This window comes from Pseudobacteriovorax antillogorgiicola, from assembly GCF_900177345.1.
Classification (GTDB): domain Bacteria; phylum Bdellovibrionota_B; class Oligoflexia; order Oligoflexales; family Oligoflexaceae; genus Pseudobacteriovorax; species Pseudobacteriovorax antillogorgiicola.
The window spans coordinates 57,672-115,342 of sequence record NZ_FWZT01000019.1 but is presented as its reverse complement, the minus strand read 5'-3'; the positions used below and the strand labels follow the sequence as shown (position 1 = coordinate 115,342).

Genomic DNA, 57,671 nt, shown 5'->3' with positions numbered 1-57,671 from the left:
GCAGAGGATCTCACCCCGTCTGATGTTGTCGGACTCGATACCGAACTCGTCTTAGGCTTTGTGACGATCACAGGTGGTCCCACATCTCATGTGGCTATTCTTGCCAAGTCTCTCGGTATTCCAGCGGTTGCTGGGGTTCGCGAGGATGTGCTGCAAATCACTCCTGGCACCACTGCTATCCTGGACGGATCGGAAGGCACCTTGAAGCTCAAGCCGTCAACAGCGGAAATTAACCAGGTCAAAGCTATTCGAGAGCAGGCGGCGCGGCATCAGCAGGACGTTCTTTCACGAGCTTCAGAAGCAGCCCTTTCTAAAGATGGTCACCAGTTTGAAGTTTGCGCCAACATAGGCAGCCTCAGCGATAGCCAGGAAGGAGTTAGGCTCGGAGCCGAAGGGGTGGGTCTGCTCCGTTCAGAGTTCTTATTCCTTCACCGGGATCGAGAACCCACTATCGATGAACAAGTCAGCATCTATAGCGATATCGGCCAGGCTCTAGGTGATCGCCCTCTCGTGATCCGAACCCTGGACGTCGGCGGCGATAAACCTCTTCCCTATCTCAAGTTCCCTGACGAAGACAATCCGTTTTTGGGAGTTCGCGGTATCCGTATCCATAGAGAAAATCCGCGGATCATCACCCAGCAGGTGGAGGCCATCTGCCAAGCAGCTCAGGACCATCCCATTGCAATCATGTTTCCCATGGTGAGCTTCCTCCACGAAATTCAAGAATTTAAGGCATTGGTACAGGGCATCTGTGAGAAAAAGTCGTGGCGCGTGCCTAAGGTAGGAATCATGATCGAAGTGCCTTCCGCGGCTCTCCAAGCAGAAGTTTTGGCACCAGAGGTGGACTTTTTCTCCATCGGGACCAACGACCTTGCCCAGTATACTTTGGCAACTGACCGCACTCATCGCCAGCTCGCAAAAACCGTGGATGGACTCCATCCCGCTGTATTGCAACTAATCGCCAAGGCTACAGCCGGTGCCAAAAAGTACGGCAAGCACGTGGCAGTCTGCGGCGGCATCGCCAGCGACTTGGATGCTGTTCCCATCCTCATGGGTCTTGGCATTGATGAGTTCAGCGTGAGCCTGCCGATGATTGGAGAAGTGAAGGATGAAATCAGGAAATTCTCTCGACCAGCCTGTCGAGATTTGGGGCAGATGGTTTTAACACTCGGCACGAGCCAAGAGGTTCGACAAGCCGCTCGGGACTTTAGGAGTTAAGGATGGAAACAGCACAAGGAAATGTTTTTAAAAACGCCTTCGATTTTCTACAGAAAATTGGGCGTTCCCTCATGCTGCCAGTAGCAATACTGCCGGTTGCAGGTATCTTGCTCGGAATTGGTGGTGCACTGCTATCCGGAGCGGATCGCGGAGTGATCACTATCGAGTCGGAAGCTCTTCGCACCTTTTTTATGATTCTTCGGTCCAGCGGTGGCCCCATTTTTGACAATCTCGCTCTGATATTCGCCATCGGTACGGCCCTCGGACTGACAAAGAACGATGGAGTATCTGCCATTGCTGCCGTGATCGGCTACGTGGTGATGCTCGGCACCACCGGGGTCGTGGGTCAGGCTTGGGGCATCGAAACCAAAACCATCATGGGAATCCAATCCATCAACACTGGAGTTTTTGGCGGTATCATCATCGGCTGTGCCGCTGCCGCCATGTTCAATCGCTTCTACCAGATTCAGCTGCCGCCTTATCTCGGCTTCTTTTCTGGAAAGCGCTTTGTACCCATCGTCACAGCATTTCTTGCCATCTTAATTGGCTTTATACTGAGTATTATCTGGCCTCCCGTGCAAGGGGTGATTGATAGCATGTCCGACTGGGCTGTTTCGGGAAATATGGCTGTAACTGTATTTATCTACGGACTCGTCGAACGCCTGTTGATTCCTTTTGGCCTCCACCACATCTGGAACGTGCCGTTCTTTTTCGAGATCGGTGAATTCGCGACCGCCTCTGGGGATGTGGTCCACGGGGAGCTAACCCGCTTTTTCAATGGTGATCCCACTGCGGGTAATTTAGGTGGTGGCTACCTCTTCAAAATGTTCGGCCTGCCAGCGGCTGCAATCGCTATGTGGCAGTGTGCCAAGCCAGAAAACAAGACCAAGGTGGGCGGTATCATGATCTCTGCGGCCTTGACGTCCTTTCTGACTGGTATTACTGAGCCCATCGAATTCTCGTTCTTGTTCGTTGCGCCATTGCTTTACGCCGTCCATGCTTTGCTTGCTGGACTCGCCTTCCCTATCATGTATTTGGCTGGAGCTAAACTGGGCTACACCTTCTCCCACGGCTTCATTGACTACACCCTGTTTTTTGCCATGGATACCAATCCAGGAATGGTTTTCATCCTCGGCCCTATCTATGCTGTAGTCTACTACGGTGTATTTCGCTTCTGCATCCAGAAGTTCAACCTCAAAACACCGGGTCGTGAAGCTGAAGGTGAGGCCTCTGCTGACCCAATTGGAAGTAGCAGCCCATCGGGCTCTGGTCAGGGTGGCCTTGTTCCCGTCGCTGCCCGGATTCTCACAGCTCTCGGGGGGGCGGCCAACATCACAGCATTGGATGCCTGCATCACACGCCTACGGGTTTCAGTGAACAGCACCGATCAGGTCGATGAGGCCACCTTAAAGGCTCTGGGTGCCAGCGGAGTTTTAAAGATTGGCAATAACGTGCAGGCCATTTTTGGCACTCAATCCGAGATATTGAAAACAGAAATCGACCGGATTATCAAAGATGGTGGCGAACCCATGGCTACTCAAGCGAGTGCAACTCAGGAGCCCATCGCACCACCAAGTCAGATGATTAGCGAGCAAGAAGCGCGTCAGCACGCCGATGCGATTCGCACGATTTTTGGCGGCACAAGTAATATTGATGACCAGGCCAGCTGTGCCCTGACTAGGATTCGCTTACGTGTGAAAGACCCTAGCCTCATCGATCAAAATCGCCTGAGTGATTATCAGGTGGTACCTTTCGATGATAAGTCCTATCATGTACTCGTTGGTTTGGGCAGCGAGCAAATCAACCGGCTCATCTAGTCCCTTTCACGGACCACAGAGCCGGCAAGTTTAGACATGATAAGCTCCCCTCTGGGAGCTTTTTTTATGACAAAGGATCGATATATGAAGCAAGAAATGACAATTTTTCCTGGCGTTAAGGCTTTGATATTTGATTGTGATGGCACCCTCGTCGATAATATGCATACTCACTTTCTAGCGTGGCACAAAGCATTTAAGGAATGGGACTGCCAATGCACCGACCAATTTCTAAGCGACATGGCAGGAGTTCCGACCCATGAAACCATAGTCGCTTACAATAGGCAATTTGATGCCGACTTGCCGGTAGAAGAATTTGCTGCATTTAAAGACAAGGTTGCTCTGGAGTTTGTCACTGACTTCGAGCCGTTTTCAGACACTGTTCAGTTGGTTAAAGACTACCATGGCCGCATGCCACTAGCGGTGGTTTCCGGTGGCCAAGCCAAGCACGTTCATGGCAGCCTTGACTATATTGGTATTAAAGAACTTTTCAAGACCATCATCACAGCCGACACAGATGTCGCGCCCAAACCTTCCCCTGATATTTTCTTGTTGGCTGCGAAGGAACTTGGCATTCCTCCAGAGCAATGCCAGGTTTTCGAAGATGCCGATCCCGGAATCCAAGGAGCCCTCGCAGCTGGGATGAAGATTACTGACGTTCGCGAGTACCGCTAGTGGGCACTACCTGGGGTGAGAAAAATAAGCTAGAATACAGGGAGAGCCTTTCTCACTCAACTTAGAGACTATTTTCATGTTCGGATTTTTTAAAAAGTCCAAAAAAATAGGGGCTGTGACAGCCCCATTGAAAGACGACGAGCCCACGGTGGCAACTCCTGCCAAAGATTATCAACAAGAGAATCAGAAGCTCAGAAAATACCTAGCGAATCATATCTACGAGAAAACCAATATGGTCGCAGACAATATGAATAAGGTCGTTGCTAACCTAAGTCAATTTACAGAGAGAAAGCAAAAAAGTCTTCAGTCTGTCATGAACCTTAAGGGTGACTTAGACGGAACCATGGAGGACCTCTCAAAATCCATGGCGATCATCAAGCAACTGGAGGAGAGCACAAGCAACCTTTCAAATCTGAAACCTATCATCAACGATCAATCCTCAGACCTTAAAAACCTAGTGACTCGGATTCAAAGCATCAATGAAATCGGAGGACATGTAAAGCTACTGTCCTTTAACGCCTCCTTAGAGGCATCCCGCGCCGGCGATGCTGGCAAGTCGTTTATGGTGGTTGCCGATGAGATTCAAAAGCTCTCGGATCAAACTAAAATCTATCTTTCTGAGATGGATGTTGCATTAGACTCATTCTCATCAAAAAATAGCATCATGAATGAATCGGTATCACAATTCGTCAATGAGGAAATTTCAGCTGTTGGCGATACCGCAACCATTCTGGAGCGGGTACTCGATGATGTTCGAGGTTTGGTTGTAGTTCTCGAACAATTTATGAACGAGGGCAAAGAGCAAGTGGGCGAGCTTCACAAGCTTCAAGATGAAAATGCCAAACGTGTAGAAAACCTTAACTACGAAATGTCGAAACTGATCGACGATACTTTAGGTACAAAAGTTGTTGACCTAAAGCCTGCAGAGGTTATCAATCGCCTGGGAAGCTACAATATTATCGATGTGCGCCGCCCGGATGAGTTTACAGGTGAGCTTAGTCATATCAATGGGGCCAATCTCATTACTATTAGTGATGATTTTAAAACTCGTCTCAAGCATCTACCAAAAGATGAGATTTTTCTGTTTGTCTGCCGTTCCGGTGGCCGTTCCGCAAGAGCCGCTCGCATTGCTCAGCTCACCGGCTTCAAAAATGTTTACAACCTAGAAGGTGGTATGCTTGCTTGGAACAGCAAGCACCTTCCTGTGGCGCGCTTGTCGAAAGCTATCTAGAAGCTATTATACTGATGAAAGGCAAGGGCCAGATGACTGAAAACCTTGATACCTGTGCTAAGAACCCGATCGTTGAAATCAAACGTGGGGTCATGCAGCGAGGGGTAACCCCCTCTCCTACCATCATCTAGACCTAAGAAGAAAAAGCAACCGGGCACTCGCTGCAAATAATAAGAAAAATCTTCTGCTCCCATAGAGGGATGAGGAATATTTTTAAACTTATCCTGCCCGAGAAGCTGGCGAGAAACCTCTTCCAAGTATTGGGTTGGTTTGCTGTGATTCTTAGTCTCTGGATAAATAGGCTTTGTTTCGATAGAACTCTTTACCCCATGGGCTTGGCTGATCCCCTGGATCATGACCTCCATTTTATGAAGAACCTTATCCCGAGTTTCTTCAGAAACCGTCCTTAGAGTACCCTCCAATATCGCTTGATTAGGAATAACATTAACCGCCGTCCCGGCATTGATCTTAGCAATGGTTAGCGCAATCGGCTCTGTAGGAGCAATGGTGCGTGACGAGATGCTCTGTAGGCTGTCAATCATTCTAGCTGCAACCAGGATTTGGTCCGTTCCAAGATGGGGCATCGCGGCATGACAACCTGTTCCCTGAATCTCGATCTTAAACTGCGTGTTAGATGCTAAGATAGGGCCGTCCTTAACCCATACAGAACCTTCAGGCGCTTCCGGCCAGCCATGCATTCCGAAAATGGCATCCACCCTTGGTTCTTCTAGCACACCATCATCACACATACGATCGGCTCCAGCACCGCCCTCTTCCGCTGGTTGAAAGATAAATTTCACAGTGCCGTGGAGGTGTTGCCGCAAGCGGCTCAAAACGAGAGCAGCTCCGAGTAGGTTAGCCATGTGCCCATCGTGGCCGCAAGCATGCATAGTGCCTTCATTCTTGGATTTGTAGGGCACATCGGTCAGCTCGTGAATAGGCAAAGCATCCATATCACCTCTAAGGCCTATGGTAGACCCAGGCTTAGCGCCTTTGAGAATGCCCACCACCCCAAGTTTGCCAACGCCTTCCTGGATTTCGATACCATCGATTTTTGCCAATGCTGCTGCAACCCGTTTGGCTGTATCCACCTCTTGCCAAGTTCTTTCTGGGAACTGATGACACTGATGGCGAAACCCTATAACGTCATCGAGGCAATGATTGACCTCATCATCGACCAATCTCTTTAAATCTTCTCGGATCGAAATCATAGCACCCCTTTCAAAACAAGAGTTATCTGCCATATTAGAACGGCCTTAAACCTACTTGCCTCGATGATGATATGCAAGAAGGTATTGCCTAGATGATGGGTGCTAAGGGATTGAAAGAGTCTATATGGCCAATCAGGCCCTACACAATGCTGTGAGATATAATTTATTCGTCCAGGAGAAAAAGCCGTGGGCGGTTTGCCACTCAGTGGTTATACCTGAGATTCTTCCCCTGCGACACTTACGCTTGAGTTTCTGATAAGCATCATCCACATAATTTGTATTACCTACGAAACCCAGGACGACAAATTGCTCGCTATAGGCCTTAATAACCTTCGTATTCTGAGTGCCTACGGTTTCGAAATCACTAACATGATATTGATGAATGCTATAGGTACAGCCGCTTAGTCCTAGCATCAGTAGTAAAAAACACGTTCGATAGGTCATGCAGCTTTCTCCTAAACACAGTAGCCTTTTGCAGTAATCTGACGTTTCATCACAAGACCGATAAAGTAGTTAAAATTTTCATCCTTAGTAAGAATTCCTTGGATTCGTTTACCATTACATTTCTCCATCAGTCTTGCTGTAACAAGGTCTGCATAATCATTGTCAAAGTTAAAGCCAAATATGATCCACTTGGATGCCTGCGCCGACACCATATTTTTTCGCTTTTTGGGAATCGGCGTGAGGGAAACACTACGCAAAGAAGCGCATGACGATAAGAGTATGACGACCGCGAGGCCTAGAGCTTTCTTCATCTTGATCGACCTATGATTTGGTTAGACAATAGCCTGTGATCTTAATAATCTCACCACTGATAACTGGATATTTTCTTGTCTCCCTAATGGAGTTGAGGCCGCTGATCAAGCCTCTCGGGCAGGCTTGATAGATCTCCTTATAGAAGTTCCGCGCATACTCGCTAAAGTAAATGGGGTTGCCAGTTCTAGGCCCTTGTTGAAAAAGCGCTACAAAACCGCGGATCGCCTCGATATTCTCGTTATCAGACTTGCTTGCAAAAGTTTTTGCAATATCAGCAGCCTCATCCAAATTGATACCTGTCTCGCTCACCTTGAGCTCGAATCGCTCACGTTTCAGACCCCGTCGATTATCGATCTCACCGATCTGGATGTGATGTAAGTTTGCACAACCAGAGAGAAGGTAAGTAGTCAGCACAAAAGCTAATGGTCGATTGTTTATCATTCTACCCTGCACGATCTTATTGAGAATACCTTATTATATCGACCATGCAAAAAAGACGTCAAGAAAAAGCTCGGTTCACAGGTTTATGATCAGGAAAGCTTTGTTTGACTTCTGAGTAAGAGAAACTGTCCCGTAGCGAAAGCTGCAACGAGAAGTGCAACTGCGATCGTCGCAATTATTCCTTGATATGAGCCTATCCACGAACTAAATAGCAAAATCAGAACTGAGCCCAGTACCCACAATGCATCACCAAAACTAAAGTACAGAATCTCCCACTTGATAAAATTCTTTCTTAGAATTGCAGTCAGTAGGTGGGCAGCAAACAGTAAGAGTATGGCTCCCGCCCCCTGAATCACAATCGGAGCTGCGGAAAAGCTCAGGAATTTGATGACCTGAGCAGAGTTCAGCACAAATAAACTCCCAAATACAAGGCAGGACAAGAAATTAAGGGATAGTACAAGTCTAAGCATGAGATAACTCCTTATATAAAGCATTGAATGCAGTGTGCAAATTGCTGTGAGTTTCCTATAACGAACTTGTCTACAAAATCATCAAAGGCATAGTCCCCGACCAAGAATTGGTTGAAAGGCTCGCTTTGAGTCATAAGCTTAAAGTCTGGTTTAGGATGATCACCCTCGCTAAACGTGAAGTCTCCAGACTCAATCTGGAGCCAGTACACGTAGCCATCGATATCGAATTGCCCGATAATTGAAGCCTCCTGACATTTGTCAGGCTGAAATCGAGCCCGGCAAGCCACATAATTCCACATGGGCGACCAGTGATTTTCTTGGGAGAACCGGTCCTTTGCTAGGTGCAAGCCCCACTTAGCGAGAGCAACAACGATGGGTTCTAGATCCCTGCCATAGGCTGTCAACTGCCAATACCCTTCATGGAGGCCCTGAGAAACCTTTTCCACAAGGCCCGCTTGCTGAAGTTCCTTTAGCCGAGTGGTCAGAAGATTGGTTCCCAGCCCCGCCAGGTTTTCGTGAAGGGTTCCAAACCGCCGCGGACCAGGCAGCAAGTCTCGAATGATCAAGAGGGTCCATCGCTCGCCCAAAAGATCCAGTGCAAAGGCAAGTGAACAGTTCTGCTGATAGCTTCGTTTTGCCATAATCATCTCCCCCCTTGTTAAGATGCTTATCGGACGATACTATATTTTATTAAATTATATACTATATTTTTTTAAAGTTTATCATAACATACTAGTTTTATATCGATAATTGTACTCAGGAGACGATCAATTGGTGGTAGCAAAATAATTTATAGGTTGATTGGAGACTCAGCTGCAAAGCTAACTTGGGACGACTGGAAAATTTGGGAGGAGGGATTAGGGGCCCTTAGCCCCTAGGCGTAACGGTAGGCCTTACTCGTCATCGTCGCTTTCGTCTTCGTCTAGCTCTTCATCAAAATCGCCGTCATCATCTTCATCATCAATCTCATCTTCGATGATGGGCGCAACGTCAAGAGAGTCAGTAACTTTGAATTCAACAAAGTCTTCCGAAGTGATCAAGGCCTTGTGACCTTCTTTAAGGCGAATAACCTTAGCTTCGATAGCCTCTTTTTCTGCACCAATTTTGAAGACGGTGACTTTGTCACCTATGCTGATCTGGTCAGCTTCAGCTCTTGTGAGCGCGACTAGGACCGTGCTACGATCCTTAACTTTCAATACTGTCGAGGCGAGTAATACATCAGACTGGGAGAACACCATGAGGAAAAGGATAAGTAAGCGCTTCATAAACAACTCCGCAATAAGAACAACAATTACATACAGAACATCCACTCCACCTCAAGCAATCAGCATACCAAGAAAAAGCCAAGTGATTCTGATGCCAGTAGCGCATAGAAATTAGATCCTTGTAATTAATTCTTACAGCAGATATTCAACTGGCTCAAATAACGGACAATATGAGAACTCATCTCTTGGTTATTTTTCCTATTGCCACGGGCAAAGTTTGTCGATGCTTCTACGGATGGGCGGGTAGTCCAGAGTCTACCTCGTGAGATTCTTACCCCAAGGAGAAGTTGAAATATTATCACAGAGCATTTTTCCCAAAATCACCTCCCCCAAGAGTCGGTATTATATATATGATTACAGATAGTTAAATAATATTTCTAGATTTCCCTAAACCTCTGAGGTCACTTTATCCGAAAAAGTAATGATTTTAAAATACCCGGACGGAAACCAAACGACGCCCTTAAAAAGGCTGGATACCAAACGAAGTCCCTTCTCCTAACAAAGGACTAAGACATGCGTTTGCTGAGCTTTGTTTTTGTCAGTCATTTAGCCTTCATTGGCAGAGTTAGATATCGAAAGTCAACGCAGCAGCCCTTACACCTCCGAAAGAATCTGACAAATATCTCCCTTGAACAGCCGATTAGAATTGTCCCAGCAGTCCTACTCCAACTCCACTTTTTACCAATCATAAGGATCTAAGACTAAGCTAGCCCTTCGCAAGAAAGGCAAAAAACCAAACTGCGATCCAACCCATGAAAGGCGATTAAATGTTTAGGTTACTACTATCTTTTATCTTTATAACCAGCTGTTCATTAAAACCGTCTCCCAATGAAGAGCCATGCGATGTTGCCTATGACCCCAATTTTGAGGAGACGATCTTTCCTCTTGTTAGCGATTGTGGCTCCTGCCATGAATTTGGAGCGACGGGCAGTGCCACAAAGTTTATGGATGGCTCTGGTGCAGAAGATGCTTTTGCTGGGATTTCCAAGCTGATTGGCGATGGTAAAGTCGAAGCTCTCCGCAAAAAACCAACAGGTCTAGTTTCCCATGGCGGTGGAACACTCATTACTAGCGACGATGCTGGGACATGGGATCAATTTCTTGATGGCCTTTCGAGCCAGCAAACGGCCTGCCTGAATGCTAGCGACATTCAAGATAGGGAGGATCCATTAGCTCGATCAACTCCCTACGACTCAAGTTCAAGCGAATCCTGCCAGACAACATTCGAGAAATTTGACTTAGTATCAGGAATACTTGAGAACTGCGTTTCCTGTCACGGGGGAAGTGGCCAGGGGGCTCTTGGTTTTGGTGTATTCGAGATCGGAGGCAACGAGTCATCGGTTTATAAAAAGCTATTGAAGTTTGTTGACTTAAAAGACAACGGTATCGACCTTCTCCAAATGAAGCCTGTAGGCGGCCTAAGCCACAGCGGAGGTGCAGTCTTATCTGAGAAATCAACAGAGTATCAAGCTTGGTTAGCACTTACAAACGAACTTGAAAGCCCAGTATTGAGCTGTTCGAAAGAGGTCTCTGAGCCTATCGATGAACCGTTTGAAATCCACGCAAGGTGTGATTCTTTTGATCCAATTGAAGGCGGCTATAAAAGGCTTACGGCCTATGAATATAGGAAAACTCTGGCCTACCTTACGGCAATCCCTGATTTTGAATCAATCACCCTAGCTGACCTGCCTTCCGATCCTAAAGAGAAGGGCTTCGCAACTATCTCTGGGATCTATACTATGACCGACTCTCACCTCTCAGTGGTCTTTGATAATGCTGAGCTGATTGCGGATGCTATGCTTTCTACTACTTCAGCCTTACCTAATCTTTGCAAGTCTTCGAATATCGGATTTTGTGTTGAAGAATTTATTTCTAACTTTGGCGAGCGCGCATTCAGAAGAGCGCTTGCAGAGGAAGAGCGCGCCAGCCTGCTGTCGATCTATCAAAATTACGATCACCAAAACGGCCTTAAAGCTATTATGATTTCAATCTTGGTGTCACCTTCCTTTTTATACAAGAGCGAGATCGGACATGGTGAGAATGGCACCTATGAGCTGAGTGATCGCGAGATTGCTGATCAACTGAGTTTTATGACACTAGGCCATCCTGCTGAGGGTGAGTTACTCACGGCCGCAGCATCAGGCAAGCTAAGGGATCCGGTTTACAGAGTCTTCTATCTTAAGCAACTTATGGCAAGTGATGGCTTTGCTTTGAAGGGCGAAGAATACGTCAGCTCACTACTGGACGTGTCTTCCATTTCCACCACGGGAAAGGACCCATTACACTATCCAAGTTTCCAGAGCTTAAAACCCAAGTTTGCAAATGAGATCAAAGCCTTTGGTCGGCACCTATTCTCTAACGATGTCGCCTTAGGGGATATCTTAGCTTCAAATTACAGCTTCGTTGATCATGAGCTAGCTTCATTTTACGACATGAACGGCGATAACTTTGAAAAAGCGATTTACCCTGCATCGAGCGGACGTTCGGGGCTTGTAACCCAGGGTGCCTTTTCAAGTGTCCATGGCCATGTAGACTCGTCCGCACCGATTCTCCGAGGCGCAACCCTTGTGAAGCAGGTTCTTTGTAAAAACCTTCCAGAACCACCAAATGATATTCCTCCCATTTCAGCAATCGATGCAACAGGCCTCACTGGTCGCGAGATTGTTGAACTCCATAGCTCAAACGAGGCTTGTGCTAGCTGCCACACCATGATCGACCCACTGGGATTCAGCCTAGAAGGCTTTGATGGAATCGGTGCGAAGCGGTTGATAGATAATGGCTCGATTGTTGACACTGAAGTTTCAATGATTCTGGATGGTACGGACCTTAGTTTTCGCGATGCTAAGGACATGGGCTCAAACCTTGCGAAGTCCAAAGAATTTAATTTTTGTATGCATGAACAAGCTCTAAGGTTTGGCCTAGGCGTATCTCCCAAGCATGGCGAGAATCAGTGCTTTCTCGCTGATATCTGGTCAAACAAGGCTGAGACACTGAGCATGCAAGACATCCTCATTAAAATTGTTCAATCTGACTATTTTATCACTCGTAGAAAGTAGGTACATATTCATGAAAAAACTATCCCGACGAAATCTACTGCGACATATGGCAGCTGGCTCATCAGCACCACTTTGGTTGAATAGCTTCGCTAGCAAAGCCAATGCATCGGAGAAGCCTCCTATGCGACTTATTACTCTCTACAACCCCTTTGGCACCATCAATCGATTCTGGAGACCGAAAGGACTGGCGGGAAGCTACAGTAGGACCGCCTGGACTTTGGACTACGATCACTCAATTTTAGCTCCCCTTGAAGGTTTCAAGGACAAAATCACAGTGCTTGATGGCATTGACTATAAGGCCTGCTATTCAAACTCAAGAACAGGTCATGAGGCTGGAATTGCGTCGTCTTTAACCGGAGCTCGGATGGAGACAACTTTCACGCACAAGGCTGAAGACATCGCTAAGGGATCGATCGACCAATACGTTGCAAGTATTATCGGATCAAACACCCCCATACGCTCTTTATCCTTGGCAGCTGGTTTTGCAGGTGGAACAAGTGTTTACGATACAACATCCTACGCCCCTGGCGGCATTAAGATACCAACAATCAATGACCCGGTTTCCCTCTATAACCAGCTCTTCTCGAATACATCAGAGTCTGGCTCAGAGCTTTCCACAGCGTCTAAGATTCGCCAGTCGGCGGTTGATTTCGCGCTACGGGACATTAACGCTATCAAAGCAAAGTCGCCTGCCAATAAAAGAGAAATTCTTGATGTTAATCTAGATTCACTCAGAAATATTGAGAACAGTTTTAAAAATATTGGCGTGTGCTCCCTCGGTCAGAAACCAAGCACCTTGCCCTACCTTGACCTTGCCAACGCGGATCAGGTGATTGACTTGCAGCTTGACCTTCTGGTTCAAGCTCTTTCCTGCCAAATAACCAACGTTGCGAGCTTCAGCTTCAACCTCAACCGAATTCCCTTCATCGATGGACTAAACATCGACATTCACAACGATGTTACTCATATGCTAGGAACCAAGGAATCGACTTCTTCAACACCTCAAGGGCTAGAATGGAAGATGATTGCATATCACAACTACTTGGCTCAGAAGGTTGAAAGATTGATGAGCGCTCTAGCTGCAAGAACTGAGGCAGACGGCTCAACTCTACTCGATAATACAGTGATCCTGTGGGTCAATGAACTTGGCTATAGCGGCATTCATGGCAACATGAATGTTCCTTGGCTCTTGTTAGGAGGGGCTCAGGGTAGGCTTGATATGGGATCATGGTATAAGCTTTCTCAAGATCATAACTACGATTGCACCTACTTTTTTGCACAAGAAAAATGCGGCGGTAGTGATAAGCTTGCACTCCACGCACCGCACAACAATGTACTCGTATCGATCTTAAATGCCTTTGGAATCAATGATGATCATTTTGGATACTCCGGAATCACGGGGCAGCTAGCAGGTCTAAATTCATGATTTTGAATCGCTCTTCATAAGGACCTAGTGCTTAGTCACATTGGATTCTCAGCTAGGCGTCGAGGAATGATTGAGGAGATAGTACTCCCGTACAGCGACGATTGAGAGACGAAGACAAAAACGCCGAGGATTCAATGTGACTAAGCACTAGGGCCTATATGTGTTGATGACTGTACCTGTTAGGTCATTAGGAAAGGTTTCAGTAGAAAAGCAGGTCTGATTTGATTGATGAAGCAGCCCCTCAAGTAGGGCAGCTCCCTCATCGCTACTTCTTACTTGGCCCGTGTAGAAAGTCGTCCAAAACTCATGGGTAAAGACCTCTTTGATACCAGTCATGATCCCTGAGAATATAATATCCACTATAAAATGTAGCATCTTGTCAAAAAGGTTTTTTCCTTGGCCCGAATACTGGATGATCAATTCGGGCAGAAACCGAAACATCGCAACGGGATTCACATCTTGACGAAGCAAAGCAAGTTCAAAATTAGATTGGTCATAGGGGTAAAAAAGAGAATAGTCATCACTTTGGCAGGAGCTAGAGCTTATAGAAAACGATAGTAGTTGACTCTCCTGAGACAGAAAAAACTTCCCGACTCTTAGCTCGTGAAAAACAAAACCATTTAGCTTTAAAAACACATACTGCTGATAGCTACCATCTGGAGTAAATTTGAAGAAGCTCTGAACAGATGGATTGGTCTCACTATACCAAACAACGTCTTTATCCAAGCTTTCATGGCAATTATTCTGGTTGAGACTAATACAGCTCTGAGGTTTGTTACCAACATCCTTTTTCGGGCATGATTTCCCAATCATGGTTTCATATGGATTCCGACCACACTTGTCGCCACAGGAAGTCATCCACGATAGAATGCTAGTAAAAAGGATGCAAACTAGTATTTTATAAATAATTTTAGTAATTTGCAATATTAGCTCACTTTTTGTTCGATGCCTAAAGCTTGTACCAGAACGAAAGGACCCACAATCGATGCCTATATTGCAAAAGGAAATCGATAGGATAATTGAGCCTGCTAGTATCAGGGTTTCTTTCTGCTGGAGGTTGCTGCTGAGTCACAACGATCGCACCTCAGCTCAGTGCGACCAAGTCGAAGCAGTGCAGGAAAATTCTCGCCTCAAAGACAGGCTCAAAAGTGAGCCTAATCCACAAAAGTCTTTTGATAGCAACTTAGCCAGTGAATGCCATAAGCCCGATATTTACCAGGGCACACATAGCCAAAGTAAGTCTGGGCCGCGGCTGAATAAGAAACTTGGAAACCAAAAGTGATAATATCAAAGTAACAGAGCTAATCAGCAACAGTTTAACAGTCGTTGGCACACTCTGCCACGGAGCAAGCAATAACTGAAGGGCCAGACAAAACACATAATGCCCCAGATAAATCTCATAAGAATACTGAGCCAACTGCTTATCAATAAAGGTTTGCTGATTCCAAAACTTTTGTGCAGTGATAAGGATCGTAACTAAGAGACTTAGGCTAAGACTAGCCCTGCTTAATAAATAGGTTAGGCTTTCTGGTTTGAAATTTTCACCTACCCAAACAAAAATCCCGAGACACGTTAGAGATGCACCAACCCAGAAAATCCAAGGACCAGGAATAGAACTTTCTTTAAACCACAGATGCCGAGATGCCCACATTCCTAGGAAAAAGAAACTGATATAGGTAATGGAGCGTGTTGGTTGAAACTCTAGAATCGGGATCACAAGATACCAAGTTGATTCCGACATAAACTGGCAAAGGAGATAAGGCACTCCAGTATTGATCAGGAGCACTAGGGCCAAGGCTAGAAAAATTTTTGGGGAGCTGACCGATCTTGATTGGGAAAAGAAAGTTCGAAACCCAGAGATTTTCCAGAGGAATCCTGCGAGCAAGAAAAGACAAAGCAGAAAGCTCAGATACCACAGATGGCCGTATGAAAAAGAGTTCATATTATCCCAAACACTAGCTCGAAGATTAAAGAAGTCAGCATTGACCATCAGCCAGTATTCAAGGAAACCCATACCTGCAATTTCATTGGTATCGCTGTGAGCGCGAAAGTTCCAAGCGTAGTGGAGGATAGAGATGACGAGAACAGCTCCGAAGATCATTGGATAGCCGAGTCGACGCCACTTATCCTTCCAAAAATCTCGGAGTGTTTTTTTCCGCAAGGAAGGCAATACAAAGTAACCAGCTATAAAAAAAAGGACAGGTAATTGGAAGGTTTGCAAGATGCGATTGAGAACATCGATCCCAGCTGCTGGATTCTGATCCATCACATACCACCAGTCAGCCGAGCTTTCCAGACTACGGCCAGAGTGAAAAACAACGACAGCCATCACCATCAGATAGCGAACATTGCTAAAAAATAGAGTTGAACTCTGCCTTTGGCTCATCAGGTCTCCTTTATACCTCACGTGAAGCACAAGCATTTTTCAATGTTATTCTGGAACTTTAGGCAGATATCTGATTTGGCTCAAGCTCTTTTTAATGAAATTGACAGTGAACCTTGGAAAATGGTGGGAACGACATATCAACAGAATCAAGATGCAGATTGATTAGCCTGAGATTGTAGCTCTGCGAGTTTAAAATCTCCTTGAAGAGTGAAAGGCAGATAGACATCGTCACGCCCCTGCTTCAGGGCTGCCATGGCTGCTTCCTGGTCAAAATCGCTGGGAATCATCACCGAAAGATGGGTATGCAAGACTTCGGCATAATGATTGACGGCATCCATACCAACACCTCGCCCCGAGATATCTGAAACCTTTTCTGCTGTAGACACACCGGCGACGAAGATTTGTTCAGCAATGTCATGAATCCCAGCATCCTCACTTAGAAAGCCCTTATCGATAGCTATGCGGCGAATCTTCCCTAAATTCAAGCCCCGCCCATCATCCTCATAGAGGAATCGGACATAGCCGTCATCGACAATTCTAATTTCGATTTTGATAGTTCCATAGTCAGGCTTACCTTTACTGAGCCGCTCTTCAAGACCCTCAATCCCATGATCGATAGAGTTTCGAGTGAGATGATTCAAGACGTTTTGAAAGATCTCTTCTAGCTCTTCCCCAATGATATGATACCGATCCGGGTTGCTAACGATAAGATTAGGCTCTTCTTTTTCTAGCTCATTGGCCAATCGTACCAGCCCTGGCCTTACCTGCTCATCAATAAAACGCTCAAACAGGATGTTGCGCATCCGTCTTCTCGCCTCAACTTTTAGATTCTTGAACTTTGCCTGGAAGACCTCGTCATACTCCTCAATCAGTTGGAATAAAGCCTCGGCACAGTGTCTCAATGAATCGATTTTGTGATCTCCATCCCCTACCCGCTTGAGCTCATCCTCCACTAGATGGGTTTCATCAGAAATCCCTTTAAGCCCCAAAGCTCTAGCGTTACCTTTAATCGTATGAAGCTCTCGATAAAGAGAATCATACTGGCTTTTTTCATAGCGATAGTCTCTGAGCGTCGAGCGCAAGGCAAAAATTCGACTCTCAGTTCGGGCTAGGAAAGCATCGACCTTATTGAGGTCTTGATCCAGGATTTCTAATAGGATTCTAAGTCTTGCGTCCTTTGCTTGAGCTTCTTGCTTTAACTTTTTAATTTCTGTTACATCCCGTACAGCCACCAGAACCTTGTTGATTGTGCCATCGTTTCCGACCACTGGACTCCAATCCAGTTCCATATGAGTCACAGGCCCACCTTCGATGTGCTGCTGCGAGATCTCGTGAACCAAACCAGTGAGATTAGCTTCCCAGTTGATCAAATCCTCATCTAAAGAGCATTCAATCACTGCACGATTACGATTTTGCTGGTCTCCACTTACATTGCTGTCAGAGAAAAGTGTTTTAAAGGCATCTTTGCCCGCTAGCTCTTTTTCTTGGACAATCGTTTCTAGGTAAGAGGAGTATTCCGGCATAATTTTTAGGTCGTCTTTGAAGGTAAATATACCTTGCTTGATATGGAGTAAGATTTCTCGTATGTCGCGAGTTTTTTCCTGAACCCTTTCATCTAGCTCTCGAATGGAAGCTTCCTGAACATGGATCAAGTCTTCCTGCGCCTTCTTCTTCTCTTCGCTTTCCTCCCGAAGCTTACGCTCCAAAAGGAACTTTTCCTTGCGAATGTGATTCATTCGTGCGCCTAGAGCAAGCGACAATAAGGTCATCTCACAAACTGAACCAACCACTTGAGACCACGAAGTCCAGAAGTTGCCCTTGATGATTGATGCTCCCTCTAAAATAAATACGATATTCCCCCCTAAAATCATCGACCAGGCGAGAGTGTAATACCTTGCGGGAGCATAACCGCCCAGTGAACGAGAGACTCCAAGCACTAGCAGGATGATTGAGCTAACCAGAGACATCAGAACTGACAGCTGGATGGACCACAGGAATGTTCCTCCAGTAACGATCATCGCCAACATGTTTAATCCGAGTACAACTAGTAGACCCTGTAAAAAGCGATTCCATCCAGGTGCATCTTGTTTCAAATTAAGGAAATCCATGGAAAATAAGATCGCTGAAAACGCAATCGCATCGATCACAACATAAAGGTCCCCCCCCGTAAAGGGTAAGTGGCTGCCGTCGATCCCAAACATGACAGGGACCACACCGTAGTAGGACATCGCGAAACACAAATAGCAAGCGATGTAAAGACTATAGAGGTAATATGTGCGAGAGTTCGCCGAGATCGCTAGGAATAGATTGTATAACCCCATCACAAGAATGCCACCAAACAGAATTCCCATGAAAATCGATTCGGCGATCTTAAAGTTTTTGAATGTCACTGGGTCCCAGAGATAAAGAACAAACTGGACACCACTAGTGGTCTCCTGTTTCAGGTAGACTAAGTTGTCTCCAGGGGCTAAGTTGAGTTGGAAAACTGGATTTCGATAGTTTACATAGCGATTTTTAATGGGTTCCTTGTCGCCCATGCGAGCCCGATGCAAGATGTCACCAGAGGGTCCTAGGTGATACATGGTAAGGTGATCGATAGCGCTATAATCGGCTTCGAGAAGAATCGTCACAGTCTCGTTAAACGGATTATTAATCGTCAGGCGAGCCCAAAATGGATAGGGTTTCGCATAACCGAACCGCGCGACATCCTTACCCGTCGATTTAAAGCGCTCATCCAACTTACCAGAAATCACCTGCCGATCTTTGTAATGTTGGCCTGGATCTTGGAAATAGACTGCTTTGCCCCCAACATTCCACTGATGAAGGGTCTTTGATGGAAGGGTTACGAGATTGTCTCCGGCGCCATAGCCATAATGACTTTGAGCTAGTAGTGCAAAGAGGAACAAGATCGAAAGCAGGATCGATTTCATGAGCATCCAACTCTAGGTGTTTTTACCAGTGGTTTAATGCCTCAAGCCTTAGAGCTATTGAGACACCTCATCCATTTCGGTTGGTCTCAGAATTTGATAAGTTTAAAAAGCGTCAAGTTTGGCTAAAACCAAGAAATTTGGATTAGCGAAACCGTAAGAGTCGCATTCCATTGAACACCACGCACAGGCTCGACGCCGCCATAGCCCCGGAAGCGAGCATAGGAGATAGCAAGCCAAAGGCTGCAAAGGGAATAAGGACAATATTATACAGAAACGCCCAAGCCAGATTCTGCTTAATAATACCAAAGGTCTTTAGTGACAATCGAAAAACCTGGTAAATTTTACCAATGGACGGGCTATTGATGGTAATCGGTGCCGACTCGATGGCTACATCAGAGCCCGAGCCCATAGCAACTCCAACATCGGCTTCTACCAAGGCGGGAGCGTCATTGATTCCATCGCCAACCATAGCGACCACCTTTGAATCTTTTTTGATAGACTGGAGCAATTCAGCCTTCTGCTCAGGAGACATTGCACCATAAGCTCTCAGACCGGGTGTGAATGTACTGGCTACCGATTGAGCTGTCGCTTCCCGATCACCGGAGGCCATAATGGGCTCGATACCGGCTTTTCTAAGATCATGAATCACATCTTTCGCATCATCACGGAGTGGATCAGCAAGCAAGCATGCAGCAACCCACTGCTCGTCAACCTTAACACCAACCACACTGGTTCCAGGATAGTCTTGCAGAAGCTTCTGCCACTCCTGGCTGTTTTCTATCTCTTCAGCATCCACTTTGCCAACGAAAGTCTCGTGAGCCCCAGATGAATCATGAAACCACGCTGAGAGACCCACTCCAGCACTTTCTTGTAAGTCGCTTACTTCTAGGGCGCCGTGAGCCTCCCCCATAGCGGCGACGATAGCTTTGGCAAGGGGATGGGTGGACTGTTTTTCCATCGTCACAAGTATCTGGTTCACCAGTTCGCGCTGCCAATTGCTGGTAAAATAGTGCTGATGAACCACTTGGGGTTTGCCCACAGTCAGAGTCCCTGTCTTATCGAAAACAATCACCTGGCAGCGGTGAAGCACTTCAAGGCTCGCTAAGTCTTTGATCAAAATACCGAGGCGAGCCGCGGTTCCCGAGGCAGCTACCAGAGCCATAGGAGTCGCGAGCCCCATCGCACAGGGACACGAGATGACCAGGACTGATACCGCTGCAATGAGTGCAGGTTCGTAGCCATAGCCGAGAACAACCCAGGCAAGAAATGTTAACGCCGCTAATACAAACACCACAGGCACGAAACGGCCAGCTACCCGGTCGGCTAGCTTTTGGATGGGTGGCTTCGAGTTTTGCGACTCTTCCACCAAACGGATGATTTGTGCGAGTGCTGTCTCTTGGCCGGTTCTGGTAATCTTAACTGCCAATGGACGCTGAAGATTGATGGTGCCCCCGATCACCTCACTGCCCACATCAACTTTCACCGGCTCTGATTCACCTGTCATCATCGCAGCATCAACCGCGCTACTCCCATCGAGAACGGTCCCATCGCTAGGAAAGGCTTCACCGTTGCGCACTAAGACCACATCGTCGACTTGAAGACTGGAACTATCACAAACTTCCAGATCATGTTGGCTCGAAAGACCCTTGTAGTTGCGGAATCGATGGGCTTCCTTAGGCCTTAGCTTAGCCAACGACTCCACTGACTTTAGAGTGGATACCTTTGCGCGATGTTCAATAAACTTCCCTAGAAAGACGAAGTTGATAATTACCACCGCTGACTCAAAGTAAAGGGGGCCTGGTTTTATGAAGACATGATAGAGTGATAGAAGATAGGCAGCGAACGTCCCCACAGCAACGAGGGAGTCCATATTCGTTTCTAAGTTACGGGCCAGCTTGTAGGCGCGAACGTAGAAATTTCGCCCCGCGGTGGCAAGTACCAGAGTGGACAACACCAGTTGAATCCAAGGCCCGGCAGCGCCACCATCAACAAAACCCATTCCCAGAAAAAACACTGGCAAAGCCAAAGCCGTGGTCACTAACAACAAGCCTAGTGAAAACTCACCGTCATTGTCCTGTTCCCTTGATTCATCCGCAACCCCGTAGCCAATCGCTTCAATCATAGACGTCAGCTCGTCCAGCTCAAGATTTCCTTCGATCCGAGCTGTTTCGCTGGCGTAATTCACCACCGCGGATTGGATATTGGGCTTGCGATTGAGCACCTTTTCAATGCGCGCTGAACAGGCGGTGCACGTCATGCCCGAAAGCTTGATATGATGCTGCTTCATATGGTTCGAGCATCGAAGCCTTGATCTTCGATCATCATGATTATGGTCGCAGCATCCAAATTGGTTTTAAAGGTTCCCGTGCCTTCAGCGAGATTGATTGATACTTGCTCAACCTTCGGCTCATGGGAAAATGCCTTTTGAATACTTTTCACACAACCCTCACAAGTCATGCCATCAATTTTCAATTTAACTTCCGTCATGTTAATTTCCTTCCACTTCAATATCGGTCGTTTTAAATTAGGAATCAAGTAGCAGAATATCCAAATGATCCCCGATTTGTATATCCAAGTCTCTAGCTAGGTTCCCACCGTTGGCCCCCATCTCCAAATGACCACTGCTGCCTTGGTAGAGAAGGTAGTCTCCCAGGCGACCATCACTAAAAGTCCGAGCACCCTGAAAATGATGACCCAAGACTGAAAATAGCCCTTCGTCAAGGTTGCCTGCAAGATTTTCAATATTGGTGATCACGTTTCCAAAGTGATCGATGTGCAACACGGTTCCCCGCCACACTCTGGATTCAATACGCAGGACGACACCATCTTGTGACACCAGTTTTGGCTTTAATTCCAATGGACCGAGATCCTTAAGCCGCCCCTTCCGAGCTAGCTCTGCCCCATTAGGGGCAAAAATATCGCGACCGTGGAAGGTATGTGAGCTTTGGGAGAGGTTAAAGGGCGATTCTCCGATATTAACCAAACCCTTCACACCGAATTGATCTGCCAAATCAGAGAATAGCCCATTATCAGGGCCTACCAGAAAATGCCCCGTATCCAGCTCTAAGGCAATGGCCCGTCGCTGGCTTCCCACCCCAGGATCGACCACGACAATGATGACGCTAGCTGCCGGAAGGTAAGGAATCGCAGCTTTCAGCTGGTACGATCCAGACAAAATCGACTGGGCGGGCACACCGTGACAAAGATCGATAATGGGATGCTTGGGCGCGATCTGATGAATCACACTCTTCATCACACCCACGTAGATATCCTGATGACCAAAGTCAGTAAGTAAGTAGATTGGCCGCACCATGGCTGATCTCTAGGTTTGAATTTATGGATGATGACGAATTAAGCTTTCCTGCGCAACCGAAGCCACAAGCGAGCCATCCTGAGAGAAGATACTCCCGCGATTGAAACCGCGACCTCCTGCTGCGCTCGGGGACTCTTTTTCATAAAGAAGCCAGTCGTCGATGCGAAACGGCCTGTGAAACCACATCCCGTGATCCAATGACGCCACCTGCATCTTAGGTGATAGCCACGTGATGCCGTGAGGTAGCAGAGACGCTGTCGCCAAACCGAAATCTGAGGCATAGGCAAGCAATGCGAGATGAATCATCGGATCGTCAGGCACCTTATGGATGGCTCTGATCCAAGAGTATTTTTTCGCTGGTCGCTTATGTGGTTTAAAAGGATCGACGGGATCGATCACCCTCACCTCGATGGGGCGATCGCAGGTGAACTTTTCCCGCACCGCTTCTGGGATCTTGTCTTTGACTTGCCGGGCCAGATCTAACTCTGAGGGGAGCCCCTCCGGGCCAGGAACCGCCGGCTTTTCCGATTGATGTTCAAATCCTAGCTCTTCTCCGTGAAAGGATATGGATAGATTAAAAATAGCGCGACCACCTTGTTTGGCTAGCACTCGCCGTGTGGAGAAGCTTTTGCCCGTGCGAATCAGATCGACTTCGTAGGATATAGGCTCAGAAACAAGCCCAGGCCTTAGAAAATAGCCATGGAGTGAGTGGACGAAGCGATTGTCCACTGTCTTTGAGGCAGCCATAGTGGCTTGACCAAGAACCTGTCCGCCAAAAACATTGCGAAAGCCCAAATCCTGGCTTTGGCCCACAAAAGCGTTGGTTTCTACAGGCTTAACATCCAGCAATTCAATCAACTCATCGAGTACCTGCGTCAAGGATTCCTCCCAATTGGTAAGAAAGTTCTTCAACCTCGCCAAGATATCTTATAGCATAGGCCGGCGGCAATTTCCGCCGACATTTAGCATGCAGAAAAGGAGTCCTCATTGGCACATAAAGCGTTTCACCTGAATATATCAAAAGACCAATTGAATGGTGCCACCACCGTGATTCTTCCCGGCGACCCCGGACGCACACCGAAAATCGCGCAGCACTTGGACGAAGCGGAAGCGGTGAGCTTTAACCGCGAGTACAACATCATGGTCGGCAGCCTCGATGGTGAAACCATTTGTATCTGTTCTACTGGCATTGGTGGACCATCAACAGCTATTGCCATCGAAGAACTAGCGATGATGGGCGTGACTAAGTTTTTGCGTGTAGGCACCACCGGAGCTATCCAAAGACAGATCAACCCTGGTGACTTGATCATTTCAACTGGTGCTGTGCGAATGGATGGGGCATCGAGCCACATCGCTCCCCTAGAGTTTCCGGCAGTTGCTGACTACCGCATGATTGATAATCTGGTGAAAGCAGCTAAAGACTTAGGTTATAACTATCATACTGGTGTCACAGCTAGCTCTGATACCTTCTATCAAGGGCAGAACCGTCAGGATTCATTTAAGAACGGTTTCGTTATCAAACAATTCAAAGACAAGATTGCGGAACTTGAGCAACTCAATGTGATGTCTTTTGAGATGGAAGCAGCGACAGTTCTCACTCAAACCGCGGCTTATGGTCTACAGGGTGCGTGTGTCCTAGGAGTTCTTGTGAATCGCCAGCATAAGGAAACTCCTGAAGGTGAGGTTTTGGGCCAGGCTCAAGAGCGCAGCATTCGGGCAGCGGTGAAGTCTCTTCAGTACAAATAGCAAGGTGAATTCTCGGCTAGGCGACAAGGAGCGAGCGAGGAGACAGTACGTGCTGGGTACAGTGACGAGCGAGTGACAAAGTCAACAACGCCGAGGCTTCAAATCGACTAGGCACTAGGGTCCTGGAAAAAGCTGGAACGCCATCGTTCCTAGCTTTTTCAAAATTCCTTGCTTCACAGCCGCCCAGTCCCATAGCCCTTTCCCCTTTAAATCTATCAGCCTTTGATTCACCTTTTCACACTGAGCTAGCCCCTCTTTGGTCTTCAAAAAAACAAAGAAAACCTGCTCCGTTCCAACTGGAAAGCGGTTATTGTAACGAATATTGCTATAGCCTAGCTTTTCCAAAGCAATCGCCGCTGAAAGTTCCTCCCCAATAAAGTAATCAACCCTACCAAGGTTGAGCATCTTAAGGCTTGCCTCATCGCTCACCCCAAATGTGATTTCAACGTCAGGATTTTTCAAAATCTTAGGATCGTAAGGATAACCAGCGGTCACTAGAACCCTCTTACCCTTCAAGTCTCTCATGCTGTGGGCAGGCTTCGTGTTGTTAAGAAAATAAACATAGTCCAACTTCTCTGCAAATGCTGTTGATCGACAGTACTTGTCGCTAGCACCCTCTTCCATTCGCTCAGTAGCCGGGAAAAAGCCCAGCAACATATTCTTAGCGATCAGATACTTTACCCTTTTTGGAGGTAACAAGATAATTTCTGAACTCGGCTTCCCCCCCAGAACCACCTGACGAGCAAGCTGCACGAAAACTCCTTCAAGCTTACCCGATTGATCGGCCTCCACCAAACCAGGGATTTTAAAGGTTCCGATGAGATTATCAAGTCTAGCTTGACCACGTTGTCTTTCTCGCGCGGATACAGAGTTTGGAATTAGCACCATCAAACAATAGATAGCTGTAAGACGAGTTAATAATGGCCAGCCACGCCCAGCTTTCCTCGCTAACTTAATCAGATTTGGACAGTCTCTATTCACCTTTTCGCTCACCTTACTTATCTATTTCCCTAGAGAGCAAGCCCCACTATCACTCCTCCAAAAATCTAGCACTTAACTACTGACCTCTCCTTCAATCTCACGGCAACTTCCTTAAAACAACAAAATATTTGGCCAATTCTTTCCTATGAGCCTAGACACTTGATAGTTCCGCTAGCATACCAAGTGGCAAAGTCGATTCTATAGACTCCGAACTTTACTTGAAATTCCTCCGATGTCGAATCGGAACGACCACTTCAAATTGAAGAAGCAATCCTTGCCGACCCTCTTGTTCATACGAGCTGACCTGCTCGAAAGAACTGTTCATAAAGGGTATAGGCAGAGAATGACTGGGGCGGTTCATAGTATAGAGCACGACAGCTTATTCATTGCAATATCAAAACGTAAGCTTCAAACCTAAACTTACTAAGTTTGACCCATGTCATAGCTACTGGTCGACGAGTTTCTCTCTTACGAAACCGTAATAAACCAACTTTATGACTCTGATGTAAGACAAAACTCGGTAAAATCTCCGATCACATCGCATCGAGCTGGAGGAACAATGGATTCTATTAAGATTCAAGAAACTTATTCGAAATTCTCTCAACCAGATGTCGGCGATGATCCATTAGCATACTATAGGGAACTCACTGAGAACCTTAAGCTCCTACATAGCACGATAAGTTCAAGCTTCGAGAACTTCGAAGATCTTCTATCATCTTACTTGAAGGTTGGGACGAAAATTTTCCAGCTGGAGACCGGGATTGTCTCTAATATCAAGGGAAATATCTACGAAGTGATTGCTGTCGACAGTGAGCTACCGATAGAGAACGGAGCCCAACTTGAGTTAGAAACAACCTACTGTCGAGATGTATATCACTCGCAAAAAACAATCGCTTTTCCAAACGTCGGAGCTGATAATATACTTTGCCAGCACCCTTGCTATCAAAGCACCAATCTAGAGTCATACATTTCAGCCCCAATATGGGTTGATGGTGAAATTTTCGGGACCATAAACTTTTCTAGCATGAAGAAAAAAGATCGAATGTTCTCCACGGATCAAAAGGACATCATTGATCTCATGGCCAAGAATGTTGGCGACTTTATTACAAAAGCCAAGCGTACAGACCAGCTGATGAAGGCTCATCAAAAAATTAACTTCTTTATTGGTACCGTAGCGCACGATCTTCGCAATCCTTTAGGCGCTATGGACTCCTATGTCGAACTACTACAGGAAGCCGATAGCCTGGACGAGGTTCAGGGTCACTTACCTCAACTACAGCAATGCACGCAAAATGCTTTGAAGATGGTAAACGAACTGCTGCCACTAATGAGCATGAAGTCAGGCACTTTTACTATCACACCCACGCGGTTTGCCCTTAAAAACCTCCTGGAGGGGGATGCTGGCTTGTTCCATTCAAGGCTTGATGAGAAGAACCTTGAACTTGTGTTTAATCTACCCACTAGTTTGACAGTTTGTGCTGATGCAGATAAACTTTCGCGAGCATTTCAAAACTTAATTAGCAATGCGATCAAGTTTTCAAACCCTGGTGGCAAGATTGTGATTGACCATAAAATTCTGTCTGGCCGTGTAGAAATCTCAGTTGCAGATAGTGGTGTCGGTATCCCAAAAGAGGTGATTCCAAAACTATTCGATGAATCCTCCAGTATATCTACCAAAGGCACCGGAGGAGAGGCTGGCACGGGCCTTGGTCTTCCTTATGTGGCTGAGATTCTGAAAGCCCACAACTCAGAAATCAGAGTCGAAAGTGAAGAAGGGGTTGGCACTACATTCCGCTTTGATCTCGCAGCCTAGCGCAAAAGGAATAGAGGCCTGTTCGTCTTGGCCAACATCTTGGCTGTGAAACTTCCAAGGAGCAAACCGCGGACACGGGTGTGACTAAAGGCCCCCATGAGCATTACATCTATATCATTTTCAATTTGATAGTCTGACAAGGCATCTTCGATTTTTCCATCCAAGCATTTGGTTGTGGTTTTGATTCCCACATCAGTGAGAACCTTGCTTGCCTTATCCAGCAAGTCACTGCCCTGCTTCCCAACATGAACTATATGACAGGGAATATCTTTAAAGGCTAAGTTGGAAGCTATCATATTAAGAGCTTTATTGGCGTTGTCACTACCATCATAGGCGAGCATGCTAGCTTTAGGGGCTGTAAACGCCTTGTTAACCACAAGGATAGGTCGATGGATAGACCGAATCATCGTCTCCAACTGCGTGCCGATCCCGCTTTTTTGTTCATGGTCCTGGCCACGTATACCAACGACAATCATCTTGACATCTGGCTCCAACTCAACCAAAGATTCAAGAATAGACCCATGCCTTTGTATGGTTTCAATAGGCGTCGTGCCAGAGTCGATGCAACGCTGCTTGCCTGCTTGCAGAATTTTTTTTCCCTGCTCGATAAGAAATTTGCGACGGGTCTCACCTTCGGTGGTCAGCTCATTAAGCAACTCAGTCTGGCTCCCTAGCCCAATGGCTCCTGAAAGATCTGCCACAGCTGGGATATATTGATGCTCCACTGCATGAATCAACTTTAAGGGTGACGACATCATGCGAGCCATCCAAGCTCCATAGTCACATACCGCATCGCTATTCGATGAGCCATCGATACAAGATAATACAAACCTGTGTTCTGCTTCCATTAATGCCCCCCCAATACCTTGTCAATCTGTTCTGGCTTATCGTGAATTCCAAATCGATCAACAATCGTTTCGCTGGCTTCGTTAAGCCCGATAACTTGAACATCAGCACCATCACGCCTTAACTTAATAACAGCCATATCCAATGCGTGTACTGCAGTGATATCCCAGAAGTGGGCTCGGTTTAAGTCAATGACCACCTTAGAAACCGCCTCTTTAAACTTGAATTGCCGCAAAAACTTGTCAGCCGAGTTAAAAAATACCTGACCGTAGAAGCGATAGTAGCGAATGGATTTCTCCTCGTCCAACTCTGATTCAGAATACATGAAGTGACTGATCTTATTGGCAAAGAACATAGCAGCTAGGAGCACCCCCACTAAAACGCCATAAGCAAGATTATGAGTCCATACCACCACGGTCACAGTCGAAATCATGACAATGTTGCTTGACAGAGGGTTTTTCTTAAGGTTGCGAATCGAGTTCCAATCAAAGGTTCCAATAGACACCATCACCATGACTGCGACGAGGGCTGCCATAGGAATTTTAGACACGAATTGATTAAGAAACACCACTAGGATCAAGAGGACAACACCAGCAACTAAAGTGGAAAGTCGTCCCCGACCTCCAGACTTCACATTAATTACAGACTGACCAATCATCGCACAGCCTGCCATCCCCCCTAGAAAACCAGTTATCGTGTTCGCAATTCCTTGCCCCTTGCACTCTTGGTTCTTGTCGCTGCTGGTATCGGTGAGATCATCAACTATAGTTGCAGTCATGAGAGATTCTAGAAGGCCCACCACTGACAGACCCATCGCATAAGGAAATATGATCTCCAAGGTTTCAAAGGTCAATGGCACCTGTGGCCACAGAAACACGGGCAAAGCATCAGGCAGCTGCCCCATGTCTCCCACAGTTCGAATATCTAGGCCTAGGGAGATGGATACTACCGTCATAACTAATATACAAACAAGCGGCGAAGGAATCACCTTTCCAAGTTTTGGTACATAGGGAAAAAGATAGATGATACCCAAGCCACAGGCAGCCATCCCATAGACCTGCCAGCTGACGCCGGTAAGCTCCGGCAACTGAGCCATGAAAATTAGAATGGCCAAGGCATTCACAAAACCAGTGACCACCGATCGCGAGACAAAGCTCATGAGACGCCCTAGTTTTAAGAAGCCCATTGCGATCTGTATTAGACCTGTAAGCACGGTAGCAGCTAGAAGATATTGGAGGCCATGCTCCTTCACTAAGGTGATCATCAGAAGCGCCATGGCCCCCGTGGCTGCTGAAATCATTCCCGGACGCCCACCTACAAAGGCTGTAGTCACGGCTATGGAAAACGAGGCGTATAGACCCACCTTAGGGTCGACCCCTGCAATAATAGAGAAGGCAATCGCTTCAGGTATGAGGGCTAGAGCAACCACCATACCTGCCAGAACATCGCCTCTCACATTTCCTAACCAATCTCTTTTCTTCATCATATTTGCGGCCATAAGTTTTTGATTCGATGGACTTTCTAGATTCTATCATAAGGCATGCCTGCTTACGAACTTTCCCTTCCAGATGGAACTAGTTCTGCACAAGGAAACCAATCAGCTAAAAATTTACCTTTAAAATAATTTACTAATTTCTATGAGACCATTAAACCTAAATCTTGCTAGCCGGCTCGCGCAGATCTCACAAAAATCAGAATCAAGGGAGTATTTCGTGAAAAATTTTTCCGCGAGCCTTGGGCTTTTGCTCATGGCGTATTGGTCTCAACCAGCTATGTCTCAAATTCATGAAAAAGATTTATCGGTGATTTTGAGTCATCCGAATATTGACTCTGTTTCTATCAGTAGCAGCCTCCACAATGGTGCCCAACTTTTCCCATTTCAATGGTATCAACAAGTCTTGCAGTCGTTCGCCAGATCAGGCATTGGTCGTGCTGTTGAGCAAGAGAACCGCTTCGATCATTGGCAATTAGTAGCGATGAGGGTTGACCCTTGCAATCCACTTGGCAATAGTCCACACGACAGCTCTCAAATTCTCTGCTGGCCTCAAGTAAGGCTGGTTTGGCAACCAATCGTCAGAAACCTAAATGTTGGGGGCAGGTTTTTCCAGAGCTATGCCGATGATCGTGCCATTCATGGGATCTACGACCTGAACCCGGCCCTTGACCTAGGCTCCGAGGAAGCAGCCTACTTGCAAGGCTTAAGGAATCGCGTGGTGCAGTTTTTTGCTCAAAATAACGGCCTAAATCCGCTACATCCTCTAACATTTGAAGAGGAAGAGGATTTTATTAGGCTTAGAAATCGGATGGTATCGTCTCTGGTGGCTAGAGTCATCAATCTTCGAGACCAAAGATTTAGCAGCCAAAATTATCGTGGCCACGGCTTGAGGCCCGAGGTCTCAAATTTCGAAATGGGCAATCAATTTCGCTCACGATTGCTGAGTTTTTTAACATCCTACGCACAACCATCAAACCTGTCCGCGCTGACAGCGTTTTCTCTACCTGCTGGTCGCAGCCCTGCTCGTATCAACGTTTGGGACTTTCTTTCGTTTTCAGCTCGCAATGGTGCGATTTTTCCAGCAAACGTGGTCATTCGATCCCTCCACGATGGTCGCCCCATTTTCAACTTAGGTCATATTAGCAACGCTCGGGTTCAGGTAGACGATCAGCGCCTCGAAAGAGCACGCCTGCCTAGCAACGACTTCAACGATCTATTCGACAGTGTTATGATCCATGGCAGGCGCCACGCAGCCCAAAATATTATCAACGCCAATCGAGTTCTAACGAAGAATACAAGCTGTGGAAGTTGCCACCGCATCAATCAACCCGGCTTTAACTTCCATAACCTTTCAAGGCTAGAAGGGACTGCTGTAAACGTGTCCTCCCGAGTCATCAACGATGTTCGGATCAATCTAGCCTGGCTATCTCAGCAAAACTTGAACATCTCCAACTAGCATTCCGATACCATGTTCTTGGGTGATTCCATTTCACCCAAGGGCAAGGCCACCACCGACCTTTCCGAAGGATTTCTCTCCCTGTCAAAAAAATCAATCTTTTCGATAACTATAGTCATTGTCTTCAGCCATATATTTCTTTAACTTTCTCTATGCTCACCCTACCCTCACGTAGGAAATATGAGGTCCATTCACTTTTGGAGGTACCATGAACTCGATTATTACGTTTTTACTAGGCCTCGGGCTTGCCATCACGCAGCTTGCTCTAGGCTTTGAAGCAATGACGCAAGATCGATCGGCATGGTCTATCCTACCCCAGCAATTTCCCACTTTAATAGCCGGAGAAGAGCAACAGCTGTTTGTGAAAGGCACCAACGAACAAGGAAATTCTGCCATCATCAATCATCGACTGGCCTGGATGAGTAGCAATAGCAATGTTGCCCATGTTTCTGCAACTGGCCTCATCACTGCCGGTGAGATAGCGGGAAATGCAATTATCACAGCAAGTGGCTTGGGAAAAGAGCTGCAAATTCCAGTATCGAATGTTGGTCAAGGTTTTAGCTTACATTTCTATCAACCCCAACCATGGCTACCAAATCCGATTCACATCTGGCTTTGGGATGAGCGTGATGGAGTTCTCATTAATTTTCTTTCTGATCAATGGCCAGGTGTTGCTATGGAAAGAGACTTGCGTTCAGGTGGACTCTGGTTTCGTACCGCGCTCAATAGCGAACTCATAGACAACCGTGACAATCTCAGTGTGATCTTTAATTGCGGCAACAGCCAATGCCAGACCCAAGATCATCGCATTTCTAGCGGTTCAAACCTTTGGCTCCATGGTAATAGCTGGTCCACAACAGCTCCGATTCCAGAGCCATCGATAACAGGGACCCAAGTTCAGATCGGCAACGGTGGAATCTATCTTGAAGGGAATTCTAAAAATCTATCTGGCAAACTATTCCAGACTGGTACTATTTTGCATGTAAAAGCCAAGCCCAGTGGCAAAGGACTGCGATTTTTAAACTGGGAGGGGACTGGCGTGGGATTATTGCTAGACCCCAACGAGGCAGAAACCCAGCTGATCGTTGATGATCAACGGTCCATCACTCTTCTAGCAGTCTATGAAGCGATCGAAGACCCGTATATGGACGGGCGGCAAAATTTTCAGCGTCTGTGTGCAGCTTGTCACGGATTGAAAGGAGATGGCGGAATTCCTTTCGTTGCTATTAAGGAACGATATAGTCTTGCATCACTTACCAGCTACATCTCGAACTATATGCCCAAGGGCCAAGCTAATGTTTGTGTTGGAAACTGCGCCAGTAACATCGCTGGAATGATTCTCGGTGATGGCTTCGAAGCTCCATCAGGGGCATGTAATCGCCTAGAAGACCTCCTACCTGAGCCACGTCGGCTCGTGTTGCTGAGCAACGTTGAGTACGAAAACACCATTGCAAAACTCCTCCAACTGCCAAATTTCAAGATTCCAGCGGGACTCCTTCCCCCTGACCTTCCATTCAACGGTTTTAAAACGGATGCAAGCAAGATATTTGTAAAGAATCATGGGAAAGCATACCTCCAGGTTGCTGAATATGCCTTGACTGCTGTGGGCAGTATTCTCAGCCTGAGGCCTGAATGTACGACTATCGACTGCTTCATAAGGTCTTTCAGCCTCGAAGCCTTCCGAAGACCAATATTGGAAGCTGAGTTCAATATCTATAAAAAACTCTATGAGCTGGGAGGGATCAGGGAAATGACCATCGCTATACTCAGCTCTCCAGCCACTCTTTATCGCAGCGAGATGGGCCGAATGCTGCCATCAGTTGCTGCAAAAGGCTATTTTCAATTGAGCGACTTTGAAATCGCAAGCCTTCTTTCATACACATTTTGGGCTAGTCCACCAGACCGAGAACTGATTGATGCCGCCATGAAAGGGCGGTTAACAGACCCCCTAGAGATTAAAAAACAGGCTTCACGGCTTCTTAATTCTCCAGAAGCACGACCGGCTATGAAGCGATTTATCTTAGGTTGGCTCGACCTTGATAGACCAATCCATGGAGACATTGATGCCCAGCTTAAAGAGGACATGAAACAGGAAGCCCTCCAGTTTGTCGAGAGCATCCTGTTCGCAGGTGGAACCTATGAGGCCTTACTCCTAGCAACGACCAGCCCAATGACCCAAAGACTCGCCCGGCACTATGGAATATCATGGCCAGGCGGCGATGATTGGCAAGAGGTATCGATGCTTGGGAGTCCAGGGGAAAGGCGCGGTATTCTGGGAAAGGCAGCAATACTAACAACCCAGGCTAGCTCGGAAACCACTCATCCCATCAAGCGGGGGCTTTTTATACGGCGACAGCTGCTCTGTCAGGATTTTCCTCCACCGCCCATAGGAGCTGAGTTAAAACCTTTTTCAGATCCTAGCTTAACAGTGAAAGAACGATTTGAAGCTCACATCAAGCCAGATTGCAAAGTCTGTCATCAGCATATCGATGGCATCGGCTTTGGCCTGGAAGGGTTCGACCATCTCGGCCAATTTAGGGAGTTCGAAACAACCCCCGACGGCACTGTAAAACAGCTAGATATTCTAGGTTCCATAGGCAGTCTTAACTCCGCTGAAACATTTCTGAGGGCTGATGCACCAGTTGAAACCTTCCATGAAATGGGCGACCTTGCAAACTTGATCGCTCAAAGCCGAAATGGAAAGGCCTGCTTTGTCAGACAATGGTATCGCTACAGCCGAGGATTCCGCGAAGATGATTCATCAAGCTGCACACTTGATACTATGGGCAAACCGTTTAAGCTCGGGGCAAGTAACATGAGCATGATCGACATGATCTTAGCCAGCACACAGCTTAAAAACTACATTCTACGTCGTTGAAAGGAGTGCCACCATGAAAGCCCTTCAATTGAAATCGAAACGCCGCGACTTTATTCGCAACATGATCAAGAGTGGTAGCTTCCTAGCTTGCGTCGACGCTCTTGGCTGGTCTTCTCTTCTAGCAGCACCTTCGTTAAAACGCTTTGTGATGATCTACTACCCAAATGGCTGCGTTCGAGATCGCTGGCACTCCTACCCCATTGGAGAGCTGAGCCCAGCTAGCCTCAGCAGGAGTCCCCTTGAACCGTTAACGAATCATTTGGATAAGCTAACACTTTTCAAGAACCTTTCCTACGCTGGGCATGGCGGCAGTTCGAGTCACCCCGAAGCCTGTCGCGGGGTTTTTTCAGGTGGAGTTCCAGGCCATATGAGCTTTGATACAAGTTTAGGAATGAGCATACCTGGAAGATTGACGAACAATATACATCTCGGTCTTTGGACTAGTCTTGCCAAGGGTTCCGAATATATGCCCTTCACCGATGAGTCTGGGCGATCTATTGTCCCTGCCGACGATCCCCTACAGGTATACGATCAGCTGATTGGTGATCTTGGTGGAGGAGATCAAGGGAATCCTCAGACTGCTAGCCGTAAGCGGATTCTATCTGCACTCATGGAAAACCTTGATCTCATGCAGAGCATTGACCTTCCAACATCTCAAGCTCAGAAGCTAATAGCCCATGAAAACTCGTTACAATACTACCAGAAGGTCCTAGAAGCTGGTTTCGGTGATGGTGTTGAATTAGTTAGGCCATCAGTAAGCATGGGTGGAATAAACGAAGAAGCAGAGGACATCTGCAAGGCCCAGATGAAGAACATTGCAACCATGATGCAAGCTGATGTTTCTAAGATATTTTCGTTTCAATTTATGGCGGCTCAAGATGAGTCTCTGAAAATCAATTTCCCAAGCATTCGCCCTTATATGGGCTCTTTTGGTTCAGGTGAGAAACTAAACTATAACGAAACCAGGAGTCATGTCAGCTCTCACAATGAAAGCGCACTTTTCGATTCCCAAACACGCTGGTATAACATGATGATTGCTTATCTCGTGGATGAGCTCACCAGACGAATAGATCCTGTTTTTGGCGGTGCCTTGATCGATCACACTCTGATCCTGGTGATGTCAGAAGTGGGTGGCGGTAACCATCAGATGGAAAACCCCGGAGTCCTAACGATCAGTGGTCAGCATAGCCCTGTGGCCCGTAGACGAGCTATCGATTGCCGAGGAGCTGGAATGTCTAGTTTGTTTCTCGACATTGCTCGGGCTTTCGGGCTATCTTGGGACAACTATGGCAATAGCTTTGGCACAGGAATTCCTGGCTATATTCAAACATACTAAGGGAAGCAAAATCAGAGTCAAAGAAATAACTATAGTGGAAAACCTCTAAAATCTGCAAAACTTGAATATCGCGCCCGTAAATACACGATGTATTCTTGGGCTCTTTTAGGGCGTCAGATAGCTTAGAAACTGGCTCTAATTTCAGAATCCCAAGGTTTCGCAAGTACTTGCGAACACTTCAAGCCGACTCCAGATCGGCTGCCAATATTGATCGATCAGTTCTCCTGTGAACGTCTCACTATCCATGACTAAACCGAATTCTTGTAGATTTGAAGGGTAGAGATTCTGCGAACCAAGATAGAATGCTTGCTCATCGGCGATAATGAGCTTGGAATGATTTCCTATCGGCCCTCCACTCGGCCATTGATTCTGGCCATCAGCGATTCGTAGCGATGCAACTTCTAAGTTGGCACAGATATTCGCTTTCAAAGCTACTGGATCATGAGCTTCGCTTTTACTTGCAGCTTTAAGGATCTCTTTAAGGGTTTCATCCTGAGAAAGCATGCCGTAGCCAAGAATGGGGCCTGCATTTGATTGCAAGATTTTTACTGATACTCCGCGGTTTAAAGCTTGGATAATGTTGTCAAGTGCATAAGACTTGTTCACCTTCCAGACGAGCTTGGCAAATAGATCTTGAATGGATAGATAAAGACTATGCTGACTCTGATCGATCAAAGTCTTGATCGCGTCGTCAGCCGGGGACGGCCCTAGAACCCCCATCCTTCCTACACCAAGAATCCTGTGCTCCCCTTCCTTTTTTCCCGATAGATTTGATTTGTAGTAAGCGTCATCGATTGTTTCAGGCCAGCTAGCTGTCGATTGAGCATTCTCCCAAAGCTGATCCACAAATGTACCGCTCTTATAAGCAACGTTACCTGTCACCTGCATTGAAAGATCGAATACTGGTTCTTCACCAAGGTAGTCCTGATCCCAAAGATTGTGACCTCCAGTGATCATATCTCGACCATCTACGAGAATGATCTTGGCATGATTCCAGCTTAGTCTCGGTGTAGAAACCCATGCAACGTGGAGGCTCAGCCGATCCAGATCAACCCCACGCTGGAGAAGGTCATCTTTGAGTCGATTCAGTATCTTCTTAGGTGGGTTCAGAAAATTAGGCTTCACACTATCATAGCCGCTCATGATAAATCGTATGTCGAGAAAAGAACTTTCCTGGCTTGCCACTGCTACACCGTTAAGAATCCCTTGGTAGAAACGACCCGTAGGCATCGAAAGACTAACAACTTCAATTCTTTCTTGCGCATTCGCTATTGGGAGAAAAACGCGATCTAGTAGACGATCCTGGGGAGCTAGACACATTGTTTTAGGTGCATCATTAAGATTCACCTTGCTTGCATGAAGTGCCTCACAGCGAACACCAAGGTCGTTACAATCTCTATCATTATTACATAATTTTCTTTGCCAGATCGTATCACAATTGGATTGCCGATCATCACAATGCAAGGAACCAATATCCATTTCACTATCGGACAGGTAGCCTAAGACTGGCTCAGCAATAAGCCAATCTATAGGCAAATTTGCTTCAGCTTCGAACCACACTGAACCCCTACTATCATTGTGTTTAAGAGTAAGTTCGGCTTTTACAGCATCGTGAAAATCCCCAGCAAGGGACGACGCACTCAAGAGGTTTCCTAGGGTAAATAGCGTAGTCATCCAAGAGCTTCTCATAGGGCTTCCTTTCAACAATTCAACCATAGAATAAGTTGGAAAAACAAAAATTGGATTTAAGTTGAGGAAACCATATCAGAGCTTTTCAATAAGAGCTATAGCGTCGAAAACGGTTCTTCAGAAGCGAGAACCGTTCTTTAGTGAGGCGAACCTAAATACTATTTTTTGAAACGATAGAGATAGAGTTTGTTATTTTCGTAACTGGAGGCGACGATTTCTGGCGAGCCATCACGATCAAGATCACCAACTGCCACACCACCCTGAGGAATCTCAGTATCCAAAACTTCGGTACTGAACCTACCATTGGTTTGCTTTAGCCAAAACAGTCTTGGATCGCCATCACCACTCACGATAATATCAGCATCCCCATCACCATCAACATCGCCGATATCAAATACACCAGGGGCTCCTTGTGGTCCACCAAACGGCGATTTTCTACTAACAATTCCTTCAGAGATTTTCGTCTTGCTCCAAGACTGGTTGGGATTGAAAGAGTCACTACTAAAATCTGGAAGCTCATATAGGTAAACGGCGGATTCTGGAGCCCGACGATCATCCTGGGTGTTGGTGTGATTGGCACCAATCGCCCACTTTTTGCCTTCGCCCAACAGATTATCATAAAACTTTAGCTGAATGGTTTTGCCAACCGAGTTGTCAATATAGTAGCGATTCCACTGCCCGTCAGTACCTTGATCGAGCCAAGCAAATGAGCCTGAACTACCAAAGTACTCGGAGCTAAAAATTTCCCAGTCACCATCCTGATCGAGGTCCCGTACACTGGGATAGCTGCCTAGCCCCTTTGCAATAACCGAGTACTGACTCCCAAATCGATCATTAGAATCAACACCAGGAAAGAGGTGAACCTCCGAGCTGCCATCACCAAAGGCACTCTTTTCCTCACCCACTGCGACAAGGTCTTTCAAGCCATCGCCATTAAAATCAACGTATTCCACATGGTGATAGAAACGTTTCTTGCCACTTAGGAGACCGTGTTTGACGAAATTCCCATCTTGCTTTTGTTCAAACCATTGCATGCTCCCACAATTTCCAAATGGAAACGTGCAGGCCAGGAAACCGCCAGGTGCAATGATATCTAGCCTACCGTCGCTATTTACATCAGCTACGGTTACACTATTTGGAAAGCGGGTATCCGAACCTTCTAGTTTACGTTTGACCCATGCTTCAGAATTTTCGGGGTCTCGACTATAAATATAGATCGATCCAGAGCCAGCAGGTGAATTACCAAACATTGAGACAATGATTTCTTTGCTACCATCGCTATCTAAATCATGAAGACTGATAAATGCGGGCTTGTCCGGCGATTCATCAATCACGATCTTTTCGAAATTGCTGTGGGTTTGTCCATGAATACTTGTTGCTATTGCGAGATTCAGCAATAGAGCACCTATAGGTCTTTTCATATGAAACTCCTCGATGAACTGATTAGGATTTGATTCTTCGCTTTTTCTGGTCTCTCAACTGAGCTTTTTCACAGCGAATGTAAATTTAGTTTTTTTAAGTATGTGACGGGAGCTTCACATCTAGTGGCAAGTAAATCAGAGATATCTTAAACGCAGTCTAGGTAGATTAAATTCTATCGAGCGCTCGTACTACAGCAAAACTTTTTCTATTCTCGCAGCTTTGTATTCATCTTTACTAAATCGAAAACCAGGTGCTGTTGACATTTTAAAGACCATCATCTGATTTGCCTTGATAAACACAATACATTGTCGCTCGTGGTCAACCTATTCCCGATAAGCAACTTCCTCACTCCTGGTTGTCTTTACCTGTCAGACCAACTATGTTCCCTCGAAACGGCGACCTCACCTAGCAATTTGCGATCACTGTGCCGATTGGACTAATAACGACCAAGATTTTAAACACATTCATTACAATATTTATTCATATAAAATCATCTTCATACTTACTCTTTGTCACGCCGAATATTTCACTATTTTATAAAATATATAAATTGACGATTCACTGATTTATTGATCAACTGGCCAGACAGTCAAGAGTTCTAAACGGAGGAAAGAAATTTTGAAGAAACATTGGATGTTTTTGGGAGCGCTTGCTCTCGTTGGATGCGGTCAGGTGGAAGAACAAAAATCTTCGTCAAAAATCGTCAATGGTTCGATCACGGAGTCAGGAACTGCAGTTGCACTGCATACTGTAGCTCTTACACAAAGTGGGCGCCCTTACTGCACTGGCGTTCTAGTCGATGAAGATCTAGTTTTAACAGCTGCTCACTGTGTAGAAGGCACAAGCCGTGCAACCGTCAGCTTCGGCCTTGGTGTAGACGGCACCCCAGTGGATGAAATCACAGGCCAAACAGTCGCTCACCCAGACTTTGATGCAGGATCGATTGGTCGCGTCCAAGTGGGTAGTGACATCGGAATGATCTTACTCGATGAGGATGCACCTAGTTTCATGGAACCTGTGGCGATTGCCACGGCCAATGAATATCAGGAAGGTGACACTGTAACCCTAGCTGGCTATGGATTGCTCGGTTACAGCGGCTGGTGGATCTTCAAGTCACCAATCCAAAACGATGGCAACCGCTTACGTCAGACTCAAACAAGCATCAGTGACATCACGGGCGACCTCATTACCTTTGATACCCCAAACAATGGCACAAACAGCTCTTGTCGCGGCGACAGTGGCGGCCCGATGTACATTAGCAACGGCAATTCCGTTCGATTAATAGGCGTCACAAGTTATGGCCCCGGACAATGCGATCAAGGCAGCGGTGTTTACACCAGTGTTCCATTTCACTTAGATTGGATTGCGGATAATTCGTAAGTGCGCACATAACAGGTAAGACCTTACCGAACTCTTCGTGGGTTCGGTCTTCGATCGTATCGTATACTCATGCACGAGATCGCCCTGCAACCTGACATTGTGAGCCAAAGTTGAAAACTAAGCTTCTGCATACTTGGGTCTTGTACGGACTACGAACTCAGAATTGCATCAATTCGCATCGGATAACCCCATGTCATTACACTTCCAAAGCTCCTACTTCTTACTTACCCTGTGGAAATTGGCAGAGTTTCACCCTAAGTGATGGGCACTGAAACATATTTAACTGCCTGATTTTAGGTAATGAGTCTGGATTTATTTTGAAGGCAACCATGACACCAGAAGATTTCACTGAGCTGTTCCTTAAGGGTAACCATGACGCAATTTTGACTCATCGGCGCAACATGCTCGGTGAGTATAGCCTGGTCGGGGCTGGTGTGGTTTCCGATGGTGGAGCCCACTATGCGACGCAGCTATTCTCATTCTGATCTGCTTTGTCACCTGACAACGGCACGAACATGTCGAGACACCATTTTTATATAAGCCAAAATGGACACATTCCATCCATAGGAGCATGCCCTTATAGCACCTCCACTTTGCTGATTGATTCCTGTATTTTACCCCCTTTGTACGAGCGTAGGGGGAATCATTTCACATCAATTCGCATCAAAAGCTTCGATACAATATCCGTTCTCCAAAGCTCCCAGCTTGTCTATTATGGCTGTATGGGGTATTGAATGAGCCCCTCAAAGTCTGTCTACAGTTCAGGAAGGTAAGAGACATTGCAATCGACGCAGGAAGCATCCGACAGTTTGAGAGATCTATTTGCTAGGGGGCAGCACCAGAGCATTTTGCAGGCTACTGTGGAAAATCCCGATTACTCTTGGCCAGCAGAGGATACAACAGAAGTGACGTCGTCACTGGCTTATTTGGGGCGGATTGACGAAGCTGTTGCCCTATATCAGCTGCATGCTAGCAATCTAAGCCGCGACGAGCAGATCGCCTGCCGGTTCTTCATGGGCCTTGGCTACATCCGTCAATCAGACTACAACCAGGGCCATGGCCTGTTCCAAGAAAATCACGATCACCTTGACGATGCCAGCTATTTGGCTCAGTTCTATATTTATCAGGGGCTTGCTGTGCACCGCTGGTTCACACACAGCTTCCAAGAGGCGCGAGATCTGGCTAAGCAAGCTTATCTGGCTGCTCTGAGCGCCCAGTTTTTTTATGGCCGCACGCTGGCTCTGGATCTTCTTGGCCACGCTCACGTTGCGGTTGGTGAAGTGAGTAAGGGCTTAGCGGAACTGGAGCGTGCCCACGACTACTTTAAAAAATTGGGAGATTGCGCCAACGCTTCCATATGCTACTTGGCTATCAATGGTTATCAGGCTCAGTATGGCGTCTATCGTGATGAGGGGATGCATTCGCTCAAGGAGCTTGTCAAAGAAACCAAGCTTAAAAATAACACCCACAGCGTGAGCTTCTTGCTCACGGAACTAGCGCGGCAGTATAGCTTGCAAGGGCGCCTCAAGGAATCAGAGAAGGCGCTCCAAGAGCTAAGCCAGATCACTCTGAAAACGGGCCATCGGCGTCATGAGGCCCTGCTCTATCAAAGGCAGGCTCAAAATCTTTTTCTGCAGGGCAACTACGATCGCTGTATCGAAAGGCTGATGCAGGGACGGGCGATTATAGACGAGACGATCGATCTTAGCTACTTGCTAGCCTCGCTGGGCCTTCATGCGAAAGCCTGCCTTGCGAAACAAGATGAGGAAGGAGCAGCCCAACTTCTCACTCGTATCCAAGTGCTTACAGAAAAAACTGGCTCGGGCTGGAGCACAAGGATTCTGAATCGAGGCAAAAAATCAGGCTCAGACCAAGCCCGTCGCGGTAATGACTTGCTAGGGGATCGAATTGACGACATTCTTACTGGGGATCTGACTTTCGGAGAAAAGGTTGAAGCCATCATCACTAGCGAACTCTTTAGCCTGATTGCTGACGTGCTGGATCTGCCCCGGACTAAAAAGCTCATGATTCTTAATTTGCAGCCTTCCAGCGTGATGATCTACGATTCCGGAGAGGTTCGTTGGTTTCCACAAACGTTTTCAGGCAACATGCTTGAGGTTTTGCGCTTGATTGCTAACGGCCGTTCGAGTAAACGGGAACTGATCGAAACCATTTGGGGTTATACCTATCATCCCATGCGTCATGATCATTTGATCTACAGTCTGATGACTAGAATTCGCCAGGCATTGGGTGATTATCAAGAATGGCTCGTAACTACGGCTAGCGGCTATGATCTGGCTTCAGGAGTGCAACTTCGCGTTCATGTGAACGCCATCGAGGAGGTGCAACAAGAGGCAGACGATAGCCAAGACGATGTGGCGATCTCCGATTCTATCAACCATCGTCAGCTTAAAATTATGCGTTATCTGGGCCGGAATGACTCTATCGACTTGAAAACATGTTTGGACATGTTTGAATCCGTGTCGAAGGTGACTCTGTCTCGGGATTTGTCATCTCTTTCAAGCCAAGGCTTGGTGCAGCGTATCGGTCGTGGTCGCAATACGCGATATATGAAAGCAACGGCGGAGCAATCTGCCCCGTAACAATAAAAAAGGAAGCGTAACGATGAACATCTTTAACAAAAGTCTGGCTATCGCCACTGCCTTAAGCAGCACGTTCAGCTTGGGAGCTGATTATTACAGCCCTACCAGTCAAGATAAAGAGCCTTTAGCTCGCTTTATTTTGGAAGACTTTGCCGCTAGTAAAGATACGGGCACTCTTCAGTATTCCTTACCAACTGCACTCACGGGCAATAAGCAGAGCTTCGTTCTTGAGCTTGATGAAGTCTTGCCTAACGGCCAGATTGCTTTGTCTACGAAAAATAGCACACCCAATACGCCAGCTGCTTCAGCAACTTGTATGGGGTCACTGGACAAGCCCTCTTGTGTCGTCAAACACCGTAATTTAAATATCGATCCTAGAAAAGTGAAAGACGAGGTGGATCGTCTCTACTTCGATCCCCAAACGCGCAGCCAGGCGATGTTAGTTGCCCAAGATTTTCGCCAGGCTATTGGCAATGAGCCTATTGGCTTTATTGGCGCGAAAGATCCTAAATTTAATACCAAGCCAAAGCGCAGCTTTCGAGCATTCTTTGAGCGCAACGGTAATTTCTACCCTACGTTGGTGACTGTGACAAAGTGCACCGATACAAAGGACTGTAGTAAACAGAACCAGCCGAGTTATTTCTGCTGGAATGGCAACAACAGCCAGGATAAGCGTTACAATGACTGTGCTCCCGGAGATTCTAACTACGGCCGCCTTAGCAAGCTCACGTGGAATCGCAATCGGGTGACGGCCTACTGGAATTTAGGCGGCTCATCGGGCTGGCTGGATTTTACATTCAAAAACGACTTCCAAGAATTCTCTGGTTTCTACGGCGATGGACCTGCGGGTCCCGGTGTTGAAACAAAGAGAATCGGAGTTTGGAATAGCCTCTAGTCCTTTGTGCTAGCAATCCCAGAGCTACTGCAAGAAGCCGGTGATACCGGCTCCAAAGCTATTGCCATAAGCCGGCCAGCTTTGGCCAAAAGCACAGGCTATATCAAGTAGTGATTTTGAAGGCTGGATGGAAGTGGATTATCAGTCTGAAACGTCATTTTCTGGAAGATACACTGGAGAAAACTCAACAGGTTACAAGCTAAAAGGCATCTGGCGATCTTCAACACTTTAAAAAAAGCAAAGCGGAGTTGGGACAAACCCAACTCTTTCGTCACTTAGTTGCCGTACCTGTGAGTTGTAGGACAGTAGTCCGCAACGATTTCAAGAAGCCTTTCCGTAGCAGGCCCGATACGAGTCAACGCCGGCTTGCATCCGCTAGAGCTAAACAGCGTTAATTCTTTAACAGAATCGTTGGGCTGAATTTGGTATGCATTTGCGAATGTTCCAGGAGCATCACAAAGAGCAAATTCACTCTCAACAACTTCTTCCGTAGCAGCCTTAGTGATAAGCTGAGAAATTTCTCCCCAGTTATCGAGCTTGTGAACGGTTTCGTTAGCATCATAGCCGTCTACAGTTTTCACAACAACTCTATCGAAGTAGAACTCGCAAGTTTCACTGCTGTAGTGTTCGGGAGAAAATACGTAGCCAGCGTCACTTGACTTTACAAGTAGTGGGCCGATGTATCGAGCTTGAGACTGTGTAGCAAAAAGCATCGCTGCTGCTGCTAAAAAGAACTTCATTGTTTACTCCTCATATAAAAGTTCGAATCCGCGGGTTCCAGTCTATAGTCTCTTCGCATCGAAAGTACAAGGATTGACCAGCCAGTAAACCGACAGATTTTTGACTTTAGGGTCAGAATCGGTATGAGAGAAAAAGATAGGTATTTTTAGGGGTATTAAGCCGTTCTTTAAAGAACAAAGCCTTCTATTTGACACTTATTTCAATAGAAGGTTCTCAAATTTTTAATTTGCTCTATTACTAGATAACAAACTCCTCACGTCGGATTGAATATCCTTTCTAGATCGCGGAAGCGTGCCATTATATATACCACGGATTCGGAGCTTGTGATCCAAAAGATAGAACATTTCATTGTGGAGAATAGCCTCATCACTTTTTAAGGTGTTTTCCGCAAAGAAATAGGCCCGAGCGAGATTATAGATCACCGACTTTTTCCCCGTGACCAAATGCCATTCGTAGGAGTTCCGTGGATAGCGTTCTTGATAGCTACGCAAGACCTTCGGTCGATCAGTCTCTGGGTCTACACTCATTGATACCAAACGAACCTCTTCTGGCAGCTCCTTTCGCAACTTGGCCATCTGCTTCATCAGCAAATCACAAAGCCCAGGACAACCAGTAAAGAAAAAGTTGAGAACTGTAATTTTCCCCTGCCAATCTCTACTCGAAATTTGTTGCCCTAACTGATTTTGTAGCCCGGTAAATGTAAGGCTCCGTGCTCCCCTATCCTCCCAGCTTGGAGAAAAGCTCTTGTGCATATAGTACGGGAGGTCTGACGTTTGCCCGAGACAGATACCTGTACCTAGAATAAGCCCTCCCAGGCTAAAGCTTGGTACTGCATTGCCGAGTATTCTGAAGACCAAACGCCCGCCCGTTACGAACCAAATAGTTAACGTAAAGGTTGCCTGCCTCGTCCCATTGCTTATGCCAGCCCACTTCTTTTCCCAGAGCGAACTCACTTTGCCCAGATAGTTTACCATTGTCATACCACTCCCTCTGCAAACCATGTTTCAAGCCATTGCTATATTGAAACGCGGCCATGATCTGACCGTTTTCCCAGTAGAGCCGTCGCTTCAATACTTGCCCTTTCTGAAGAACCGACCATTCGTAGATTTCTCCCGAAGGGTAGAATTTGGTTCTTACTTCTCTCGCCTCTCTTAGCTGCAAGGGAGGCTGTAGATAGTAGCCATTGCGGGTCTGCTTTGCCCCGTTAACAGCTCCCAGAAGATTTGTACTCAAGGCCAACCAACTAACGAATGAGAGTGCCCGGTTCCCCATAGAATTCTCCTCCGTTAATGTAAGGCGCATCAGCAGTCACATGATAATGAAAAATCCCTTCTGGATACTCTTTAGTAGCATGGATGTGACCGTGAAATTCATCCAGATCGTCACTAGCTACCAAACGCCCGTTCTCCATAGGACCATAAACTGGGAAGCCATCGAGAAGATAACCGATCAAGCGATTACGAGCTCCTTGGGTTAAAGCTAATGGCTCCACGTGGTAGTGGTACATCCCTCGCCTCTCGGGATGGCCATTGTACTGATCGAAGCTATCGATCTCATCGGTGAGAGGGCGATCGTTTGGTCCTGCAAACTGGTTAAATAAGGCAACTCCATTAAGAGCCATTCCAATTGGGCCAAGAGATGTTCTTTGATGCACCATGGCTTTTTTCGGCCTGCTCGGAATCACCATAGTGAAATCCTGCTCCCGAATGCTATTGGGATTCTGCCGGAAGTTGGGATTGCTCCCGTTATATACTTCGAAGCGACTGTCCCTTCTAGAAAAGTAAGGGCTCTTATGATCGGGGACCCCATCCGATAATAGCGTAACTTGCTCTCCGTCCTGGATGACTTGGACATGCTCTCTAAAGCTTTGAATCGGAAACGTAGTTTGTGCTTGGCTTAAAACCGGCAGGCTTGTGAAAATGATCATGATCAATCCTGTTTGCAATCCCGAGGCCTTCATATTCTCTCCTATTAACAATTATCGAAAACGTGTAGCTCCCGGAACTTAACCCAAAATAGGGGATTAAGTGGCTAAAACTTAGTAAATTCGCGCCGCGATTTTTTACTAGTCATGAATTTTAGAGTATTGACGATGAGATTCGATGGAGGAGGTTTCTTATGAAATTGATCTACTGCCTAATTTTTGCGCTTACATCTTTTTATGTACAAAGTTGTTTTCTGTTCGATCTTTCTAAACCAGTTTCTCTCAAAAAGTGCTCCATGGAATCGACAGTCGCTTCATTCTGGTTCCAGACTACTCACATGGTGCTGATGAAGTTTTAGCCCTCCGCAGTGGAGCAAAGCGATATGCGAATAGGCTTTCGACAGGTGAGGTAGCTGCGATCGTTGCTTACCCCTCCCGTAAAAATTCAAATTAAAAGCAGATCGTATAAAATCACTAACGAATTCTCGAATTCACTGTAAAAGACTCTGGAATTGGTATTCCAGAAGATAAGATCGAAGATGTCTTTCAATTAATTATGCAGGCCGGCACGAGTACAACTCGCAAGTTTGATGGAATCGGCTTGGACTTATACATCTCAAAGCTTCTCGCCGCTCGTCACTGCAAATTCGATCTCATCGTCGTTCGTCAAATGATCACAAGAAATCTTAACGGCTGCGGGGGATGCGGCAGTCGTGACCAATCCAAACAGTGCTTTAATTTCATTCTAAAAATCGCGGTAGCCTCATACCTCAAGGATCTTGGCGGTTAGGTCAGGCCTCAAGAAAATATGCAATAACTCGCATAGGATCTCGTCCTACTGAAGTGCAACTACAACTCGGTCTCCTTCATTACCATAACTATAGGTTTTTATTATGAATAAGATAATTTTCTCCCTCTGCCTGATAAGCATGGTATCCTGTCGGGAAAGCTCTTCAAAGAAGCCCAATACCGTTCCGACTCTAGAGGGTCCAGGATTTAGATTAGGGTCGAACACCGGCGAAAAAATCGAGCGACCAAAAGATGGCTGTGAAAATTCAGGAACTGAAACAATCCGTGTTCTTGCTGACCACCATGATGAAACGAGTAGGTACTTCAACTATCGCTATCAGAGAGTCGTCAACGACCCGCAACACCAGACAATCATTCACGTGCCTGGAGGTCCTGGTCAGGGACTCATGGGAGTCGATGGAGATAGCTACTCAACTCAATACAATCACATATTGATCGACCCACGTGGCCTGGGTTGCAACTACCAACCAAAGAACGTCATTTCAGATAAGTTTATCAATACAGACCAGCATACTAGAGATATCATCGAGATCATTAGACAGCTAAACCTAGATTCCTACGCGTTCTATGGAGTCTCCTACGGGACTGTTGTAGGAACTCACTTCGGTCACTTGATCAAGGACATCGATGATATCAATTTACCACAAGCCATTGTGCTAGAGGGTATTGTAGGTCAAGCTATGCGTGGGGATAGTTATCAACAAGAATTCAAGAAACAATGGGATCGTAATCTACAAAGGGTATCAGGACTCGATATAGCTTTTTCCGACAGTAACAATTTGCCTTTCGGCTACAATGTCTCGCAATGGAATCAGATCATTCAGACTCTTCTATCGGTTGGCGGCGAGTCAGGAAAAAGTTTCCTTAGGGCAGCTGCAGACCCAGAGAGATATAATATTGGCAAGGTGAAAGAAACACTTGATCGAGTTCTCAAAGATGAGCCAGCCATCTTAGGAGAAAGACGTTTCTACAACCTTGTTGGATGCCAAGAAGTATTCGAAAACACGCGATACATCAACTACCTAACGTCGGGAAGGTTTGAAGTATATGACCTGGTTGACTATTTGGAAGACGGCGTGACGCTAGAACAGGCAGTCGGCCGATGTAACTCTATGGATTTGAGCAACCCCTTCGATTCCTCTAATTTTGTGATGATTGATATACCAACCTACTATGTTCAAGGAGAAAATGATCCCAATACTCCTCAGGAAGGTGCTCGCTATCACTTTGAGAATCAAGTAGAGCTTTCTCAAAAATACTTTATCAATGTAGAAGGTGCTGGACATAATCCGCTGGCGATCCAATTAGATGATTGTAGCGATCAAGTATGGGAAAATATTTTTTCTGGCGAGGACCCAAGAGATAAATTTACATTGAGAGACAATGGCTCTTGCTTCGGGTACTACTATGAAAGCGCCTCTGCTCTTAAAATAGAACTCCAAAAGCTAGAGTTTTCCATTGGCAAAGTTTTTTAGTTCAATCGGGTGATATCTGAAGTGGACCATTTGGTTTAGACTGGAGCCAACCTTATGAGAAATGACCAAATATTATCTGTAAGTTATGGCCATGCCAGAAGAAAACCACAGGTCTTCTAAAAAATATTAACTACTTAGAGCTAGGAAAATATGATAGCAAGAATCAAATTTTAGAGGATCGATCCTTATGAAAAAAATTGCAATCATGCTCTTAGCTACAAGCTCCATCTCCTCCTAGTAGGCTTCTGTGGAATGGGACTTTTATAGAGAAGGTATGTTCTCCCATTAAACAGTAGCGGCAGCTTGCCGCTTGCTATTGGTGCCTCATATTCAGCTAGCTGCTGGTTTGGGATCGAACCCGACACAGCTTGCTGTAACTCTTCGAACGAGTCTGGTTTTTCAGTTTTTGGATCTGCGATAAGCTTTGCTGTATTTGATTGGTTTATGCTGATTACTAGATTGAAAGCCTGAAGTGCTCGTAAAGAAACTCAATTGCCGCGCCCCTTGAAAGCGTAGGCAATTGGAACAACTCTTAACTATCGTGTATGTCGCTTTACCTTATAGTCGCAAGAGTAAGTCCGATGCCTCGTCTACCACATCCTGATCTTTAGAGTTTTCGACTAACTTACGTAAAACTGCCTTTGCCTCCTCTTTCGCACCAGTGACACTGAGCAACCTAGCTTCTGAAAGATAGTAGCTTTCTACGTAAGGCGTCAAAACAATCGCAGTCTGCAAAGCTTCCAAAGCCGATGTCGCGCTTAACTTTTTGCTAAGTAAACCAGCCTTTGCGAATTCTGCAAATATTTCGGCATTATCTTGGTTTAGCTTATTTGCCTGGTGCAGGTGATAGGTTGCTTTTTCCGCGAGTGCCGCATCTTTTTGATCGGTAGTCAGGAATTGCTGAAGCAGCACTTTGCCCATCAAAAGTTGGATTCTGTAATCCTCGGGATGCTTTTTAATGATCTTTTGTAAGTGTGCTAGAGCTTTGCTGCTCTGATCGTTCTTAAAGTAGAACTCAGCAAAAGTAAGATCTGCGAGGTAGTGTTTGGAGTCTTTGAGAAGATGCTCAATATCTTCCTGGCTCAGACGTTCGTTTTCAAGACCTATTTTTACGAGCAAATAATCTCTCTCCTGAGGTTCCACCGGGGAAACTCTGATCTTGGTTACAGATAGATTAGGAACGACCTCGTATTGAGAGAACTTTCCCGAGCGATAGTAGGAGAAAAGCTTAGCATCCAAGTCATCAATCGAAAAACCAAAGTGGCGGTTGAACTTTTCTTTCGAGGCAGGAGACCTATCATCGAGATATTGAGATAGAGAGTCTTGATGCTTGTTTACAAAGTAATGAGTTAGCAGCCAACTCAGGGGATAAAACCCAGAATCGGTCGTCGTCTTTTCACCTAGCAGAACTTTCTTCGCACTAAGCCAGCCCGTAAACGATAGCTCTTTCAGGCGAGTTTCATGGATTCCCCCAACCTGAAATTTCATCGCACCTTTGGAAACTTCAACGCTAGCCAGGTATTCTGCCATTCCTTCTCGATACCAAGGTGGCATGGAGTAGTAGCCTTTTTGGTACTGAATAAAATGGACGTACTCATGAAGAGCAACAGACAGCGAAAATATGTTCCGGCTGTGGATTTGGTTAAAGACTATGATTGGACCGTCTTTATGACGACTATAGTAGCCAGCTACCATCCGTTTCTGAGCGAGAGTCGAATATTTTTGAAAGGATTCTGGCACGATCATTCTGAGAGGCGGCAAATCGTCCCTTAGCTTCTTATTGATGAAAATTTCGATGGTTCGGCGGTATCCTTCCATCATTTGGAGGAGAGTTTCGCCGCGTTTCAAACTACCATCGGTGTAGAGTATGAAATTTTCTGAGCTAAGCTGATACCATCGAGCATCTCGATTGTTGATTGTTACACAGGAGGACAAAAGCACTGCGAGAGTAAGAACAGGTATTTTTAGCAATGGAAGACCCCAATTATGAAAGAGACGACGTACCATTCCTTTGGCCGAGCACACTTAGAACTGACGACAGAGTGTCTTATCAGATTCCCTCGGATTCTTGTACTAAGTTTTCGTTGAATTTCGTCAGCCTTAGAGAGGGCTCCATAAGCGAATCTAGGGACACCAAACCCTCACTAGCCATATAAGATTACCCTTGAATGCCCAATGGTGATGAAAGTGAGCCAGGGGATCATAACCCTTTTGGTATTCCTCATTGGTGTGCAGCTGCTGTCATCTGGGACCAAATCCATGCAAAAGTATGGTATTCAGCTAGGTTTGTCAGTTTTTTTTTGAACTGCTGTTACCCCTTATATTTGGCGCCAATCTTGGCACTTCCGTCACCAATACTATTGTTTCTCTTGCCTATATGAGCGACAAAGCCTGCTTCAAAAGAGCCTTTGCCGCTTCGAGCCTTTCGGCAGCAAACTCTTCTAAACCCAGATAGTCCGGCACTTCAATGCGGGCTGAGTCATAACACCCCGCCTTACTCACGTTTCCCTTCCGATCTCAAAGGTTTAGAAGGAAAATGGAATTTCTATAAATTCAGGATCTGGATCTACAGTATTCGACGATCTAAAAAACACTTTAAGTTTGCTATTCATTGTATCGAACAAGATGATCTGAATCGTTGTATCGTTATAAATATCGCCTTTATCCGTACGGGAAGGTGCAGTACCAGTATAGAACGTTGAAATACCTTGAATGTCATCCATTGTAATGACACCGTCTTGGATTCGAGAGTTAAGCTCTTGATTCATATAGTCGAGTCTGTTTTTATTCGAAGATGAGTTCGAATGATTGTTATGATTACCTTCTAGCAGAAAGGAGTCTACAACTCCAAAGGTATTAGGTAAGTTCCATACTTCTCCACCGTGCAGCACAGAGTCGTGGTAGCGAATGCCTCGGCGGATATTCGTTCCCACACCGCCTAAATTGCTTTCGACTGTCATGGCATGAAATGGATCTGCTACAAATATATTGATGTCGAATATATAATTTCTAATCGGGTCGACCAAGTATGCAGACACTTCATCCGCGGTACCGAGGTTTTCCAGACTATGTCGGACGTCGAAGCCGTAAGAACTACGACCCACGGATTCATAGGTAAGACCCGTCTCAGAATAAATAGAACTTGCAAAGACATTGTCATCCGAGATCGCTGTGATCACTCCCATAAAGCCTAGAAATGTAATCCCCATGAAGGACTTATCACCCTGTTTCATGGTTACCACAGCTGGTACTTTCGAGAGTGGGCGATTACCGCCTTCCGGCCAATCCACCTGGCGACCTATTAACGTACCACCAGTTTCACTTGCGTCTCCGAAAGCCGCCACAGCAGAACAACCAGACTCTGTCATATCTGTGAAAAAGTTCAGCAGGAACAATTCATCTCGCGAAAGCTTACCGTCACCCAAGTTATTTTCTACGCCATTGAAGGCTAGGGCTAGCCCCTCTAACTCGTCGCGATAGTCTTCCTTTAGATTAGCACGAAGGTTCTGAACCTTTTCCAAAATAGGGCTCCAGGGACGGCGAGTAAACACATCGTCAAGAAGGGAGTCCATATTTTTCTCATAGTCAGGATAGATTGCAGCGATCTTCTCACCGTATTCTCTCCCTATATCGAGCCGGCTCTTGCCTTTCGTATAATCGATCGTTACAGCGTAGTAAGTGCCTGTGTAGTCAATTGTCACAGCTGAGTTAACGTCTTGACTTACATCACAAGATGAAAATGAAAATGTCCCATCGAAATCCAAGCTTCCGTTATTGCAAGTTGCAAACTGCTCTTCTGATGCACAGCTTTCACCTGGTAATACTGTAGCACTCAAATAGCGTATGCGAGATGTTTCTTCACCATGAGCAAGATCACCGCAATTTTTTTCTGTTTCAATCGGCACGATGCAGTGGCCAGTTACACCATCGTTATCTAACACCAAGTTTTGGCCATTTACTAAACACTTCTGATGTACCGTGCTACTAGTTGTAGAAAACGTTGCAAGGCATTGTTCAGCTGTAAATGCAGATGCTGATGAGTAAGACTGATCGAAATTAATGACTTCGTCATTGCGAGCATAAGCTAGTTGAAGATAGTCGTTTCCGAACACAGCAGTACATAGAGTCGATCCATCTTCCCTGTACTCTAGGCTTATCTCGGCTCCCAAGTTTTTTGCATCCCGCACAGAGAGCGGGTCGCTACCATTGAGAGATGCAAAATACCATTTCGTGCTATTGGGGTATAACATGTCCTTAAAGGCGAGGTTATACAATGGTTCAGAGTTCTCATCTTCTGCTAAAGATATATCGAGTTCAGTATCATCATTTGGAATAATGTTGCACTCTTCAAAAGTGTAGCTACCACTCCAATCAGACATCTGACCATCGTTGCAAGTTGATGTTTGAGTTTGCAAAGTGCAAGACTCACCTTGCTCCACAGTAGCCGACAAAAACCGTATTCTAGACTGGCTCTCGCCGTGCTTTAGATCCCCACAGTCGGCAAGCGTTGGCTCGGCTAAGACAACACAGCTTTCATGGCTAAATCTTCCAGACCAAGGAGACATGACTCCATTGTCGCAAGTTGAGGTTTGCTCCTCAGAAAGACATGAACCTCCAAATTCAACTTGATCTTCTAGAAACCGAACGCGCCTTGTTACTTCACCATGGCTCACGTTTCCACAATCCGAAGGTTCAGGGCTAGGTTCGACCACACAAGTGGTATGGATGTATGAGCCGCTCCAGGGAGACATAACTCCGTTGTTGCAAGTTGAAGTTTGCTCTTGGGACTGACAAGTATTTCCAAAGGGAACTGTACCCAGTGCGAACCTTGTCCGTATTTCAGACTCACCATGAGCCACGTTTCCACAATCCAACGGTGCGGGCTCAGAGTATTGACAATGTCCTTCTACTCCATCCGGCCCCAGTACTAGTTCTAGGTCTGAGTCGATACAAACCTGGGTCACTGGGTTTTGATAGGTAGAAAATGTTTCAATACACTGACGTGCCGAGATCATCCGAGCGTTTTCATAGACCTCGCTAGAAGTAGCTAGCTCGGAGTTTTCAACATAGCCGAGCTGTAGGGTATCTCCCCCCCATGGAACCACACACCTTGTAACACCAGATTCAGTGTATTCAAGCCTCACACCAGAAGCTATGCTTGCCCCTTCACGAACACTCAACGGTTCGATTCCGTCTAGGGAACTAAAATACCAAAGTTCTGAAAAAGAGTTGATATTGCGAATTGCCAAGTTGTAAAGAGGCGCTCCGAATTGATCATCCGGGAGGGATAAGTCATCTGAATTATTTTGAGCAGTAAGACTTTCGGAAAGTACTGACATCAATAGGGCTACAAAAACATACTTTTGCAATAAGTTCATTTGGAATTCCACTAGATCTATTAAGTTAAATTTTCGGGCCTGTGCTTGGTGCCATATCGGTTAGGCGCAAAGCCTTCTTTAGAGAAAATTCATCACTTCTGAATCAAGCTCTACAAAAACCAAAATTTTAGTAGCTTATGATTATTACTAGGGGAATTAATTGAAATTCTAGCAGCTAATTTAGAATTCCAGAGGTATGAAAGGGCTCATTTTTGACTAATGGAGACCGAATCTACGACGTTGGTTTTTTAAACCAACGGTCGACACGAGGCAAGCCAAGAAGGAGGTTGACGTTGCTTTCTTCATAATCGAGACCAAAAGGGACACCATCCTCAACAGTATCAGGATCGGTATAAGTGCCAAACAAACGGTCCCAAAAAGTAAAGAAAAAGCAGTAGTTTGAGTTAGTATACTTGGGGTCGGAAAGATGATGGACCAAGTGGACACGGGGGGTCACGATCACTTTCTCCAGAATCTTCTGGTAAGGTAGCCTAATATTGGAATGTGTGTAGTGCAAGTTGCAGATTTGAAGTATCTGGAAACCCAAAAATACCGTTGCAAATTTATCGATAGGTAAAATAATAAATGCCAGAGTATTGGGGATATTAAACCATACTACATGAAAGAATGAGCTTCGTAAGCCCGATATGAAGTAGATAGACTTCGAAGAGTGATGCCAAGCATGGGTTTCCCAAAGGAATCGACTATGAGCAGAACGGTGGAACCAATAGTTAAAGAAGTCTAAAATCACTAAATATAGTATAAAGACCACTGGCTTCGGAAGAAGCAAAGCTGAATCTTGATAGATTTTCAAGCTTTCAATATGAGATAGTCGATCAAAAAGAGGCGCCGTTAGATACCATTGATCTATGGTAGTAAAAATTGCAGCTGCCAATAGAGCAACCCAATCCCAGGCTAACTCTCTAGTTGGTGGCATATTTGTATAGGGACGCATCTTCGCAATAATCAAAAAGGGGATTCCGGCGAGAATGAGATAAGCATAATATAGAAGTAGTTCCTGCACTGGATGAACCTATTGCTATTGAATCATTTGTGATTTTATCATTGATCGATGTTTATTTAAAAGAGTCATAGTTTTTTCTTCTAGTGAAGACTCCATCGGACAGCAGCTATATACAAGGCCTGCTATTATTCCAAAAAAATAGGTTTGTGATCATATATTAAAGTAAAGCACTATCGGTTTCTTTGTAAATACTAAAACGGCGATCTTTTTTGAAAGCTCCTATGCCCCCACCAGAGAACTTTCTCGAAAAGTTTTTTTATATAAACCCTGGTGATGGTCATCCACTTCAATACTGCGTTTTGGGGTTCATTTATAATAAATTCCCTTCGAATCGACTCGGCGACTCGTTTAAGATGCTCCTTACCTTCTTTAGATTTTAAGTGCATGGCCCAAGGGAGCGTTTCTAGATCTACTGTTTTGTAAACCCTCTGACCAATTTGCGGTTCGCTCGTCCAGCGGACAAACTCGGCCCTTTTTTCGGTAGCTTGCTTATTGCGTAAGCGATAGATATAGCCTGATGCCGGGGAAATACCATCAAGATCCAAGAAACTAACTTCATTTCCATAGTCCCAATTAAAATCAATTTTTCCGTAAGGAGTATCAAATAAGTAAAAATGAGCTGCTATATCGAAAGCATCTAATCGATTATCATGTACATCATTAGTAGCGGTTATCAGCATTCCTCCACCGGTTCTGCACCCAACTTCCACCAGGGTTGGCCCCAGTTGGACATCATCAATAATTTCCATATGAAACGGGCACCTAACAAGCTTACTTGTTGTCATAACCTGCTTCGCGTACTCTACGAGCAACGCAAACCTTGGGTCCTTATCAGGTAGATTCCATGTTTCGGCATAAACATTACTCCGACCATTGGCCAGAACTCTTTGGTATTGGAAAATGCTCAGTATGTGAACGTCACCTTTTTCGTCCACTTGGCCGTTGATTGCAAATTCTTCTCCCTCCAAGAAATCTTCCAAGGTGAAGTCGGAATACTTTGATGAACTCTGAAAATAGCTCTCTATTACCTTATCTGGTGTGCTCTTATCAAAAAAACCGATACATTGATTGCTATATCCATTATTGGGCTTTATGACGAACCTGTCGGCCACCTCATCTTTGACTTTTAAATAGTCATTATATGATTGTAGGCACCTTGAGGGGCTGGGGAGCAGCGCCTTGTTACTCCTATAGAGCATATCTTTGAACCGATACTTATCTCTAAACAAAGAGATTGTCTTGGGTTCATTCCAAGGAAGATTGAGTTCCTTGAGGATATATACGGAGAGATCGAGAACTTGCTCATTCCAAGGTAATATACCGACAATTTCGTATTTATCCTGCCCATACTGCAAAAACTGATCGATAGCACCTGGAGGCACATCGTATTCGACTGCGTTCGAAAATGACTTCTTAAGGTTGTATGATTTGCGAAAGTAGAATTTTAGTCTCGGATTTGAATAGAACGCTAACGGCCGAAGATCCGGATCTTTTTTATTAATACGTTTGATAAACTCATACGCATAGGGATGGTATGGGTCTTGAATCAAGAAATAGCGGCCTCGGCGGGTCATAGCCCTTCTCTTTGTGATAATGAACGCCTTTGTACCCTCTGTCCATCGGAGAGTCACCGCTAGACTTAAAGAAACGCAAGTAAAATTTATACCCTATTGACCAGTAGCCTTTATTTATTTCCTCGGCTTCCGAGAAGCTCATCAACAAAGATGTATTGCTCCTGGAGACTCACATGACAGTTCCACTTAGCGATTGGGACCTTAACAAAGCTGAGAAGGTAGATAACGAAATCATACTAGGTAAGCACAACCTCCACAGTAGCGGTCGATTTACGGACGATGCACTGATCAAGTTATTTGATTGTCACCCTAGAGAATGTATGCCAATGGCGACCATGGGTGATGATCCTGCAAATAATTCGGATTGGATGAGTGGTACTCCAGGCGACATACCTGGCAAGGATATCCTTGATGCAATTAAGCATGGCAAGTTGTGGTTGAACCTCTTACGCCTAGAGCAGAATCCTGTTTACCGAGACATGATGGACAAGATGTTTTCTGAAATGCAAGTGCCTACGTCTAGAAACTCTCTAACCTTGCTCGTATCGTCGCCAAACACTCAGGTGTACTATCATGTCGACCCAAATCAGGTGACCCTCTACCATATTAGAGGCAATAAGAGAATTTGGATCTATCCAAACAATGATCCAAACCTCATAAATCAGCAGGACCTTGAATGCATATTCAGTAGAGAATCTGAAGAAGAGGTTTCATTTAGGTCCGACTGGGATAAACTCGCACAGTCGTTTGCCCTGAACGAGGGAGAATACATCAATTGGCCTCAAAACTGCCCGCATCGTGTCGTGACTGCTGACAATTTCAATGTTAGCCTTTCTGCTGTGTTCTATACCAGGGCTGCCCAGCGGAAGGAGTGGGTCTACTGTGCAAACCGCGCCTTTCGCAAGTTCGTGCCATTTGCCTTCCGTGACACCTCCATATCAGGAATCATTCCTGAGGCTAAGATCCAAGCCTTTCGAGTCCTTCGAAAGATTAAAATTGTAACCGAACATACCTATACACTAGATAAAAAATTCCAAGTTGATCCTAATTCTCCAAATGGTTACTTCATAAAAGGTAGTGAGAAGGATAAGAGTGCTTAAAAAGGAAGGACGTATCGTTGAGTTCCACACTACAGCAAGACATCAATAGCAAAAAAGAAGATTCTCATTTTCTCGTTAGAGAAGCGCAAATCGAAGACTACGACCAACTATGTAACTTATATCACCAATCAGATCTGTATCATTATCAATCTGACAAAGACTATTACTGTGTTCCACCCAATCCAGCCCGTTCTAGGCAGTATATTAAAAAGATTCTAAGGAACCTCAATTCCACGATCCTTGTTATAGAAGTTGAAGGCAAGATAGCTGGCATGAGTGAGATCACCTTCATCGATCACCGAATCGTGCATTTCACCAAACAAAGAAGAACGGCACACGTCGGGGTGATAGTGGTTGATAAAGATCAGAGAGGAACTGGCTTAGCAAACCTACTTGCGGACAAAATGATTGAATGGAGTCGCAATGGTGGGGCTTCGGAGATTACCTGTGAGGTCTTCGAGTTCAACAAGATATCCTTAGCCATGAATGAAAAAATAGGTTTAAAAACCAGATTTAGGACCTTATATCTACCACTCTTCGATCCACCCCAACCATTTCCGTTTCCTAACCCACCACCATCCCTAGCACAACGCATAAGACTCAAAGTAGCCTGGTGGGTGTCGGACATGCTCGACCGAGTAAGAGGAATCAAATAACACTCATATTCCAGAATATCGCTGCCTCCTCGCAGCTATGGCCCCGTGTCCACTGGTACAATATAAAAAGTGCCTTTCCTATACTGATGAAATGTCTTTTTCCCTCGTTCATAGTTCCAGAAAAGCGTCCAGGTGGCGACGGCTAGGGTGCCTTCAGAGCCGAAACCTTTTAGAGGAATGTTCTCTCCATCAAGTGCCCGCTTATAGTTTACATCCAGAAGGAGAAATCCATAGTCGGCTTGACGTAAACTTTGAGA

At 45.9% G+C, this 57,671-nt stretch carries 48 protein-coding genes (2 of these 48 cut by a window edge); 19 read left to right on the top strand and 29 right to left on the bottom strand.

The genetic code is table 11. The features are described from left to right. From ptsP to B9N89_RS21950, 4 genes are all read left to right on the top strand, one after another. A protein-coding gene (gene ptsP, locus B9N89_RS21965) for a phosphoenolpyruvate--protein phosphotransferase (protein WP_132322681.1) crosses the window boundary here: on the top strand, positions 1-1,218 show its end. It extends 1,305 nt beyond the left edge of the window; the window shows 1,218 of its 2,523 coding nt (coding positions 1,306-2,523); its start codon lies beyond the left edge, outside the window; it ends in the stop codon at positions 1,216-1,218. Positions 1,219-1,220: 2 nt separating this feature from the next. Next, positions 1,221-3,035, top strand: coding sequence for a glucose-specific PTS transporter subunit IIBC (gene ptsG / locus B9N89_RS21960; RefSeq protein WP_132322679.1), 1,815 nt, complete (start codon positions 1,221-1,223; stop codon positions 3,033-3,035). A gap of 66 nt (positions 3,036-3,101) precedes the next feature. Further along, on the top strand, positions 3,102-3,707 hold the full coding sequence (locus B9N89_RS21955; protein WP_159455553.1) for an HAD family hydrolase: 606 nt from the start codon (positions 3,102-3,104) through the stop codon (positions 3,705-3,707). A gap of 76 nt (positions 3,708-3,783) precedes the next feature. After that, positions 3,784-4,938, top strand: a complete 1,155-nt coding sequence (locus B9N89_RS21950) for a rhodanese-like domain-containing protein (protein WP_132322675.1) — start codon at positions 3,784-3,786, stop codon at positions 4,936-4,938. On the opposite strand, the gene B9N89_RS21945 is transcribed toward B9N89_RS21950, so the two are convergent. The 7 genes from B9N89_RS21945 to B9N89_RS21915 all read right to left on the bottom strand — a co-directional run bounded on the left by B9N89_RS21945 (position 4,935) and on the right by B9N89_RS21915 (position 9,081). Continuing rightward, positions 4,935-6,149 (bottom strand): M20 metallopeptidase family protein, encoded by a 1,215-nt coding sequence (locus tag B9N89_RS21945; protein WP_159455552.1) that lies wholly within the window; start codon positions 6,147-6,149, stop codon positions 4,935-4,937. The genes B9N89_RS21950 and B9N89_RS21945 overlap by 4 nt on opposite strands. A gap of 132 nt (positions 6,150-6,281) precedes the next feature. Next, complete coding sequence (locus B9N89_RS21940; protein WP_132322671.1) at positions 6,282-6,593, bottom strand: hypothetical protein; 312 nt, start codon at positions 6,591-6,593, stop codon at positions 6,282-6,284. Positions 6,594-6,604: 11 nt separating this feature from the next. Beyond that, entirely contained in the window at positions 6,605-6,904 is a 300-nt protein-coding gene (locus B9N89_RS21935; RefSeq protein ID WP_132322669.1) for a hypothetical protein, read from the bottom strand. Between the two features lie 10 nt (positions 6,905-6,914). Further along, positions 6,915-7,346 (bottom strand): hypothetical protein, encoded by a 432-nt coding sequence (locus B9N89_RS21930; protein ID WP_132322667.1) that lies wholly within the window; start codon positions 7,344-7,346, stop codon positions 6,915-6,917. An 89-nt stretch (positions 7,347-7,435) separates the two neighbouring features. Next, positions 7,436-7,816, bottom strand: a complete 381-nt coding sequence (locus tag B9N89_RS21925; RefSeq protein WP_132322665.1) for a hypothetical protein — start codon at positions 7,814-7,816, stop codon at positions 7,436-7,438. An 11-nt stretch (positions 7,817-7,827) separates the two neighbouring features. Beyond that, positions 7,828-8,457, bottom strand: coding sequence for a winged helix-turn-helix transcriptional regulator (locus B9N89_RS21920; protein ID WP_159455551.1), 630 nt, complete (start codon positions 8,455-8,457; stop codon positions 7,828-7,830). A gap of 252 nt (positions 8,458-8,709) precedes the next feature. After that, the gene (locus tag B9N89_RS21915; protein WP_132322661.1) at positions 8,710-9,081 is read right to left on the bottom strand and encodes a hypothetical protein; all 372 of its coding nucleotides are present in this window, start codon (positions 9,079-9,081) and stop codon (positions 8,710-8,712) included. Positions 9,082-9,848: 767 nt separating this feature from the next. Here B9N89_RS21915 and B9N89_RS21910 point away from each other — a divergent pair. Both B9N89_RS21910 and B9N89_RS21905 read left to right on the top strand, forming a co-directional pair. Continuing rightward, complete coding sequence (locus B9N89_RS21910) at positions 9,849-12,137, top strand: DUF1588 domain-containing protein (protein WP_132322659.1); 2,289 nt, start codon at positions 9,849-9,851, stop codon at positions 12,135-12,137. 10 nt (positions 12,138-12,147) lie between these two features. Continuing rightward, a complete protein-coding gene (locus tag B9N89_RS21905) occupies positions 12,148-13,563 on the top strand; it encodes a DUF1552 domain-containing protein (protein ID WP_132322657.1) in 1,416 nt (471 codons plus the stop codon). A gap of 147 nt (positions 13,564-13,710) precedes the next feature. On the opposite strand, the gene B9N89_RS21900 is transcribed toward B9N89_RS21905, so the two are convergent. From B9N89_RS21900 to B9N89_RS21870, 7 genes are all read right to left on the bottom strand, one after another. After that, positions 13,711-14,376, bottom strand: a complete 666-nt coding sequence (locus tag B9N89_RS21900) for a hypothetical protein (RefSeq protein ID WP_132322655.1) — start codon at positions 14,374-14,376, stop codon at positions 13,711-13,713. A 370-nt stretch (positions 14,377-14,746) separates the two neighbouring features. Beyond that, on the bottom strand, positions 14,747-15,949 hold the full coding sequence (locus B9N89_RS21895) for an acyltransferase family protein (protein WP_159455550.1): 1,203 nt from the start codon (positions 15,947-15,949) through the stop codon (positions 14,747-14,749). 146 nt (positions 15,950-16,095) lie between these two features. Beyond that, positions 16,096-18,879 carry a 7TM diverse intracellular signaling domain-containing protein gene (locus B9N89_RS21890; RefSeq protein WP_159455549.1) on the bottom strand — a complete coding sequence of 928 codons (2,784 nt, stop codon included), beginning with the start codon at positions 18,877-18,879 and terminating at the stop codon, positions 16,096-16,098. Between the two features lie 142 nt (positions 18,880-19,021). After that, complete coding sequence (locus B9N89_RS21885; RefSeq protein WP_132322649.1) at positions 19,022-21,166, bottom strand: heavy metal translocating P-type ATPase; 2,145 nt, start codon at positions 21,164-21,166, stop codon at positions 19,022-19,024. After that, a complete protein-coding gene (locus B9N89_RS21880; RefSeq protein ID WP_132322647.1) occupies positions 21,163-21,366 on the bottom strand; it encodes a heavy-metal-associated domain-containing protein in 204 nt (67 codons plus the stop codon). Before B9N89_RS21880 ends, B9N89_RS21885 begins: the two co-directional genes overlap by 4 nt. A gap of 37 nt (positions 21,367-21,403) precedes the next feature. Further along, positions 21,404-22,192 (bottom strand): SAM hydrolase/SAM-dependent halogenase family protein, encoded by a 789-nt coding sequence (locus B9N89_RS21875; protein WP_132322645.1) that lies wholly within the window; start codon positions 22,190-22,192, stop codon positions 21,404-21,406. Between the two features lie 21 nt (positions 22,193-22,213). After that, a complete protein-coding gene (locus B9N89_RS21870) occupies positions 22,214-23,071 on the bottom strand; it encodes an acyl-CoA thioesterase (protein ID WP_132322643.1) in 858 nt (285 codons plus the stop codon). A 108-nt stretch (positions 23,072-23,179) separates the two neighbouring features. On the opposite strand from B9N89_RS21870, the gene udp reads away from it, so the two are divergent. Beyond that, complete coding sequence (gene udp / locus B9N89_RS21865) at positions 23,180-23,938, top strand: uridine phosphorylase (RefSeq protein WP_132322641.1); 759 nt, start codon at positions 23,180-23,182, stop codon at positions 23,936-23,938. Between the two features lie 114 nt (positions 23,939-24,052). On the opposite strand, the gene B9N89_RS21860 is transcribed toward udp, so the two are convergent. After that, positions 24,053-24,919 carry a substrate-binding periplasmic protein gene (locus B9N89_RS21860; RefSeq protein ID WP_143478237.1) on the bottom strand — a complete coding sequence of 289 codons (867 nt, stop codon included), beginning with the start codon at positions 24,917-24,919 and terminating at the stop codon, positions 24,053-24,055. 559 nt (positions 24,920-25,478) lie between these two features. Between B9N89_RS21860 and B9N89_RS21855 the strand changes: the two genes are divergently transcribed. Further along, positions 25,479-26,732 (top strand): GAF domain-containing sensor histidine kinase, encoded by a 1,254-nt coding sequence (locus B9N89_RS21855; RefSeq protein ID WP_132322637.1) that lies wholly within the window; start codon positions 25,479-25,481, stop codon positions 26,730-26,732. On the opposite strand, the gene B9N89_RS21850 is transcribed toward B9N89_RS21855, so the two are convergent. Both B9N89_RS21850 and B9N89_RS21845 read right to left on the bottom strand, forming a co-directional pair. After that, on the bottom strand, positions 26,729-27,580 hold the full coding sequence (locus B9N89_RS21850) for a universal stress protein (RefSeq protein WP_132322635.1): 852 nt from the start codon (positions 27,578-27,580) through the stop codon (positions 26,729-26,731). The two genes, B9N89_RS21855 and B9N89_RS21850, sit on opposite strands and share 4 nt — an antisense overlap. Then, a complete protein-coding gene (locus B9N89_RS21845) occupies positions 27,580-29,064 on the bottom strand; it encodes a SulP family inorganic anion transporter (protein ID WP_132322633.1) in 1,485 nt (494 codons plus the stop codon). The genes B9N89_RS21850 and B9N89_RS21845 overlap by 1 nt, the downstream gene beginning before the upstream one ends. A 226-nt stretch (positions 29,065-29,290) precedes the next feature. On the opposite strand from B9N89_RS21845, the gene B9N89_RS21840 reads away from it, so the two are divergent. From B9N89_RS21840 to B9N89_RS21830, 3 genes are all read left to right on the top strand, one after another. Beyond that, positions 29,291-30,529: a hypothetical protein gene (locus B9N89_RS21840; protein ID WP_132322631.1), complete on the top strand. Its 1,239-nt coding sequence runs from the start codon at positions 29,291-29,293 to the stop codon at positions 30,527-30,529. Between the two features lie 208 nt (positions 30,530-30,737). Beyond that, the gene (locus B9N89_RS21835) at positions 30,738-33,407 is read left to right on the top strand and encodes a DUF1592 domain-containing protein (protein ID WP_132322629.1); all 2,670 of its coding nucleotides are present in this window, start codon (positions 30,738-30,740) and stop codon (positions 33,405-33,407) included. 13 nt (positions 33,408-33,420) lie between these two features. Continuing rightward, positions 33,421-34,743 (top strand): DUF1552 domain-containing protein, encoded by a 1,323-nt coding sequence (locus B9N89_RS21830; protein WP_132322627.1) that lies wholly within the window; start codon positions 33,421-33,423, stop codon positions 34,741-34,743. A 141-nt stretch (positions 34,744-34,884) separates the two neighbouring features. Here B9N89_RS21830 and B9N89_RS21825 read toward each other — a convergent pair whose 3' ends face one another. Next, on the bottom strand, positions 34,885-36,432 hold the full coding sequence (locus B9N89_RS21825; protein ID WP_159455548.1) for a phospholipase D-like domain-containing protein: 1,548 nt from the start codon (positions 36,430-36,432) through the stop codon (positions 34,885-34,887). A 158-nt stretch (positions 36,433-36,590) separates the two neighbouring features. Next, entirely contained in the window at positions 36,591-37,853 is a 1,263-nt protein-coding gene (locus B9N89_RS21820) for an FG-GAP repeat domain-containing protein (protein ID WP_132322623.1), read from the bottom strand. A gap of 619 nt (positions 37,854-38,472) precedes the next feature. Here B9N89_RS21820 and B9N89_RS21815 point away from each other — a divergent pair. The 4 genes from B9N89_RS21815 to B9N89_RS21800 all read left to right on the top strand — a co-directional run bounded on the left by B9N89_RS21815 (position 38,473) and on the right by B9N89_RS21800 (position 42,732). Then, positions 38,473-39,234: a S1 family peptidase gene (locus B9N89_RS21815; protein WP_132322621.1), complete on the top strand. Its 762-nt coding sequence runs from the start codon at positions 38,473-38,475 to the stop codon at positions 39,232-39,234. 329 nt (positions 39,235-39,563) lie between these two features. Continuing rightward, the gene (locus tag B9N89_RS21810; RefSeq protein WP_143478236.1) at positions 39,564-39,719 is read left to right on the top strand and encodes a spore germination YkwD domain-containing protein; all 156 of its coding nucleotides are present in this window, start codon (positions 39,564-39,566) and stop codon (positions 39,717-39,719) included. Positions 39,720-40,013: 294 nt separating this feature from the next. After that, positions 40,014-41,837, top strand: coding sequence for a helix-turn-helix domain-containing protein (locus tag B9N89_RS21805; protein ID WP_132322619.1), 1,824 nt, complete (start codon positions 40,014-40,016; stop codon positions 41,835-41,837). A 22-nt stretch (positions 41,838-41,859) separates the two neighbouring features. Further along, positions 41,860-42,732, top strand: coding sequence for a hypothetical protein (locus B9N89_RS21800; RefSeq protein WP_132322617.1), 873 nt, complete (start codon positions 41,860-41,862; stop codon positions 42,730-42,732). A gap of 275 nt (positions 42,733-43,007) precedes the next feature. On the opposite strand, the gene B9N89_RS21795 is transcribed toward B9N89_RS21800, so the two are convergent. The 4 genes from B9N89_RS21795 to B9N89_RS21780 form a co-directional block, all read right to left on the bottom strand. Then, on the bottom strand, positions 43,008-43,472 hold the full coding sequence (locus B9N89_RS21795; protein WP_132322615.1) for a hypothetical protein: 465 nt from the start codon (positions 43,470-43,472) through the stop codon (positions 43,008-43,010). Positions 43,473-43,694: 222 nt separating this feature from the next. Continuing rightward, entirely contained in the window at positions 43,695-44,330 is a 636-nt protein-coding gene (locus B9N89_RS21790; RefSeq protein ID WP_159455547.1) for an SCO family protein, read from the bottom strand. Continuing rightward, positions 44,290-44,745, bottom strand: a complete 456-nt coding sequence (locus B9N89_RS21785; RefSeq protein ID WP_159455546.1) for a toxin-antitoxin system YwqK family antitoxin — start codon at positions 44,743-44,745, stop codon at positions 44,290-44,292. The genes B9N89_RS21790 and B9N89_RS21785 overlap by 41 nt, the downstream gene beginning before the upstream one ends. After that, positions 44,717-45,433 carry a YHYH protein gene (locus B9N89_RS21780; protein ID WP_132322609.1) on the bottom strand — a complete coding sequence of 239 codons (717 nt, stop codon included), beginning with the start codon at positions 45,431-45,433 and terminating at the stop codon, positions 44,717-44,719. Before B9N89_RS21780 ends, B9N89_RS21785 begins: the two co-directional genes overlap by 29 nt. A 445-nt stretch (positions 45,434-45,878) precedes the next feature. Here B9N89_RS21780 and B9N89_RS32190 point away from each other — a divergent pair, with 445 nt between their 5' ends. After that, positions 45,879-46,187 (top strand): ATP-binding protein, encoded by a 309-nt coding sequence (locus tag B9N89_RS32190; protein WP_132322607.1) that lies wholly within the window; start codon positions 45,879-45,881, stop codon positions 46,185-46,187. 103 nt (positions 46,188-46,290) lie between these two features. Continuing rightward, on the top strand, positions 46,291-47,682 hold the full coding sequence (locus B9N89_RS21770) for an alpha/beta fold hydrolase (RefSeq protein ID WP_132322605.1): 1,392 nt from the start codon (positions 46,291-46,293) through the stop codon (positions 47,680-47,682). 558 nt (positions 47,683-48,240) lie between these two features. Here B9N89_RS21770 and B9N89_RS21765 read toward each other — a convergent pair. From B9N89_RS21765 to B9N89_RS21750, 5 genes are all read right to left on the bottom strand, one after another. Then, the gene (locus B9N89_RS21765) at positions 48,241-49,689 is read right to left on the bottom strand and encodes a DUF1570 domain-containing protein (protein ID WP_132322603.1); all 1,449 of its coding nucleotides are present in this window, start codon (positions 49,687-49,689) and stop codon (positions 48,241-48,243) included. A gap of 366 nt (positions 49,690-50,055) precedes the next feature. Next, positions 50,056-50,184 (bottom strand): hypothetical protein, encoded by a 129-nt coding sequence (locus B9N89_RS32185; RefSeq protein WP_268808850.1) that lies wholly within the window; start codon positions 50,182-50,184, stop codon positions 50,056-50,058. Between the two features lie 23 nt (positions 50,185-50,207). Continuing rightward, a complete protein-coding gene (locus B9N89_RS21760; RefSeq protein WP_132322601.1) occupies positions 50,208-53,060 on the bottom strand; it encodes a C45 family autoproteolytic acyltransferase/hydrolase in 2,853 nt (950 codons plus the stop codon). A gap of 232 nt (positions 53,061-53,292) precedes the next feature. After that, positions 53,293-54,030, bottom strand: coding sequence for a sterol desaturase family protein (locus B9N89_RS21755; protein WP_132322599.1), 738 nt, complete (start codon positions 54,028-54,030; stop codon positions 53,293-53,295). 245 nt (positions 54,031-54,275) lie between these two features. Beyond that, positions 54,276-55,658, bottom strand: a complete 1,383-nt coding sequence (locus tag B9N89_RS21750) for an ATP-grasp domain-containing protein (protein WP_132322597.1) — start codon at positions 55,656-55,658, stop codon at positions 54,276-54,278. A gap of 173 nt (positions 55,659-55,831) precedes the next feature. Between B9N89_RS21750 and B9N89_RS21745 the strand changes: the two genes are divergently transcribed. Together B9N89_RS21745 and B9N89_RS21740 are read left to right on the top strand one after the other, a co-directional pair. Continuing rightward, entirely contained in the window at positions 55,832-56,758 is a 927-nt protein-coding gene (locus tag B9N89_RS21745; RefSeq protein ID WP_132322595.1) for a hypothetical protein, read from the top strand. Positions 56,759-56,775: 17 nt separating this feature from the next. Continuing rightward, positions 56,776-57,414, top strand: a complete 639-nt coding sequence (locus B9N89_RS21740; protein ID WP_132322593.1) for a GNAT family N-acetyltransferase — start codon at positions 56,776-56,778, stop codon at positions 57,412-57,414. Positions 57,415-57,449: 35 nt separating this feature from the next. Here the strand turns inward: B9N89_RS21740 and B9N89_RS21735 are convergent, their stop codons facing one another. Next, a protein-coding gene (locus B9N89_RS21735) for a prepilin-type N-terminal cleavage/methylation domain-containing protein (RefSeq protein ID WP_132322591.1) crosses the window boundary here: on the bottom strand, positions 57,450-57,671 show its 3' portion. 507 nt of this gene lie beyond the right edge of the window; 222 of the gene's 729 nt are visible here — the last part of the coding sequence; the start codon falls outside the window, past its right edge — the gene reads right to left on this strand; its stop codon occupies positions 57,450-57,452.

What these genes read in the sequence shown, in the direction of transcription:
- B9N89_RS21835 (WP_132322629.1), top strand. Translation starts at nt 30,738, where the DNA reads ATGAACTCGATTATTACGTTTTTACTAGGCCTCGGGCTTGCCATCACG.
- B9N89_RS21950 (WP_132322675.1), top strand. Translation starts at nt 3,784, where the DNA reads ATGTTCGGATTTTTTAAAAAGTCCAAAAAAATAGGGGCTGTGACAGCC.
- B9N89_RS21890 (WP_159455549.1), bottom strand. Translation starts at nt 18,879, where the DNA reads ATGAAATCGATCCTGCTTTCGATCTTGTTCCTCTTTGCACTACTAGCT.
- B9N89_RS21920 (WP_159455551.1), bottom strand. Translation starts at nt 8,457, where the DNA reads ATGGCAAAACGAAGCTATCAGCAGAACTGTTCACTTGCCTTTGCACTG.
- B9N89_RS21935 (WP_132322669.1), bottom strand. Translation starts at nt 6,904, where the DNA reads ATGAAGAAAGCTCTAGGCCTCGCGGTCGTCATACTCTTATCGTCATGC.
- B9N89_RS21770 (WP_132322605.1), top strand. Translation starts at nt 46,291, where the DNA reads ATGAATAAGATAATTTTCTCCCTCTGCCTGATAAGCATGGTATCCTGT.
- B9N89_RS21940 (WP_132322671.1), bottom strand. Translation starts at nt 6,593, where the DNA reads ATGACCTATCGAACGTGTTTTTTACTACTGATGCTAGGACTAAGCGGC.
- B9N89_RS21905 (WP_132322657.1), top strand. Translation starts at nt 12,148, where the DNA reads ATGAAAAAACTATCCCGACGAAATCTACTGCGACATATGGCAGCTGGC.
- B9N89_RS21785 (WP_159455546.1), bottom strand. Translation starts at nt 44,745, where the DNA reads ATGGGGAACCGGGCACTCTCATTCGTTAGTTGGTTGGCCTTGAGTACA.
- B9N89_RS21955 (WP_159455553.1), top strand. Translation starts at nt 3,102, where the DNA reads ATGACAAAGGATCGATATATGAAGCAAGAAATGACAATTTTTCCTGGC.
- B9N89_RS21880 (WP_132322647.1), bottom strand. Translation starts at nt 21,366, where the DNA reads ATGACGGAAGTTAAATTGAAAATTGATGGCATGACTTGTGAGGGTTGT.
- B9N89_RS21895 (WP_159455550.1), bottom strand. Translation starts at nt 15,949, where the DNA reads ATGAGCCAAAGGCAGAGTTCAACTCTATTTTTTAGCAATGTTCGCTAT.
- B9N89_RS21875 (WP_132322645.1), bottom strand. Translation starts at nt 22,192, where the DNA reads ATGGTGCGGCCAATCTACTTACTTACTGACTTTGGTCATCAGGATATC.
- B9N89_RS21915 (WP_132322661.1), bottom strand. Translation starts at nt 9,081, where the DNA reads ATGAAGCGCTTACTTATCCTTTTCCTCATGGTGTTCTCCCAGTCTGAT.
- B9N89_RS21820 (WP_132322623.1), bottom strand. Translation starts at nt 37,853, where the DNA reads ATGAAAAGACCTATAGGTGCTCTATTGCTGAATCTCGCAATAGCAACA.
- B9N89_RS21760 (WP_132322601.1), bottom strand. Translation starts at nt 53,060, where the DNA reads ATGAACTTATTGCAAAAGTATGTTTTTGTAGCCCTATTGATGTCAGTA.
- B9N89_RS21750 (WP_132322597.1), bottom strand. Translation starts at nt 55,658, where the DNA reads ATGACCCGCCGAGGCCGCTATTTCTTGATTCAAGACCCATACCATCCC.
- B9N89_RS21810 (WP_143478236.1), top strand. Translation starts at nt 39,564, where the DNA reads ATGACACCAGAAGATTTCACTGAGCTGTTCCTTAAGGGTAACCATGAC.
- B9N89_RS21780 (WP_132322609.1), bottom strand. Translation starts at nt 45,433, where the DNA reads ATGAAGGCCTCGGGATTGCAAACAGGATTGATCATGATCATTTTCACA.
- B9N89_RS21930 (WP_132322667.1), bottom strand. Translation starts at nt 7,346, where the DNA reads ATGATAAACAATCGACCATTAGCTTTTGTGCTGACTACTTACCTTCTC.
- B9N89_RS21845 (WP_132322633.1), bottom strand. Translation starts at nt 29,064, where the DNA reads ATGATGAAGAAAAGAGATTGGTTAGGAAATGTGAGAGGCGATGTTCTG.
- B9N89_RS21825 (WP_159455548.1), bottom strand. Translation starts at nt 36,432, where the DNA reads ATGAGAAGCTCTTGGATGACTACGCTATTTACCCTAGGAAACCTCTTG.
- B9N89_RS21910 (WP_132322659.1), top strand. Translation starts at nt 9,849, where the DNA reads ATGTTTAGGTTACTACTATCTTTTATCTTTATAACCAGCTGTTCATTA.
- B9N89_RS21745 (WP_132322595.1), top strand. Translation starts at nt 55,832, where the DNA reads ATGACAGTTCCACTTAGCGATTGGGACCTTAACAAAGCTGAGAAGGTA.
- B9N89_RS21900 (WP_132322655.1), bottom strand. Translation starts at nt 14,376, where the DNA reads ATGATTGGGAAATCATGCCCGAAAAAGGATGTTGGTAACAAACCTCAG.
- B9N89_RS21855 (WP_132322637.1), top strand. Translation starts at nt 25,479, where the DNA reads ATGGATTCTATTAAGATTCAAGAAACTTATTCGAAATTCTCTCAACCA.
- B9N89_RS21830 (WP_132322627.1), top strand. Translation starts at nt 33,421, where the DNA reads ATGAAAGCCCTTCAATTGAAATCGAAACGCCGCGACTTTATTCGCAAC.
- B9N89_RS21885 (WP_132322649.1), bottom strand. Translation starts at nt 21,166, where the DNA reads ATGAAGCAGCATCATATCAAGCTTTCGGGCATGACGTGCACCGCCTGT.
- B9N89_RS21765 (WP_132322603.1), bottom strand. Translation starts at nt 49,689, where the DNA reads ATGGTACGTCGTCTCTTTCATAATTGGGGTCTTCCATTGCTAAAAATA.
- B9N89_RS21850 (WP_132322635.1), bottom strand. Translation starts at nt 27,580, where the DNA reads ATGGAAGCAGAACACAGGTTTGTATTATCTTGTATCGATGGCTCATCG.
- B9N89_RS21945 (WP_159455552.1), bottom strand. Translation starts at nt 6,149, where the DNA reads ATGATTTCGATCCGAGAAGATTTAAAGAGATTGGTCGATGATGAGGTC.
- B9N89_RS21795 (WP_132322615.1), bottom strand. Translation starts at nt 43,472, where the DNA reads ATGAAGTTCTTTTTAGCAGCAGCAGCGATGCTTTTTGCTACACAGTCT.
- B9N89_RS21925 (WP_132322665.1), bottom strand. Translation starts at nt 7,816, where the DNA reads ATGCTTAGACTTGTACTATCCCTTAATTTCTTGTCCTGCCTTGTATTT.
- ptsG (WP_132322679.1), top strand. Translation starts at nt 1,221, where the DNA reads ATGGAAACAGCACAAGGAAATGTTTTTAAAAACGCCTTCGATTTTCTA.
- B9N89_RS21800 (WP_132322617.1), top strand. Translation starts at nt 41,860, where the DNA reads ATGAACATCTTTAACAAAAGTCTGGCTATCGCCACTGCCTTAAGCAGC.